56 protein-coding genes, 1 pseudogene, 2 riboswitches and 1 other annotated feature (2 of these 60 running past the window's edge) are annotated in these 57,671 nt (G+C 38.3%); of the genes and pseudogenes, 38 read left to right on the plus strand and 19 right to left on the minus strand.

The features are described from left to right. Positions 1-67, plus strand: partial view of a hypothetical protein gene (locus OU989_RS01995; RefSeq protein WP_274795448.1) — the 3' end only. 689 nt of this gene lie to the left of the window's left edge; 67 of the gene's 756 nt are visible here — the last part of the coding sequence; the start codon falls outside the window, past its left edge; the stop codon is at positions 65-67. A gap of 158 nt (positions 68-225) precedes the next feature. Next, positions 226-1,296 (plus strand): glycosyltransferase family 2 protein, encoded by a 1,071-nt coding sequence (locus OU989_RS02000; protein ID WP_274795449.1) that lies wholly within the window; start codon positions 226-228, stop codon positions 1,294-1,296. Between the two features lie 346 nt (positions 1,297-1,642). On the opposite strand, the gene OU989_RS02005 is transcribed toward OU989_RS02000, so the two are convergent. Further along, positions 1,643-3,832: a DNA topoisomerase III gene (locus OU989_RS02005; RefSeq protein ID WP_274795450.1), complete on the minus strand. Its 2,190-nt coding sequence runs from the start codon at positions 3,830-3,832 to the stop codon at positions 1,643-1,645. Between the two features lie 235 nt (positions 3,833-4,067). Between OU989_RS02005 and OU989_RS02010 the strand changes: the two genes are divergently transcribed. The 19 genes and pseudogenes from OU989_RS02010 to OU989_RS02100 all read left to right on the plus strand — a co-directional run bounded on the left by OU989_RS02010 (position 4,068) and on the right by OU989_RS02100 (position 23,488). Beyond that, positions 4,068-4,937 (plus strand): MurR/RpiR family transcriptional regulator, encoded by an 870-nt coding sequence (locus OU989_RS02010; RefSeq protein WP_274795451.1) that lies wholly within the window; start codon positions 4,068-4,070, stop codon positions 4,935-4,937. Between the two features lie 5 nt (positions 4,938-4,942). After that, on the plus strand, positions 4,943-6,058 hold the full coding sequence (locus tag OU989_RS02015; protein ID WP_274795452.1) for a M20 peptidase aminoacylase family protein: 1,116 nt from the start codon (positions 4,943-4,945) through the stop codon (positions 6,056-6,058). Positions 6,059-6,081: 23 nt separating this feature from the next. Then, positions 6,082-6,894 carry a GNAT family N-acetyltransferase gene (locus OU989_RS02020; protein WP_274795453.1) on the plus strand — a complete coding sequence of 271 codons (813 nt, stop codon included), beginning with the start codon at positions 6,082-6,084 and terminating at the stop codon, positions 6,892-6,894. Position 6,895: 1 nt separating this feature from the next. Continuing rightward, entirely contained in the window at positions 6,896-8,002 is a 1,107-nt protein-coding gene (menC, locus tag OU989_RS02025) for an o-succinylbenzoate synthase (RefSeq protein ID WP_274795454.1), read from the plus strand. Positions 8,003-8,040: 38 nt separating this feature from the next. Continuing rightward, positions 8,041-9,092 (plus strand): annotated as a pseudogene (locus tag OU989_RS02030) (YkvI family membrane protein). A gap of 306 nt (positions 9,093-9,398) precedes the next feature. Continuing rightward, entirely contained in the window at positions 9,399-10,016 is a 618-nt protein-coding gene (locus OU989_RS02035) for a TetR/AcrR family transcriptional regulator (protein WP_274795455.1), read from the plus strand. A 110-nt stretch (positions 10,017-10,126) separates the two neighbouring features. Continuing rightward, positions 10,127-11,269, plus strand: a complete 1,143-nt coding sequence (locus OU989_RS02040) for an acyl-CoA dehydrogenase (protein WP_274795456.1) — start codon at positions 10,127-10,129, stop codon at positions 11,267-11,269. A 220-nt stretch (positions 11,270-11,489) separates the two neighbouring features. Then, positions 11,490-13,124: an AMP-binding protein gene (locus OU989_RS02045; RefSeq protein WP_274795457.1), complete on the plus strand. Its 1,635-nt coding sequence runs from the start codon at positions 11,490-11,492 to the stop codon at positions 13,122-13,124. A gap of 15 nt (positions 13,125-13,139) precedes the next feature. After that, positions 13,140-14,498, plus strand: coding sequence for an acetyl-CoA carboxylase biotin carboxylase subunit (locus tag OU989_RS02050; RefSeq protein WP_274795458.1), 1,359 nt, complete (start codon positions 13,140-13,142; stop codon positions 14,496-14,498). Positions 14,499-14,565: 67 nt separating this feature from the next. Continuing rightward, positions 14,566-14,778, plus strand: coding sequence for an acetyl-CoA carboxylase biotin carboxyl carrier protein subunit (locus tag OU989_RS02055; protein WP_004225532.1), 213 nt, complete (start codon positions 14,566-14,568; stop codon positions 14,776-14,778). Positions 14,779-14,792: 14 nt separating this feature from the next. Continuing rightward, positions 14,793-15,710, plus strand: a complete 918-nt coding sequence (locus tag OU989_RS02060; RefSeq protein WP_274795459.1) for a hydroxymethylglutaryl-CoA lyase — start codon at positions 14,793-14,795, stop codon at positions 15,708-15,710. Further along, positions 15,707-16,489: an enoyl-CoA hydratase gene (locus OU989_RS02065; protein ID WP_274795460.1), complete on the plus strand. Its 783-nt coding sequence runs from the start codon at positions 15,707-15,709 to the stop codon at positions 16,487-16,489. The genes OU989_RS02060 and OU989_RS02065 overlap by 4 nt, the downstream gene beginning before the upstream one ends. Positions 16,490-16,538: 49 nt before the next feature. Further along, positions 16,539-18,077: an acyl-CoA carboxylase subunit beta gene (locus tag OU989_RS02070; protein WP_274795461.1), complete on the plus strand. Its 1,539-nt coding sequence runs from the start codon at positions 16,539-16,541 to the stop codon at positions 18,075-18,077. A gap of 123 nt (positions 18,078-18,200) precedes the next feature. Then, entirely contained in the window at positions 18,201-18,776 is a 576-nt protein-coding gene (locus OU989_RS02075; protein WP_274797259.1) for a VanZ family protein, read from the plus strand. 278 nt (positions 18,777-19,054) lie between these two features. After that, on the plus strand, positions 19,055-19,780 hold the full coding sequence (locus OU989_RS02080; RefSeq protein WP_274795462.1) for a hypothetical protein: 726 nt from the start codon (positions 19,055-19,057) through the stop codon (positions 19,778-19,780). A 24-nt stretch (positions 19,781-19,804) separates the two neighbouring features. Continuing rightward, positions 19,805-20,299, plus strand: a complete 495-nt coding sequence (gene ybaK, locus OU989_RS02085) for a Cys-tRNA(Pro) deacylase (protein ID WP_274795463.1) — start codon at positions 19,805-19,807, stop codon at positions 20,297-20,299. 117 nt (positions 20,300-20,416) lie between these two features. Further along, positions 20,417-21,052 (plus strand): YczE/YyaS/YitT family protein, encoded by a 636-nt coding sequence (locus OU989_RS02090; RefSeq protein WP_274795464.1) that lies wholly within the window; start codon positions 20,417-20,419, stop codon positions 21,050-21,052. A 101-nt stretch (positions 21,053-21,153) separates the two neighbouring features. Then, on the plus strand, positions 21,154-22,230 hold the full coding sequence (locus OU989_RS02095) for a nucleotide kinase (RefSeq protein WP_274795465.1): 1,077 nt from the start codon (positions 21,154-21,156) through the stop codon (positions 22,228-22,230). Positions 22,231-22,288: 58 nt separating this feature from the next. Then, positions 22,289-23,488: a glycine C-acetyltransferase gene (locus OU989_RS02100; RefSeq protein ID WP_274795466.1), complete on the plus strand. Its 1,200-nt coding sequence runs from the start codon at positions 22,289-22,291 to the stop codon at positions 23,486-23,488. 77 nt (positions 23,489-23,565) lie between these two features. Here the strand turns inward: OU989_RS02100 and OU989_RS02105 are convergent, their stop codons facing one another. The 6 genes from OU989_RS02105 to OU989_RS02130 form a co-directional block, all read right to left on the minus strand. After that, on the minus strand, positions 23,566-24,762 hold the full coding sequence (locus OU989_RS02105) for a CaiB/BaiF CoA transferase family protein (protein ID WP_274795467.1): 1,197 nt from the start codon (positions 24,760-24,762) through the stop codon (positions 23,566-23,568). Further along, positions 24,759-25,919: an alpha-hydroxy acid oxidase gene (locus OU989_RS02110; protein WP_274795468.1), complete on the minus strand. Its 1,161-nt coding sequence runs from the start codon at positions 25,917-25,919 to the stop codon at positions 24,759-24,761. Before OU989_RS02110 ends, OU989_RS02105 begins: the two co-directional genes overlap by 4 nt. Before the next feature lie 14 nt (positions 25,920-25,933). After that, positions 25,934-26,713 (minus strand): enoyl-CoA hydratase/isomerase family protein, encoded by a 780-nt coding sequence (locus OU989_RS02115; protein ID WP_274795469.1) that lies wholly within the window; start codon positions 26,711-26,713, stop codon positions 25,934-25,936. Between the two features lie 10 nt (positions 26,714-26,723). Next, on the minus strand, positions 26,724-27,395 hold the full coding sequence (locus tag OU989_RS02120; RefSeq protein WP_274795470.1) for a methionine ABC transporter permease: 672 nt from the start codon (positions 27,393-27,395) through the stop codon (positions 26,724-26,726). Beyond that, entirely contained in the window at positions 27,388-28,413 is a 1,026-nt protein-coding gene (locus OU989_RS02125) for a methionine ABC transporter ATP-binding protein (protein WP_274795471.1), read from the minus strand. The genes OU989_RS02120 and OU989_RS02125 overlap by 8 nt, the downstream gene beginning before the upstream one ends. Before the next feature lie 92 nt (positions 28,414-28,505). Next, positions 28,506-29,336 (minus strand): MetQ/NlpA family ABC transporter substrate-binding protein, encoded by an 831-nt coding sequence (locus tag OU989_RS02130; RefSeq protein WP_274795472.1) that lies wholly within the window; start codon positions 29,334-29,336, stop codon positions 28,506-28,508. Between the two features lie 89 nt (positions 29,337-29,425). Beyond that, positions 29,426-29,531: riboswitch (SAM riboswitch) on the minus strand. Between the two features lie 122 nt (positions 29,532-29,653). Here OU989_RS02130 and OU989_RS02135 point away from each other — a divergent pair. Beyond that, the gene (locus OU989_RS02135; RefSeq protein WP_274795473.1) at positions 29,654-30,157 is read left to right on the plus strand and encodes a PPC domain-containing DNA-binding protein; all 504 of its coding nucleotides are present in this window, start codon (positions 29,654-29,656) and stop codon (positions 30,155-30,157) included. A 40-nt stretch (positions 30,158-30,197) separates the two neighbouring features. Here OU989_RS02135 and OU989_RS02140 read toward each other — a convergent pair whose 3' ends face one another. Then, entirely contained in the window at positions 30,198-31,367 is a 1,170-nt protein-coding gene (locus OU989_RS02140; protein ID WP_274795474.1) for a pyridoxal phosphate-dependent aminotransferase, read from the minus strand. A 96-nt stretch (positions 31,368-31,463) separates the two neighbouring features. Between OU989_RS02140 and OU989_RS02145 the strand changes: the two genes are divergently transcribed. Continuing rightward, complete coding sequence (locus OU989_RS02145; RefSeq protein ID WP_274795475.1) at positions 31,464-32,258, plus strand: carbon-nitrogen family hydrolase; 795 nt, start codon at positions 31,464-31,466, stop codon at positions 32,256-32,258. A 51-nt stretch (positions 32,259-32,309) separates the two neighbouring features. Here the strand turns inward: OU989_RS02145 and OU989_RS02150 are convergent, their stop codons facing one another. Continuing rightward, on the minus strand, positions 32,310-33,878 hold the full coding sequence (locus OU989_RS02150; RefSeq protein WP_274795477.1) for a PucR family transcriptional regulator: 1,569 nt from the start codon (positions 33,876-33,878) through the stop codon (positions 32,310-32,312). 233 nt (positions 33,879-34,111) lie between these two features. Between OU989_RS02150 and OU989_RS02155 the strand changes: the two genes are divergently transcribed. From OU989_RS02155 to OU989_RS02165, 3 genes are read left to right on the plus strand one after another with little or no spacing between them, the layout of a single operon-like run. Then, on the plus strand, positions 34,112-35,524 hold the full coding sequence (locus OU989_RS02155; RefSeq protein WP_274795478.1) for an amino acid permease: 1,413 nt from the start codon (positions 34,112-34,114) through the stop codon (positions 35,522-35,524). Positions 35,525-35,547: 23 nt separating this feature from the next. Further along, entirely contained in the window at positions 35,548-37,077 is a 1,530-nt protein-coding gene (locus OU989_RS02160; protein ID WP_274795479.1) for a CoA-acylating methylmalonate-semialdehyde dehydrogenase, read from the plus strand. Positions 37,078-37,110: 33 nt separating this feature from the next. Continuing rightward, positions 37,111-38,463 carry an aspartate aminotransferase family protein gene (locus OU989_RS02165; RefSeq protein WP_274795480.1) on the plus strand — a complete coding sequence of 451 codons (1,353 nt, stop codon included), beginning with the start codon at positions 37,111-37,113 and terminating at the stop codon, positions 38,461-38,463. Positions 38,464-38,621: 158 nt separating this feature from the next. Here OU989_RS02165 and OU989_RS02170 read toward each other — a convergent pair whose 3' ends face one another. Then, on the minus strand, positions 38,622-39,788 hold the full coding sequence (locus tag OU989_RS02170) for an FtsW/RodA/SpoVE family cell cycle protein (protein WP_274795481.1): 1,167 nt from the start codon (positions 39,786-39,788) through the stop codon (positions 38,622-38,624). 241 nt (positions 39,789-40,029) lie between these two features. On the opposite strand from OU989_RS02170, the gene OU989_RS02175 reads away from it, so the two are divergent. Together OU989_RS02175 and OU989_RS02180 are read left to right on the plus strand one after the other, a co-directional pair. After that, positions 40,030-41,700 carry a HAMP domain-containing methyl-accepting chemotaxis protein gene (locus OU989_RS02175; RefSeq protein WP_274795482.1) on the plus strand — a complete coding sequence of 557 codons (1,671 nt, stop codon included), beginning with the start codon at positions 40,030-40,032 and terminating at the stop codon, positions 41,698-41,700. A gap of 335 nt (positions 41,701-42,035) precedes the next feature. Beyond that, positions 42,036-42,989 (plus strand): L-threonine 3-dehydrogenase, encoded by a 954-nt coding sequence (locus OU989_RS02180; protein ID WP_274795483.1) that lies wholly within the window; start codon positions 42,036-42,038, stop codon positions 42,987-42,989. Between the two features lie 117 nt (positions 42,990-43,106). On the opposite strand, the gene trpB is transcribed toward OU989_RS02180, so the two are convergent. Continuing rightward, positions 43,107-44,270 carry a tryptophan synthase subunit beta gene (gene trpB / locus OU989_RS02185; RefSeq protein ID WP_274795484.1) on the minus strand — a complete coding sequence of 388 codons (1,164 nt, stop codon included), beginning with the start codon at positions 44,268-44,270 and terminating at the stop codon, positions 43,107-43,109. Between the two features lie 57 nt (positions 44,271-44,327). Next, positions 44,328-44,527 (minus strand) — a binding site (T-box leader). 67 nt (positions 44,528-44,594) lie between these two features. Beyond that, the gene (locus OU989_RS02190; protein WP_274795485.1) at positions 44,595-45,077 is read right to left on the minus strand and encodes a QueT transporter family protein; all 483 of its coding nucleotides are present in this window, start codon (positions 45,075-45,077) and stop codon (positions 44,595-44,597) included. A 6-nt stretch (positions 45,078-45,083) separates the two neighbouring features. Next, positions 45,084-45,128, minus strand: a riboswitch (PreQ1 riboswitch). Positions 45,129-45,448: 320 nt separating this feature from the next. Between OU989_RS02190 and OU989_RS02195 the strand changes: the two genes are divergently transcribed. The 3 genes from OU989_RS02195 to OU989_RS02205 all read left to right on the plus strand — a co-directional run bounded on the left by OU989_RS02195 (position 45,449) and on the right by OU989_RS02205 (position 48,371). Further along, entirely contained in the window at positions 45,449-46,471 is a 1,023-nt protein-coding gene (locus OU989_RS02195) for an ABC transporter substrate-binding protein (protein WP_274795486.1), read from the plus strand. Positions 46,472-46,555: 84 nt separating this feature from the next. Continuing rightward, positions 46,556-47,584: an ABC transporter permease gene (locus OU989_RS02200; protein WP_274795487.1), complete on the plus strand. Its 1,029-nt coding sequence runs from the start codon at positions 46,556-46,558 to the stop codon at positions 47,582-47,584. Further along, complete coding sequence (locus tag OU989_RS02205) at positions 47,577-48,371, plus strand: ABC transporter ATP-binding protein (protein WP_274795488.1); 795 nt, start codon at positions 47,577-47,579, stop codon at positions 48,369-48,371. Before OU989_RS02200 ends, OU989_RS02205 begins: the two co-directional genes overlap by 8 nt. Positions 48,372-48,477: 106 nt before the next feature. On the opposite strand, the gene ilvA is transcribed toward OU989_RS02205, so the two are convergent. After that, complete coding sequence (ilvA, locus tag OU989_RS02210; RefSeq protein WP_274795489.1) at positions 48,478-49,740, minus strand: threonine ammonia-lyase IlvA; 1,263 nt, start codon at positions 49,738-49,740, stop codon at positions 48,478-48,480. A 201-nt stretch (positions 49,741-49,941) separates the two neighbouring features. Here ilvA and OU989_RS02215 point away from each other — a divergent pair, with 201 nt between their 5' ends. Beyond that, on the plus strand, positions 49,942-50,685 hold the full coding sequence (locus OU989_RS02215; RefSeq protein WP_274797260.1) for a TerC family protein: 744 nt from the start codon (positions 49,942-49,944) through the stop codon (positions 50,683-50,685). 45 nt (positions 50,686-50,730) lie between these two features. Here OU989_RS02215 and bshB2 read toward each other — a convergent pair whose 3' ends face one another. The 3 genes from bshB2 to OU989_RS02230 form a co-directional block, all read right to left on the minus strand. Next, positions 50,731-51,420 carry a bacillithiol biosynthesis deacetylase BshB2 gene (gene bshB2, locus OU989_RS02220; RefSeq protein WP_274795490.1) on the minus strand — a complete coding sequence of 230 codons (690 nt, stop codon included), beginning with the start codon at positions 51,418-51,420 and terminating at the stop codon, positions 50,731-50,733. Positions 51,421-51,433: 13 nt separating this feature from the next. After that, entirely contained in the window at positions 51,434-51,784 is a 351-nt protein-coding gene (locus OU989_RS02225) for a YojF family protein (protein ID WP_274795491.1), read from the minus strand. Positions 51,785-52,431: 647 nt separating this feature from the next. After that, positions 52,432-52,713 carry a hypothetical protein gene (locus OU989_RS02230; RefSeq protein WP_274795492.1) on the minus strand — a complete coding sequence of 94 codons (282 nt, stop codon included), beginning with the start codon at positions 52,711-52,713 and terminating at the stop codon, positions 52,432-52,434. 153 nt (positions 52,714-52,866) lie between these two features. Here OU989_RS02230 and OU989_RS02235 point away from each other — a divergent pair, with 153 nt between their 5' ends. Beyond that, positions 52,867-53,097 carry a hypothetical protein gene (locus OU989_RS02235; protein WP_274795493.1) on the plus strand — a complete coding sequence of 77 codons (231 nt, stop codon included), beginning with the start codon at positions 52,867-52,869 and terminating at the stop codon, positions 53,095-53,097. Between the two features lie 46 nt (positions 53,098-53,143). Here OU989_RS02235 and thiD read toward each other — a convergent pair whose 3' ends face one another. Next, on the minus strand, positions 53,144-53,974 hold the full coding sequence (thiD, locus tag OU989_RS02240) for a bifunctional hydroxymethylpyrimidine kinase/phosphomethylpyrimidine kinase (protein ID WP_274795494.1): 831 nt from the start codon (positions 53,972-53,974) through the stop codon (positions 53,144-53,146). 169 nt (positions 53,975-54,143) lie between these two features. Here thiD and OU989_RS02245 point away from each other — a divergent pair, with 169 nt between their 5' ends. The 5 genes from OU989_RS02245 to OU989_RS02265 all read left to right on the plus strand — a co-directional run bounded on the left by OU989_RS02245 (position 54,144) and on the right by OU989_RS02265 (position 57,084). After that, complete coding sequence (locus tag OU989_RS02245) at positions 54,144-54,821, plus strand: uracil-DNA glycosylase (protein WP_274795495.1); 678 nt, start codon at positions 54,144-54,146, stop codon at positions 54,819-54,821. Between the two features lie 75 nt (positions 54,822-54,896). Further along, positions 54,897-55,073 carry a uracil-DNA glycosylase gene (locus tag OU989_RS02250; RefSeq protein WP_274797261.1) on the plus strand — a complete coding sequence of 59 codons (177 nt, stop codon included), beginning with the start codon at positions 54,897-54,899 and terminating at the stop codon, positions 55,071-55,073. Then, positions 55,073-55,339, plus strand: a complete 267-nt coding sequence (locus tag OU989_RS02255) for a YwdI family protein (protein WP_274795496.1) — start codon at positions 55,073-55,075, stop codon at positions 55,337-55,339. Before OU989_RS02250 ends, OU989_RS02255 begins: the two co-directional genes overlap by 1 nt. A gap of 27 nt (positions 55,340-55,366) precedes the next feature. Continuing rightward, a complete protein-coding gene (locus OU989_RS02260; protein WP_274795497.1) occupies positions 55,367-55,747 on the plus strand; it encodes a DUF423 domain-containing protein in 381 nt (126 codons plus the stop codon). Between the two features lie 152 nt (positions 55,748-55,899). Beyond that, positions 55,900-57,084, plus strand: coding sequence for a M20 family metallopeptidase (locus tag OU989_RS02265; protein ID WP_274795498.1), 1,185 nt, complete (start codon positions 55,900-55,902; stop codon positions 57,082-57,084). Positions 57,085-57,160: 76 nt separating this feature from the next. Here the strand turns inward: OU989_RS02265 and gerQ are convergent, their stop codons facing one another. Next, on the minus strand, positions 57,161-57,496 hold the full coding sequence (gene gerQ / locus OU989_RS02270) for a spore coat protein GerQ (protein WP_004227629.1): 336 nt from the start codon (positions 57,494-57,496) through the stop codon (positions 57,161-57,163). A gap of 22 nt (positions 57,497-57,518) precedes the next feature. After that, a protein-coding gene (locus tag OU989_RS02275; RefSeq protein WP_274795499.1) for a cell wall hydrolase crosses the window boundary here: on the minus strand, positions 57,519-57,671 show its 3' portion. The gene runs 273 nt beyond the window's last position; the window shows 153 of its 426 coding nt (coding positions 274-426); its start codon lies beyond the right edge, outside the window — the gene reads right to left on this strand; its stop codon occupies positions 57,519-57,521.

The following is a 57,671-nucleotide window of genomic DNA, read 5'->3' on the forward strand; positions in this document are numbered from 1 at the left end:
TCATTATCTTGAGCAACAGCTTACTGACAAAGAGCAACTAACATGGCGAGAGCAATATTTATCTTGATTCAGCAGAAGTTCAAAATCTAAAACAAAAACGAACGTGTATCGCGTTCGTTTTTTTGTGTTTTCACGATAAATTAAAAAGTCGGGTGATAATTGGAATATTTTTTCGATAAAATACTGCAAGAGTGTACATTTCAACATGGTTAAGGAGGGGACCAGATGTTAACGATTAGTTTATGTATGATTGTTAAAAATGCACAATCTACAATTGAAAGATGTTTAGATTCGGTTCAGCATATAGTTGACGAGATTAATATCATTGATACAGGTTCAACTGATCGTACGAAGACTATTATTCAGAATTATACCTCTCGAATTTATGATATTCCTTGGTCTGATCATTTTGCCAATGCGCGTAATTTTTCCTTTAAACAGGCAACAAAAGACTATATTTTATGGCTTGATGCAGATGACGTCATAACAAAGGAAAACCAATACAAGTTCAGTCAATTAAAGCAATCTTTATTTCCTTCTATTGACGCGGTAACGATGGATTACTACCTATCACTTGATCATGATGGAGTAGTAGAGTGTAGTAAACGAAATGTTCGTCTAGTAAAAAGGGCAAGTCATTTTCAATGGGAAGGTGCTGTTCATGAGGAATTAAAGGTATCAGGTCCGTTTTATCATAGTGATATAGCTATCACACATTTGCCATTATCCAGAGATCTTTATCGTAATATTTGTATTTATGAAGGTTTACTAAAAGAGGGACATTCACTTTCAGCAAGAGACCTATTTTTTTATGCTAATGAACTAAAAAAGCATCAACGTTACTTAGAAGCGATCAATCAATACAATACATTTTTGGATCATGATTTAGGAACAGTAGATGACCGTATTGAGGCTTGCTTACATGTTGGGGAATGCTATCGACGCTTACATGATGATAAACAGGCCCAGCAAGCTATTTTGCAATCTTTCTTATATGATCGACCAAAGCCAGAAGCATGTTGCCGAATGGGCCAATTTTTTATGGAACAATCGAAATATAAAGAGGCTATTTATTGGTATTCCCAAGCTCTGCAACAAGCTCCTGTTGATACGATGACGATCCAAAAATGGGCTTACTCAACGTGGATTCCCCATTTGCAATTAAGTTTGCTTTATAGGGAGTTACGGTTATTTGAAAATGCCTATCAGCATAATTCAGAGGCGCAAAAATGGAAACCAAATCATCAGGAAATAATAGAGAATGAAAAATATTTGCTCAGACAATTAAAGAGTTAACTACTTATTATGGGAATGGCACATCTATAAACAGAACATAAATAGCTTGACCAATTAACACAGATACACCAACAACAATCGTCATAAAAATCACATTCCGTGGTCTAAAATTTTTCGCTTCCATTCTAATAAATCCTCCTTTAATATAAAGAATATTCGGTCAATTCAAGATATGTTTTGAGGATTTGAGTATGCATAAATAAAAGAGCAAATTTACACTAAATGTAAATTTGCTCTTATGTTGTAGAAGATAGTGATGTTACAGCAAAAGAACGTTTAGCAAGGCGAGGGAGGTGATTTCCGTTCCTCCGTCATCCTTTCTAGGCGCAATATTTGCTCAGTTTGCTTAGTCGAATTTTAAACCTTTCAATGCTTCAGCAAGTGCATTGTTCACTGGTTCCTCATTCTTTTGTTGCTTTAAGTACTTTTGTACGGAGCGTTTATCTACCTTGCCTCCGCCTTCTTTTTTACGTCTTGCCTCAAAGGCTGATAATTTTTCACGATAGCCACATTTACAAACGAAAATTTGACCATCGCCTTCACCGCGAAGCTCTAATTTTTTATGACATTGTGGACAACGTGCATTTGTTGTACGTGAGACATTTTTACGATGACCACACTCACGATCCTGACAGACAAGCATTTTCCCCTTCTTACCATTTACCTCAAGCATTGGTTTTCCGCAATCTGGACAGGATTTAGTCGAGATATTGTCGTGTTTATATTTTTTGTCGCTGCCCTTAATTTCAGACACAATTTCTTGTGTATAATTTTTCATCTCGCTAATAAATACATCTTTTTTGAGCTTGCCCTTTGCAATGAGCTCAAGCTTTTGCTCCCATTCAGCCGTGAGGGCAGGGGACTTTAATTCCTCAGGCACTAAATCAAGTAGTTGACGACCTTTAGAAGTAATATATATATCTTTACCACCGCGTTTTTCGATTAAGAAGGAATTAAAAAGCTTATCAATAATATCAGCTCGTGTTGCCACTGTGCCAAGTCCACCCGTAGATTTTAATGTGTCTGCTAGTTTTTTATCATTCGTTGCCATGTATTTTGTTGGGTTCTCCATCGCTGATAACAGTGTAGCTTCATTAAAACGAGCAGGTGGTTTTGTTTGACCAGATGTTTGGGCAAGCAATTTTATTTTTAATATATCACCTTTCTCAATTCGTGGTAGTATTTGTTCCTTTACATCATCCGTCGAGTCGTCATCATCGAAGCGATGTTCATAAACTTCCTTCCAGCCAGCTGATAAAATTGTTTTTCCGCGGGCAATAAAGCTTTCATCGCCTATTTTTGCACGTAATGTTAATTGCTCATATTCAAAAGCAGGAAGTAGCACCGCTAGGAATCGTTTCACAACAAGATCATAAATTTTACGTTCTTTATCTGTAAACGCAGAATAATTTACAAAACCTTCTGTTGGAATAATGGCATGGTGATCTGAGACCTTACTATCATCGACAAAGGCCTTTGTAGGCTTGATTGGTTTAGTAAGTAGTTTGTTAGCGATCGAACGATACTCACCGATGCCACACGCCTTTAAGCGTTCAGGTATTGTTGCCACGATATCTTGAGAAATAAAGCGAGAATCAGTACGTGGATATGTTAATACTTTATGTTGTTCGTAAAGCTTTTGCATAATATTCAGCGTTTCTTTTGCAGAGTAGCCGAAAATTTTATTGGCATCACGCTGTAATTCCGTTAAATCATAGAGGCCTGGAGCATACGATTTTTTAGGTTTCTTTTCAATATCAGCAACGATGGCATTGCTATTTCCAAGTTTCTTAACTAAGATATCAGTTTTTTCTTTATCAAATGAACGGCTATTACCGTTTGCATCCTGCCATGTAAGCTTCAAATTGTCAGTCGTTTGTGCTTCTATACCATAATAAGTTTGGGCTTTAAAATTTTTAATTTCATCCTCACGTGCGGCAATAATAGCGACCGTTGGCGTTTGGACACGTCCGCAGTTGAGCTGTGCATTAAAGCGAGTAGTTAAAGCACGAGTTGCATTGAGCCCGATATACCAATCAGCCTCAGAACGAGCTACAGCAGATGCATAGAGGTTATCATATGCTTTGCCAGGCTTTAGATTGGCAAAACCATCTTTTATTGCTTTATCGGTTACTGAAGAAATCCATAAGCGTTTAAGCGGTTTTTTAATCTTTACTTTATCAAGTATCCAGCGTGCTACTAATTCACCTTCACGTCCAGCATCTGTCGCAATAATTACCTCACTTACATCATTGCGTGTAAGTTGGCTTTTGACTGCATTAAATTGTTTACCAGTTTGTTTAATGACAGTTAATTTTAAGCGTTCAGGAAGCATTGGTAAATCTTCAAGATTCCACGTTTTATATTTCACATCATAACTTTCAGGGTCAGCTAGTGTTACAAGGTGTCCAAGCGCCCAAGTAACAATGTATTTATCTCCTTCAAGGAAGCCATTTCCTTTTTTAGTACACTTCAGCACACGTGCAATATCACGTGCTACAGAAGGTTTTTCAGCGATTACTACGCTTTTTGCCATTGTTAACACCCTTTCATAGTTCCATGGTTTTAAATATAGCATAGGTTGAGTGGGTTGGCAGTTTAACTGAAGCGAAATTTGTTAAATGTCGATGAAAAGATCTTTAGCAATTGAGATGATAAAACTAAAATTTCAGAAAAAATATTGAATTCAGAAAATATGTATGTTAGGCTAGTGTACATAAAAATGAAGTGAAGGCTTCAAAATATAAATAAAAAAAGGATGCGCTTCTTTTATGGGGAACCAAACAATTCAGCAAATGATTCAAGAGAAATATCAAGAGTTGTCCAAAAGTCAACAAAAGGTAGCTACATTCATCTTAAAAAATTTACAGACAGTTGGAGTTCACTCCGCTTCATATGTAGGGGAAAAGGCTGGAGTAAGTGAAACGACAGTTATCCGCTTTTGTTATGCGTTAGGCTTATCTGGTTATGCACAATTGCAACGTCAAGTGACAATGCATTTATTTAATGAAGGAAATGCAAGTAGTTTGCAAAATTATTTGCAATCTAAGCAAGCTCTTTTTGAAAATCCACGTTTTTATGTAAAGACTATGGAAAAAGATGCATCTCGCATTTTAAATATGGCTAAAAATATTCATGAGGAAGATTTTAATCGAGCTTCAGTATTGCTCCATGAGAAGAAAAAAATATATATTGCAGGGAATGGCTCCTCCCATTTAGCTGCACAATGGCTTCATTTTACATTAAATCTTTTGAGACCAAATGTTGTACTGTTAAATTTTGAGACAAGTGAGGTCATACGTGCTATCCAAGAGATTGATGAGGATAGTGTAGTAATTATTTTATCGTTCCACCGTTATTTTAAAGAACCGATCCAATTTGCAGCTGAATTACAAGAAAAAAAATGTGAGATTATTGGCATTACTGATTCTCAAATTGCACCTATTACACAATATGCAACCATTACCTTTGTGAACGAACAACAACAAGAAGTGTCCACAATAGATGCTATGCCAGCACTCATAGCATTTTTAAATACTCTAATAGCTGGGATGACTGCACAAGATCATGACTATTATGAAAATCAACGCGTAAAATATGATGATTTCCAAAATAGCTTTTTAGCAAACCGATGGAGTTGACTACTATGAATCAAGTATTACAAAAGTTACAGCCACGTCTGGCAGATATTTTTAAACATTTACATGAACATCCGGAAGTGAGTTGGCAAGAACACAATACAACGCACTATATAGCAAATTTATTGAGAGAGGCCCAGATGGAGCCGCAGCTTTTTGAAGATATGACAGGACTTTATGTTGATATTGGTAAAGGAACACCTAGAGTAGGGTTTCGCACTGATATAGATGCACTTTGGCAGGAGGTGAATGGTGTCTTTCAAGCTAACCATTCTTGTGGACACGATGGTCATATGACGATGGCTATTGGAACTGCATTGCTGTTAAAGGACATGGAGCATTTATTGTCAGGTGCTGTACGCATTCTATTTCAACCTGCTGAGGAAAAGGCACAAGGAGCCCGCGCATTTGTCGAAAAAGGTATTATAGATGATTTAGATTATTTATTTGGTGTTCATGTTCGACCATTAAAGGAATTACAGGATGGGTCATATGCGCCAGCATTATACCACGGAGCAGCAAAGCTTTTTACAGGGACCATTATTGGGGAAGAGGCACATGGCGCACGACCAGAACTTGGCATTAATGCAATTGAGGTTGGAGCAGCGATTGTCGAAGGTCTTCAAAAAATTTGGACGGATCCAACTATCTCTGCCTCTGTCAAAATGACACAGTTTAATGCAGGAGGCACCTCCACAAATATTATTCCTGGTAAAGCTAGCTTTAGCATTGATGCACGAGCCCAAACAAATGATGTGATGCAGGTAATCACAGAGGGGGTGGAGCGTGTAAAAGCGTCTGTTGAAGCGATGTATGGTGCCAAGATTTTTTTACAGGTCGATGCTCATATAGTGGCAGCATTGGTGGATGATGAAGCCTTACAACATATGAAGGAAGCTATTATTGATGTAGTTGGGGAAAAGGCTTGTGCTCCACCAGTTGTTACACCAGGAGGGGAGGATTTTCATTTTTATACCTATGAACGTCCGAAGCTTAAAGCTACAATGCTTGGATTAGGCTGTGGGGTTACTCCGGGCTTACACCATCCGCAAATGACCTTTAATCAAGATCGGCTTTTAATAGGTGTAAATATTATTACAAGGGCTATTTTAAGAGCATTATAAAGATATAGAAAGAAGAGATAGCTATGATAGAGATAAGAGAAATCAAAACAATAGAACAACTTGAGCAAGTTCAGCAATTAGAGTTTGATGTGTGGGGCATGCCTGCAATTCCTCTCCATCAAACGCTTACCGCAGTGAAAAATGGGGGCATCGTTGTAGGTGCCTATCAAGAAGATAAATTAGTCGGTTTTAGTTATGGTTTTGCGGGTTTTCGAGAAGGCAAAAGCTATCTATGCTCTCATATGTTAGGGATTGATGAAAAATACCGATCCCTAGGTATAGGAGAAAAGTTAAAGTATGAACAGCGAGCTATTGCTATTGATCGTGGCTATGATTTAATGGTATGGACATTTGACCCTCTCGAAACCCGAAATGCTTATCTTAATCTATCTAAATTAAAGGGTATTTGTTATACCTATATAGAAAATTGCTACGGTGAAATGAAGGATGGCTTCAATAAAGGGCTGCCCTCTGATCGATTTGAGGTGAGCTGGCATTTAACTTCAGATTATGTGGTGAATGACATTGCAATAGAAGTAGCAAATGCAATACCAGTGGCAAGCTGTGAACTTACAAAGCAGGGTTTATTATGTTTGGAAATGACTGAAAATTTGGAATTTAAGGAAGAGATGTATACGCTACCTGTTCCTCAGGACTTTCAAGCCTTAAAAGCACAAAATCCTAGCTTAGCATTGGATTGGCGTTTCAAAACAAGAAATATACTAAAGCAGCTATTTTTAGCAGGGTATGCCGCTATTTCACTGCAGCAACAAGAATACTTTAACGAATATGTTTTCGTGAAAAAAGCAGCTTTAAATTTGGAAGGGGCAAATTAAAATGAAAATTACAGAAATCACAATACGACAACTGAAGATGAAATTAAAAGCACCGTTTACAACAAGCTTTGGCACGTTTGATGAGAGGGACTTTTTAGTCCTTGAGGCTAAAGATGAATCAGGCTTAATTGGTTGGGGAGAATCAGTTGCCTTTCATTCACCTTGGTACAATGAAGAAACACTCCAAACAAACTGGCATATGCTTGAAGACTTCCTCATTCCTCTTATTTTAAATAAAGAGATTCATCACCCTGATGAAGTCAGTCAATTATTTGAGCCCATTCGTAAAAACAATATGGCGAAATCGACGATTGAAGGAGCAATTTGGGATATATATGCGCAGCAAACTGGCCGATCCCTAGCAACAGCACTTGGTGGTAAAAAGGAAAAAATTGAAGTAGGTATTAGTATTGGAATACAAAATTCAATCGAGGAGTTAGTTGCGTTAGTTGACGGCTATGTTAAGGAAGGCTATAAACGCATGAAAATCAAAATAAAACCAGGCTGGGATGTAGAGGTTATGCGTACATTAAGGGAAACGTTTCCTAATGTAGCCTTTATGGCAGATGCCAATTCAGCCTATCGTCTAGAAGATGCTGAAACATTGAAACAACTTGATGCATTTAACTTAACAATGATTGAGCAACCACTTGCTTCAGATGATATTATCGATCATGCTTCATTGCAAAAATTAATCGAAACACCAATTTGTTTGGACGAAAGTATCCATTCATTAGAAGATGCACGAAAGGCTGTAGAATTAGGTAGCACCAAAATTATAAATATAAAAATTGGTCGTGTTGGTGGCCTAACGGAAGCAAAAAAAATACATGATTATTGTGAGGCCCATAACATTCCTGTATGGTGCGGCGGCATGTTGGAATCTGGTATTGGTCGTGCGCACAATGTGGCCTTAACAACGTTGTCGAATTTTATATTACCAGGAGATACTGCCGGCTCTAATCGATATTGGGAAAAGGATATTATCGAACCAGAAGTAGTTGTAAAAGATGGTTACATTGAAGTACCACAGCAAATAGGAATTGGTTATGAAATAAATAGGGAGACGGTTAGTTCCTTCACAGTCGCACAGAAAACATATCAATAATTAGACTTAAGTTCATATAATAGAATAGTAGGTGTGCTATGAAAAAAAGTTGGCAGATAGGTGGAGCATTTGTAGGCTTAATTGTTGGTGCAGGGTTTGCATCGGGTCAGGAAATTATGCAGTATTTTACAAGCTTTGGCTTGTACAGTATTATAGGTGCCATTGTTGCTACACTTGCCTTCGCATTTTTAGGGATGAGTTTAGCACAATTAGGGACAGATCTACAAACAACATCACATAAAGAGGTTATCTATCATATTGGAGGGCGATATGTAGGCATTATTTTAGATATCGTTATCACGTTTTTCTTATTTGGTGTTGCTGTAGTTATGTTTGCTGGGTCAGGATCGACATTTCATCAAATGTTTGGCATCAATCCAGTGGTTGGTAGTATTTTTATGGTCGTTGTAACCATACTAACCTTACTATTAAATGTTAACAATATTATTAATTTAATAGCATTAGTGACCCCTTATTTAATGGGTATCATTTTTATTATTTTGATATATTCCATTTTTACAATGGATATATCCATCGCAGAGCAAAATGCTTTAGCGAAAGCACAACCGTCTGCAGCGTCTAATTGGCTAATGGGAGCGTTGCTTTATGTTTCCTATAATATCGCTGCTGGTGCAGCAATGTTAATTGTGATGGGTGGAACAGTAAAGACCGCAAAGTTGCTGGCAGAGGAGGACTACTTGGCGGTTTAATGCTTGGTGTGTTAATTGTACTAATCAATATAGCCATGTTTGCTAAAATAAATGTTGTTGATGGAGCAGCAATGCCAACATTAGAATTAGCAAAACAAATACACCCTATAGTAGGTGTCTTAATGTCCATTGCTTTACTAGGCATGATGTACAATACTGCGGTAGGAATGTTCTATTCATTTACAGTTCGATTTATTGCGCCAGACCATCAATATTTTAAGGTTAGTATTGTAGTTATTGGATTGATAGGTTTTGCTGCAAGCCTAGTAGGATTTACTACATTAGTTGGTAAAGTCTATTCAACAATGGGCTACTTAGGTTTCGCCTTAATTGTTGCTGTTATTATTTCATGGCTCCGTAAACTACCGAAAGTTGTATAAAAAGGAATTTTCCCTTGTGTTAATGCGAGGGAAATTTTTTTGTATTTTGTAATGAAAGAAAGATGTACATCATACAATTGATTTGTGTTTGTGAAATCCTTTAATTCTGTTTTAGGTAAAAATTATGCTCGAAATTATAGAAAAAAGCTATTTGTTGCTAGACACCAATTTTTGAGAATGCTATATTTATATTGTCATAGTATTTTTATAATTAGGAAAAAACAGAATGCTTTATGGATTTAAATACTTTTTCCTGATTATAAGGAGTGATGGAGTATAGAGCTAGATGAAGGATGATAGGTGCCTATGGTAAAAAAAACGTTAAAACAAAGAATTGTAGACGCTTCAGTTGAATTGTTTCAGCAAGATGGTTATCACAATGTAACTGTCGATCGCATTGTAGAATACATTGGGGCATCAAAGGGTGGGTTTTATCATAATTTTAAATCAAAAGATGAACTGTTATATGAAATTCATGATGTCTTTATTTCGTATGTTATTCAACAATCACAGGATGCATATGACAAATATGATACACCCATCAAACGTCTATGTGCCATGCTACAAACGCTGACACAAGTATTCGATATGTATCAAGCACATATTACAATTTTTTATGAGGAGAGTCGCTCACTTTCAGATGAATATAGTGACACGATTCATAAAAAGCGAGACCACTATCGTGATATTTTACAAAGAGTGATAGCCGAGGGTCAAGAAACAAAAGATTTTCGTACAGAATTACCTTGTACAATTGTCACAATGGCAATTGTTGGGATGATTAACTGGACATATAAATGGTTTAAGCAATCAGGGCCATTAACAATGGAGCAAATTACTGAAGTTTTTACTGATATGGTATTACGTGCGATTGTAACGGAACAAGCAATGGAAGAAGCGAAGCAATTTATGATAAAGGGGTAGCCAGTAGGAAACGCTGGTTTTATTATTTGTTTTTACAGACCGACTAGTCGGTATTTGCTTGTCATTAAGCTACATCTACTATGACAAATTGAACATTAGGGGGATTAGGGATGAATTTTGAATTAACAAAAGAGCAAGCAATGATTCGAGACATGGTGCGTGATTTTGCTGAGAAAGAGATTAAACCGTATGCTCGTGAGGTTGATGAGACATCAACAATGAGAATAGAGAGCTTTAAGAAGATGGCGGAACTAGGTTTATTGGGTATCCCATTTCCTGAAGAATATGGTGGTTCAGGTGGGGATACGGTGTCCTATGCTTTAGCTGTAGAGGAGATTGGTCGTGCATGTGGGGGAACAGGTTTAAGCTACGCTGCTGCTGTTAGCCTAGGCGCTTCGCCAATTTACAACTTCGGTACAGAGGAGCAAAAGCAAGAATGGTTAGTGCCTTTAGCAAAGGGTGAGACATTAGGAGCATTCGGTTTAACAGAACCCAATGCAGGTTCAGATGCTGGTGGCACGCGCACCACAGCTGTTATTGATGGTGATGACTACATTATTAACGGAGAAAAATGTTGGATTACCAATGCAGGATACGCTCGACAAATTATTGTAACTGCGGTAACTGGTAAACGTGAAGATGGAAAAAAAATTATTTCTTCTATTATTGTGCCAACAAATACACCTGGTGTAACGATTAACTGTAATTATGACAAAATGGGTGTTCGTGGCTCCAATACTTGTGAGATTGTGTTGCAAAACGTTCGTGTGCCAAGAGCAAATCTTTTAGGGGACGAAAAGCGAGGCTTTAGCCAGTTTTTAAATACACTTGATGGTGGACGTATTTCGATTGCTGCTCTTTCTGTTGGGATTGCACAGGCTGCTTATGAGAAGGCACTAAAGTTCGCAAAGGAACGTGAACAATTTGGTGCGCCTATTTCGAAGCTACAAGCGATCCAATTTAAATTAGCTGATATGGCGATGGAAATAGAGCTTGCTCGTACATTAGTACATAAGGCGGCATGGCTGAAAGATCAAAAGAAACCATTCGGCAAAGAGGCTGCAATGGCTAAACTATTTGCTTCTGAAATGGGCTTCCGTACATGTAATCAGGCAATTCAAATTCATGGTGGTTCAGGGTATATGAAAGAATACGATGTAGAGCGTCATTTACGTGACATCAAGTTAATGGAAATAGGTGAAGGTACATCTGAAATTCAACGACTCGTCATTTCTCGTCTAATTGGCTGTTAATTCTATTTAATTATGCTTCGGCATAATTTGTCCCGAATCGGCTTTGTGCTTGCACAAAGCACTCCTTTCCGATTCCACGGCATTCGCCGAAGGCTTTCACTTCTTTTAGTGGATGTTTGGACATCCACTGAAAGTAGCTTGAATCCGCATTTATCTCATCACCAATAGAGGTGGGAGATCTCTGCTGAAAGAAGTAAGCATAAATATAAGGGGGATCTTAATGGCAGAACTGGTGTATCAAACAATTGGTCAATTGCTAGATGAACAATCGAAAAAGTATCCACAGAATGAAGCTTTAGTTTACGCTGATAGAGATTTACGTATGACTTATGAGCAGCTAAATTATCAAGCACGACTTGTTGCGAGAGGTTTAATGGCTTTAGGAATTGAAAAGGGTGACCATATCGCGGTGTGGACAACGAATGTTCCGGAGTGGGTACAGCTTCAATTTGGTACAGGGAAGATGGGTGCGCCCATCGTTACGGTCAATACTAATTATCGTGCAAGCGAGTTGGAGTATTTACTTAAACAATCTGATGCCAAAACGATTTTTTTAATTGAAAATTATCGAGACCATTCTTTTATTAATACACTACAAGAGTTATGTCCAGAGCTTGAACATTGTGAACCAGGTAATTTGCAATCAAAGCGACTGCCTTTATTAAAAAATGTTATTTTAATCGGCGAAACTAAATATCCCGGTGTACTAAATTGGTCAGATGTATTGAAGGCTGCAGAGAAAGTGACTGAGGAACAGTTAGAACAAAGAGAGCAATCTCTATATTATGATGATGTCATTAATATTCAATATACGTCTGGTACAACAGGCTTTCCTAAAGGTGTGATGTTAACGCATTTTAACTTAGTTAACAATGCTGTCAATATTGCGGAGTGCATGCGTTTAACAGCGGAGGATCGTCTATGTATTCCAGTACCATTTTTCCACTGTTTCGGTTGTGTTATAGGAACTTTAGCTATTACAACAAGTGGGGGAACGATGGTACCTGTGCAGGAATTCTCACCTGAAGAGGTGCTAAGAACTGTTCAACAAGAAAAATGTACAGCATTACATGGTGTACCAACGATGTTCATTAGCGAGCTTAATCTACCAAACTTTGCGTCCTTCAATCTTTCGACCTTACGTACAGGAGTGATGGCAGGTTCAAATTGCCCGATAGAGGTCATGAAAGCAGTTATTGAGAAAATGGGTATGACAGATATTACAATCTGCTATGGTCAAACAGAATCATCGCCAGTTATTACACAGACGAGAACAGATGACCCGTTAGAGTTAAAAGTGGAAACAGTTGGCCGTGCATTACCCAACTTGGAAGTGAAAATTGTTGTTCCAGGTACAACGGATGAAGCGCCTAGGAATGAACAAGGCGAGTTATGTACAAGAGGCTACCATGTAATGAAGGGCTACTATAAAAACCAGGAAGAAACAGAGCTTGCTATTGATCAGGAAGGCTGGCTGCATACAGGTGACTTGGCAACAATGGATGAAGCTGGTTATGTGCGTGTGACAGGTCGTTTGAAAGATATGATAATTCGCGGAGGAGAAAATTTATATCCTCGTGAAATTGAGGAATTTCTTTATACACATCCAAAAATTTCAGATGTCCAGGTTGCTGGTGTACCCGATCCTATTTACGGAGAGGAAGCGGCAGCTTGGATTATTTTGAAAGAAGGGGAGCAAGTGACCGAAGAAGAGATTCGAGAATTTTGTCGAGATAAGATCTCTAGACATAAAATTCCAAAACATATTTTCTTTATCGATAACTATCCAATGACTGCATCTGGAAAAGTTCAAAAATATAAATTACGAGAAGATTTTATGATGACCGTACAGTAAGGGGGGCTAGTGGATATGTTCAACAAAATATTAATTGCCAATCGTGGGGAGATTGCTAGACGTGTGATTAGGACATGTAAGCGCCTAAATATTCATACGGTTGCTATATATTCCGAGGCAGATGCAGAAAGTTTGCATGTAAAGGATGCAAATGAGGCTTACTGTGTTGGAAAAGCACCTGTTGCACAGAGCTATTTAAATATTGACCGTATTCTTGAAATCGCAAAAGAAAGTGGCGTAGAGGCCGTTCATCCTGGATATGGTCTACTATCAGAAAATGCAGAGTTTGCGAAGCGATGCACAGAGGCAGGTTTAGTATTTATTGGACCAAGTGCTGATGTAATAGCTTCAATGGGCAGTAAATTAGAGGCTCGTAAAACGATGAAAGCTGCTGGTGTGCCTATTGTAGAGGGAGTTGAACATCCTGTCAAAGATGTAGCAGAAGCTACTAATATCGCCGAGCGTTTAGGTTATCCAATTATGTTAAAGGCCTCGGCTGGAGGTGGCGGTATCGGTATGCAGCTTGTTGACAATGCTGAGGAACTAGCCAAGGCTTTTGAGGGAAATCAAAAGCGTGCTCAGTCATTTTTCGGTGATGGCACAATGTATATGGAACGATTTATCGCCAATCCTCATCATGTAGAAGTGCAAATTATCGCAGATCATCAAGGTAATGTCGTTCCTTTATTTGAACGTGAATGCTCTATTCAACGTAGAAATCAAAAAGTTGTAGAAGAAGCGCCATCACCGTTTATTTCTCAAGAGACTAGAGAAAAAATGCTTGAAGCATCAGTTAAGGCTGCAAAGCATATTGGCTATGTCAATGCTGGAACAATAGAGTACTTGGTAGATGAAAATCAAAACTTTTACTTCTTAGAAATGAATACAAGATTACAAGTAGAGCATCCCGTAACAGAGGAAATTACCAAGCTTGATCTAGTAGAAGAGCAATTAAAAATTGCTGCTAAGCAAGCTCTAACATTTACGAGAGAAAGTATTACTAAAGAAGGGCATGCCATTGAGGTGCGTATATACGCTGAAAATCCTTCTACGTTTTTCCCTTCGCCAGGTACTATTACAGCGCTTGAATTACCAACAGGTGAAGGGATTAGACATGAATGTGGTGTCGAAGCAGGTTCAGCCGTAACACCATTTTATGATCCAATGATAAGTAAGCTAGTAGTGTGGGGAGAAACGAGAGAAATTGCCTGTGAAAGGTTAATCCAAGCATTAAAAGCATATAAAGTCGAGGGTATTCAAACGAATATTCCAATGCTATTGAAAACTGTGACACATAATCAATTTTTAAAAGGCGATACAACAACTAAATTTGTAGAGCAATATTATTTACCACAATTAGCAGAAACAAAATAGAATTTCAATGCATTCGTGCTTCTTAGAAAGGGCGAATGCATGACTAAATAACGAGGAGCGAATGACAATGGCAACAGTAAAAGCAAGCATGGCAGGTACAGTGTGGAAAATCGTTGTAACAGAAGGTGAGAAAGTGACAGCAGGTCAAGATGTAGCTATTTTAGAATCAATGAAAATGGAAATTCCAATTGCTGCAGAAGAGGATGGCGTGGTGACAAAAATTATCGCTAATGAAGGAGATTTCATTAACGTTGACGATGATATTTTAGAAATTGAATAAGAGGAGGCCTCTTTATGCAGCTACCTAAGCATGTCATGATCAAAGAAGTGGGTCCCCGTGATGGTTTGCAAAATGAAAAAACACATATTACCACGGTAGATAAAGTACAACTAGTCAATCTATTAAGTCAAACAGGATTAAGTTACATCGAAGTGACTTCATTTGTTCATCCGAAATGGATTCCTCAATTGGCGGATGCAGTCGAAGTTCTTCGAGCTATCAAAAGGAATAAGGATATTACCTATGCAGCACTTGTACCCAATATGCGTGGCTTAGAACGTGCATTACAGGCTGAAGTAGATGAAGTTAGTATTTTCATGTCTGCAAGTGAGAGCCATAATCAAAGCAATATTAATAAAACAATAGAAGAGACCTTTCCAATATTAGAGGAAGTCGTTATAGGGGCAAAAGCAGCAAAGAAAAAAGTTCGAGGTTATATCTCAACAGTTATTGGTTGTCCCTATGAGGGATATATCCATCCAGACAAGGTACTGCGTGTAACGGATAAATTACTGGAAATAGGCGTGGCTGAAATATCACTTGGTGACACAATTGGTGTTGGTGTACCAACACAGGTTGAGTATCTTTTAGAGGAATTACTAAAAAGATATGTACCTGAAAAGTTTGCCATGCATTTTCATGATACACGAGGCACGGCACTAGCTAATATTATGAAATCCTTAGAAATGGGGATTACAAAGTTTGATAGTGCACTTGGTGGATTAGGGGGCTGTCCATATGCTAAGGGAGCTTCAGGAAATGTAGCTACAGAAGATTTGTTGTATTTATTCGATGAGATGGGCATTGAAACAGGAATAGATCGCCAGAAAGTGCTAGAGGCAGCACTCTATATTGAAGAGAAATTAGGAAAAGCTGTTGCATCGAAGCAAATGGCCATTGTCCGTAATGAAAGGAGTGCAAATCAACTATGACGCAACTTGTTCGTTTTGAATTACTGGAGGGGAGTGTTGGGCTTATTACCCTTTCGAGGCCAGAAGCTGCAAATGCAATGTCTGTTCAGTTACTTCGTGAGTTGTCAGACACACTTGATCAAATGAATGGAGATCCTGCAGTGCGTGTAGTTTTACTGACAGGTGAAGGGGAAAAGGCATTTTGCGCAGGCGCTGATCTAAAAGAGCGCAAAGGGATGTCTGATCGCCAAGTAAAGCAAATCGTGCAACTAATTGGGTCGACGGTGGCAAAAGTTGAGACACTTGCACAGCCTGTCATAGCAGTGCTTAATGGCGTAGCTTTTGGAGGTGGTCTAGAGTTGGCATTAGCTTGTGATTTACGTATTGCCGCTACACATGTCCAGCTAGGTCTAACTGAAACCTCTCTCGGAATTATTCCAGGTGCTGGTGGAACACAACGGCTTCCACGTTTAATTGGCCTAGGTAAAGCGAAGGAATTGATTTATACAGCACGTAGGCTGAATGCTGAAGAAGCTAAAAATTACGGTATTGTTGAGCATGTTTATGAAGGACATGAGGTAATGGAAAAGGCACAACAGCTTGCGCTGGAAATGGCTAAAAATGCACCACTTTCTTTAGTGCAAGCTAAAGTCGCGATCAATCAGGGTGTTGAGGTAGATTTAGCTACCGGATTAAAAATTGAATCACTTGCATATATTGCATTGATACCAACAGAAGACCGATTAGAGGGCTTGCTGGCTTTCCAAGAAAAGCGAACACCACAATATTCAGGGAAATAAAGCACTAAAATATTTCGGTGTAATTGATTGGGCAAAGGGAGGAATAAACATGAGCAATATCTCGACTGAAAATACACCACCTACAATGAAAGACAAAATTTTAACAGGTGGTTTACCAAAATATCATGATAAAAATGCACAACAAGGCAAGCTATTTGTACGTGAACGTCTTGAACTATTACTAGACGATGGTCTTCAATCAGAAGATGGACTTTATGCAAACTGTTTGGCGGGAGATTTGCCGGCAGATGGTGTTGTTACTGGTATTGGTAAAATACATGGACGCACAGTTTGTGTGTTAGCCAATGATTCTACTATTAAAGCTGGCTCTTGGGGAAAACGCACAGTTGAAAAAATGATTCGTATTCAAGAAACTGCTGAAAAGCTAAATTGTCCATTATTATATTTAGTTGATTCAGCAGGTGCACGTATTACAGATCAGTTAGAAATGTTCCCAGGACGTAGAGGTGCGGGTCGCATTTTCTACAACCAAGTAAAGCTGTCAGGAAAAGTTCCGCAAATTTGCTTACTGTTTGGACCTTCTGCAGCAGGTGGTGCTTATATTCCTGCATTTTGTGATATCGTTGTCATGGTGGAAGGCAATGCTTCAATGTATTTAGGCTCTCCTCGAATGGCTGAAATGGTGATTGGTGAGAAAGTAGATTTAGAAACAATGGGTGGCGCAAAAATGCACTGTTCAGTCTCAGGCTGTGGAGATGTGCTTGTCAAAACAGAACAAGAGGCTATTGCTTATGCTCGTAAATACTTAGGCTATTTCCCTAATAACTACGCAGAACGAAGCAAAGTAGAGACACCTAAACCACCTGCTTCATTTGATAAATCTATTGAGGAATTAATCCCTGAAAATCAAAATGTTCCTTTCGATATGTATAAATTAATTGATCGAATTATCGATGAAGATTCGTTTTGTGAGGTAAAGAAATTATTTGCACCTGAACTAATTACAGGTCTTGCACGAATTAATGGGCAATCAGTAGGCATAATCGCTAACCAACCTCGCGTTAAGGGAGGCGTGCTATTCCATGACTCGGCTGATAAAGCAGCAAAATTCATCTCACTTTGTGACGCATTTAATATTCCCCTGTTATTCCTAGCAGACGTTCCTGGCTTCATGATAGGTACACAGGTAGAGAAAGCAGGAATTATCCGTCATGGTGCAAAAATGATTTTTGCTATGAGTGAAGCAACTGTTCCTAAGCTAACGGTCATTGTTCGTAAAGCATATGGGGCAGGTTTATACGCAATGGCAGGTCCAGCATTTGAACCAGATTGCTGTATTGCATTATCTAATGCGCAAATTGCCGTAATGGGGCCAGAAGCAGCGGTCAATGCTGTTTATGCTAATAAAATCGCAGAGCTTCCGAAAGAAGAGCAAGCAAGCTTTATTGCCGAAAAGCGTAAAGAGTACCAAGAGGAAATAGATGTGTATCGTTTAGCATCAGAGCTCATTATCGATGATGTAATTGAGCCGAATGATTTACGCAAAGTACTAGAAAATCGCTTAGAGCTTTATATGTCAAAATACTTATTATTCTCACAGCGTAAGCATGGGGTAAATCCAGTATAACCATATACTTAATTGAAGGGCTGTCTCCGCTATTAGGGGCAGCTTTTTCAATGTTAATTTTTTCAGCTACTTGCATGGTGTAGAGTAGCATATTAAAATATGAAAAGGAATAAAGGGAAGTGGGTGTTAAGCTTGTCTAAAAACAACATAACGGATGTTCAGGGTAATGCGAAGCTCCCATTACCATATCGAAATGTCATTGATACATATTATTTGCCATTAAAGGTCACGGGTTGGATTTTATTTAGTATTTATTCATTTATAGCTTTTTATAAGTTAGTCATTGATCGCTTAGTAAATGTCGTAGTTGTTTTATTTAAGGGTGATTATTCTATAGGTGATTTAGGCTTGTTTGATTATAGTAGCTGGCGATTAACTACGAATTTTGTTCCCTTTGAAACGATTCTCCGCTATATAAACTATTCTCAATATTTTAATTGGGATATCATAATCGTAAATCTTCTTGGTAACTTATTAATTTTTACTCCAATGGGCTTTTTATTGCCATTATTATCGAAGAAATTTCGTAAAGCATGGGTCATTATTTGTTTGGGCTTTTTCGCAAGTCTATCAGTAGAAACCATACAATTTATTTTTACGGTTGGCTCTGCTGATATTGATGATTTAATTTTGAATACAATTGGTGCATGGTTTGGTTATTTAGCTTATAAGGGCATATTGATTAGACCAAAAAAGTGAGAAAAACAGTCTTTTTTTAAGGGCTGTTTTTTATATTGTTGAAAACTTTACTGAAATAGAAATGAAAATTGTCAATGAATGAAGGTCTTTATACCTAATGAAAAAAATAATTAATATCTCTTTAGGTGGTTAGTAGTCATTTCTACTTGAATTTAATAATGAAAATTCCGATAATGAGTGTACAGAAACTGTTCAGATGGTATAGATATAGTGTTAGAAGATATGTTCATATCTAGTATCTTATTGGCATATGTAAATAGAAGGGCGAGGTGAAAACTATGAAAATATTGAATTCTATGGAGCAAGACAGAGTTTCATCGCAATATAATCGTAAAAAGATCTTGCAACGAAAAGAGGCTGGAGACGCCTATCGAAAAAATGCCATGTATTTTCAGCCAAAGAAAAATCCATTATTGCTGGAGCTTGAAAATTTACTTTTAGGGCGTACAGATCAAGACTTATATGAGCAACAACAAGAAAAGGCAAAAGAAGTAACGCCTCAACAGCAAGCAATAATGGAAGATCTACAACAAACCGAAGCTTATGTACGTGCACATGAGCATGCCTATAAAGCAGGGACTACTGATAACATTGATTCTTCTGCTGTATCCAATCTAGAGCAAAATGACACATTACAAATTTTAGAACAGGTACGACATGCAGCATTAGCACCAACAGAGCCTTCACCGCAAGATTTACGTGTGGTACAAAGTGTCAACGCACAAATACAGCAAATGTTAAATAATTCGCATTCTGCAGATGACATAATAGAAGAAGGTGAGCCATCTTTTGTACGTGACATGATTGAGGTAAAGGTTCCTGAACGTTTCTCCAAGGAATTGAATTTGGACCCATTTGCAGATACAATTTTCGGTAAGAACTATGAGATTGCATTTAAGTTGAGAACATTCAAACAGGCCTCAGAAAAATATGTAGCTCACGTTCAAATGACGAAAAATGGCTATCGTCCAGATAAGGATCATATGTTCTCTTTGATAGCCTGATGCTGTAGATAGGAGATTATTGACATGGCAAAGGCAAAGCATGCGAAAACAAACGCAATTCGATTATTAGAACAACAAAAAATCCATTTCGATGTGATTGAATATGAAATTGGAGACGGTCAGGTTGATGGTGTCTCTGTTGCTGAGAAAATTGGTCAGCCTGTTGCTCGTGTGTTTAAAACACTAGTAGCAAAGGCAAGCGCACAAAAGCTTTTTGTATTTGTCATTCCAGTGGCTGAAGAGCTGGATTTAAAAGCTGCTGCAAAGGTAGTTGGGGAAAAGAAAATCGAAATGCTCGCAGTAAAAGATTTACTTGGCTATACCGGCTATGTTCGTGGTGGATGTTCCCCAGTAGGAATGAAGAAATTATACCCAACAGTCATTGACGATTCCGCACAAGAGCAAGGTAGTATTATTGTGAGTGCAGGGAAAATAGGCATGCAAATCCATGTTCAGTTAGAGGATTTAATAACTGTTACAAAGGCGCAGCTTGCTCCAATTACAACTACCCATGCGTAAGAAAATGGGTAGTTATTTTTATGTATGATTAATACTGTAGCATAAGCAAGAACTCTCTATTTTCATAGAAAATATGATACAGTAGTGCAATATCATACATAGAGAGAAGGGGACGAAATGCGGAAAATAATGGGGTGGCGTTGGGCATTCTTTATTGGAGGCTTAATTGTAATGTCACTTGGCATCACAATGTCCATAAAAGGGAAAATTGTTGGTACAAGCCCTTGGGATGTCTTGCATGTTGGATTATTTCAAAACTTTGGGCTAAGTATTGGGACATGGTCAATTTTAACAGGACTTTTTATAGTTGCTTCAACATCTATTGTGTTGCGCGAATGGCCCAAAATAGGCACTTGGTTAAATATGCTGTTAATTGGCTCATTTATTGATGTATTTAACTGGCTATTGCCGTCAACAGATGTTTACAGTCTTCAGATTACATATTTTATCATTGGTTTATTTGTTTTAAGCTTCGGCTGTGGCATGTATATTGCGCCAAATATGGGGGCAGGTCCACGTGATACCTTAATGATGATCCTTGTTGAAAAGTTTGGTGGATCCATTAAAACAGCTAGAATGGGTATCGAGGTTTTGGTGACAATTGTAGGCTGGCTTCTAGGTGGGCCGGTAGGAGTGGGCACGGTATTAATTGCTTTAACTTCAGGCTATATTGTGCAGTATTCATTACCATATTGTCGTAAGCTTTTAATGAAATGTATTGGGAATATAGAGGGTATGAAGCCATTCTATTAAATTAAGAAGCTACTTTTATCTGTCAGGGAGAAGAGTAGCTTTTCATCTTTTTTAGCGTTCTTTCATATAATGCAGGGCAGAAGCTAAAGGAGGAACGACATTTGAATGGAAATGTAACATATTATTTTGGACACGCATTGACTGGGCAAGGTGTGAAACATTTATATAAAGAGATGATGGAAGAAGCGGAGCTTGTTTATTTTTTGCAAGGCGCGCCAACTTTTAAAGGGTCAGAACTGTTAAAAGAGCTAGGTTATTTTTATGTTAAACAAGGCTTTGCAGTCGAGTGGTTTAAGCACGCTTTATTAGAGGAGGTTGTTGAAGCCGTTTATGTAAAGGGCTGTAATAGACTTTTTGTATGGGCCTCTGAATGGAACATTGAGCCAACGCTGCTCGGTACAAAGCATCGTGTATTATCCTTTTATGATTGTTTAGAGGATGTGCAGCTTGAAAAGGTTGGTGAACAGCTAGCTACGGCAATGGAGGAGCGAGCAACATGGCGTGATAAATGTATTGCAAAGCTAAATCATGCAATCAAGCTTCATGATGATTGGGAGGTTGTCACGCAAAGCTGTATGAATTGGCAGGCATTGAATGAACAAGTGGAAAATTTAAAGACAGAGGTATTCCAATCCATTGTCTTAAATAAAACAGGCATGAGGACACATCGTTTACTTGGAACATTAACTCCTAGAGGTGCCGAAAATACAGTTGAAAGTATTACAAAGGGCATCACGACTAGATTGATGATTAAAGGCAAGCCTGGTACAGGTAAATCTTCATTAATGAAGAGCTTAGCTGATGAAGCGAATGCGAGGGGACTTGATGCACAAATCGTCTGGTGTGGTTTGGATGCAGGATCAGTAGATATGGTCATTATTCCAGAATTGAATTTTTGTATCTTTGATAGTACAGAGCCCCATGTCTTTAATCCAGAGGATGGTCGATTAGGGGATAAAATCTTTGATATTGGGCAACATTGTGCACTTTCTGATGAGGCTGAAACGGCCATTGATTTAGTACGTACCCAATATAAAGAAGCGATACAGGATGCGATGGGGCATTCAAAGCGGTATGCAGAAGCAGAATATACTGTTCGCCGGCTATTTGATAATTGTCTATCAGCATCATTATGGCGTGAGAGAACAGCGCCACTATTCGAAAGATTAACAAAGTAATTTAGCTAATGGCTTGCATGTGCTAAACTAGGAGCTAGAACAGTTTTCCTAGGAAAGGATGATACGCTTGTCAAAAGTATTGAATGCATTTTTAGATGAAAACCTACAAGCCTTACATGAACAAGGCTTATACAATGAAATTGATCCAGTAGAGGGCGCAAATGGCCCAATTATTCAGGTTCGTGGCAAAAATCTTGTTAACTTATCCTCTAACAACTATCTTGGATTAGCAACTAATGAAGAATTAAAGCGTATTGCCAAAGAGACAATTGAACAATACGGTGTTGGAGCAGGTGCTGTTCGTACAATCAACGGGACACTTGATCTACACGTTAAATTAGAAGAAAAGCTTGCTGAATTTAAAGGAACAGAAGCGGCTATTTCCTATCAATCAGGCTTTAATTGTAATATGGCAGCCATTTCAGCTGTCATGGATAAAAATGATGCAATTCTTTCTGATCAATTAAACCATGCATCTATTATCGATGGTTGTCGCTTATCAAAGGCAAAAATCATCGCGTTTAATCACTCTGATATGGATGATTTACGTGCTAAGGCAAAAGCGGCGAAAGAATCAGGATTATACAATAAGATTATGGTCATTACAGATGGTGTCTTCTCAATGGATGGTGATATTGCTAAATTACCTGAAATTGTGGAAATTGCTAAGGAATTTGATTTAATTACGTATGTCGATGATGCCCACGGTTCAGGTGTAACAGGAAAAGGGAAAGGAACTGTGAAGCATTTTGGATTAGAAAAAGAAATCGACTTCCAAATTGGTACACTGTCAAAAGCCATTGGTGTTGTGGGTGGCTATGTTGCGGGTAAGAAAAATTTAATTGATTGGTTAAAAGTACGCTCACGTCCATTTTTATTTTCTACAGCATTACCGCCAGGCGATGTAGCAGCGATTACAGCAGCTGTACAAATGCTAATTGATTCCACTGAGCTTCACGATAAGCTTTGGGATAATGGTAACTATTTAAAGGCCGGTTTAGAGAAGCTTGGCTTTAATATCGGTGAGTCTGAAACACCAATTACACCTTGTATCATTGGGGATGAAAAGCTGACACAGGAGTTTTCAAAACGTTTATTCGAAGAGGGCGTTTATGCAAAATCAATTGTCTTCCCAACTGTTCCTAAAGGTACAGGACGTGTTCGTAATATGCCAACAGCTGCACATACAAAAGAAATGCTTGATGATGCGATTGCAATATATGAAAAAGTTGGTCGTGAGTTAGGCGTTATTCAATAAGAAAAAGGCTTCCTCTGAGATGGGGAAGCCTTTTTTTATCAGTTTAACTGGACAGATGGTAAAAATGAGAAATCACTTTATTTCGAGCCAATAATTTTTGCTGCTCTTAACTGTTGCATGTCTTCATCGGTAATATTCAAAGCTCGTAATATTTCTTCATTATGTTGTCCTAAAGTAGGAGCTGCACTTGTTAGCTGACCAGGTGTTTGTGAGAACTTAGCTGGGAAGCCTAATGTACGCATTGGTCCTGCAGTTGGATGGTCATAGGACAAGACCATGCCTCGCTCTAAAATATGTGGATCATTCAATGTTTGATCATAGGAGTAGATAGGACTTGAAGGTACACCATGTTTATCTAAAAGTGCTAGCCAGTAAGTCGCTTTATGCTTCACTAATTCGCTCTCAATTTCTTTCTCTAGTACTTTCACATGTTGAGCACGAGAATAGTTAGTAGCAAAGAGAGGATTGTTTAACCAATCAGGTCGGTTGACAACCTTAGTCGCAAAAATCTCCCACAGCTTTTGATTACCTGCACCTACTAAAATATAGTCATCCTGTGTTTTGAAGCCTTGATAAGGAGCCGAAACACGATGAGCAGTGCCTGTCCGTTCGGGTAACACGCCTTGTCCAAAGTAAGCAGCCGCCTCCCAAACAGTCCATGCAAGTCCGGACTCTACTAAAGAGACATCTATATATTGCCCCTCACCACTGCGCAGCTTATAAATATAAGCCATCAAAATCGATTGTAATGCTGTTTGAGCAGCAGCAATATCATTGACGGCAAAGCCTACTTTTACAGGTCGGCCTTCCGCTTCGCCAGTCATATGCATTAAGCCACTTAATCCTTGGGCCATAATGTCATAGCCACCTTTTTGGCTATAAGGACCTGTTTGACCATAACCTGAAATGGAGCAATAAATAAGGCCAGGGTTGATGTTCTTTAAAGTGTCATAATCAATGCCAAGCTTTTTCGTGACACCAGGTCGATAGTTTTCTACAAGGACATCTACAGATTGAATAAGCTCTTTGAATAATGCTAGTCCCTCAGCCGTTTTTAAATTGATACAAACGCCTTTTTTATTGCGATTGACCATCATATACATATGGCTTTCTTCACTAATAAAAGGACCCATTGTACGTGTATCGTCGCCATTAGGATATTTTTCGATTTTGATTACTTCCGCGCCCATATCTGCTAGGACCATTGTGCAATAAGGACCAGCTAATACTTGGGATAAATCAACAACTCTTATTCCCTTTAATGCCTGTTTCATTTATCTTCAGTCCCATCAATTTTGACTAATGTGATGTTACGTAACCCCTTGACTGAGGTCACACCAGCTAACGCGATGGAAACCTTTAGCTCATCATAAAGATTGGTCATCACTTTCTCGACACCTTGTTGTCCATTAAGAGCTAGTCCATAAACAAATGGACGTCCAATCGCAACAGCATCTGCACCTAAAGCAAGTGCTTTTAGTGCGTCCATACCACGGTACACACCGCTATCTAAAATAATCGGAATTTGTCCATTTACTGTCTCCACAATAGCAGGAAGGGCATCCAGAGAACCGATCACACCATCTAGTTGACGACCACCATGGTTGGAAACAATGATGCCATCGATGCCATTGTCGATTGCTAACCTTGCATCTTCAGCATGTAAAATTCCTTTCAATAATATTGGAAGATTAGTGCGTCGCTTTAACTCTCGAACATGTTCCCAATTGAGTGTGGGGTGGAAGACATTTTGCAGAACCCCCTGTACATAGGACTCAAATGAATCATCAGGCAATGAGGCAGTAAAAACAGGATCATTCATATAATTTCCTTTTGCATAGCCTAGCTTTAGTGGTGAAAATTGGTTGCGCACATCTTCTTCTCGCCAGCCAAGCATTACCGTATCAATCGTTAAAACGATTGCTTCAAATCCAGCTGCCTCTGCTCGTGCAGCCATACTATACGCAATTGCCTCATTTGTAGACCAATACAATTGGAACCATTTTGTTGCTGTTGGAGCAGCTTCGGCAACTTCCTCAAGCGCATAAGTGGAAACTGTACTTTGAATATATGGAATATTTAAATGTTGGGCAGCACGGACAACGGCAAGCTCTCCCTCATCGTGAACCATACCATTCATGCCAACTGGAGCAAAAAGCAATGGAGTTGGATAGGTTTTACCAAACAAATGAATCGACGTATCAACATTAGAGACATCATTTAAAAAGCGGGGTACAATGGAGTATTTTTTAAACGCTGCACGATTGTTGTGTAAAGTTTGTTCACCCCCAGCACCTGAACGTATATAGCCGAAGGGTCCAGCTGCTATTTTTTCTGCAACAGCCTTTTCTAGGTCAGCAAAGCAAATGGGAAAGGGGGCTTGTGCAGTAATATTCTTTAACAGTAGATCGCCATCAGTCGTGTTTGTCATCGTAACTACCTCACTTATTTATTGAAAATAGGCTTTCTTTTGTGTAAAAAGGCTTGAATGCCTTCGTTATAATCGTCTGAACTAAATGAATTAAGAACGGTTTGGGCCAGTTCTTCGTTCTCTTCGTTTTCACCATCTACAATCGCCTGAATGATTTTTTTAATGCCTGCATTTGCAACGGATGATTTACTTAATAGATGCTCTGCAAAATGCAATGTGGCATTTTCAATATCCTCTGGCTCATGTAAGGCTGTGATTAAACCAATGCTTTTTCCTTCTTCCGCTGTAAATATGTTGGCTGTATATAAAATTTCCTTTGCCTTGGCGACACCCACAATATTGATTAAGCGTTTAGTGCTTTCAAGATTATAGACAATACCAATATTGGCTGCCGTAATACCAAGCTTACTATTCGGTGTGGCCAATCTAAAATCACATGCGTTTGCTAACTCTAAGCCACCGCCAATCGCTAAGCCCTGAATCATTGCAATGGTAGGGTGCGGAAATTTATAAAGGGCATCAATGGCTTTTAAAGCTATATCGTTATAGGCTTTGGCATTGTCAGCAGCATAACGAATATCTAAAAACTCACTAATATCTGCACCTGATGAAAAGGCAACTTCATTGATACCGCGAACAATTAATAGCTTAATAGAAGGATCTGTACGTAACTGCTCAAGCTGGTCTACTATGGCCTTAAACATCGCCCTCGATAAAGAATTACGTTTATCAGGGCGATTTAACACTAACGTTGCGATATAGCCGTTTTTTTCTACGTAAATTTCAGTTGTCATCGTCATTCTCCTAGTCTTTCTTTAATTTCGCAGCAAAGCGGTTGCCGATGGATTGTATGCTTTGAACAAGGATGATTAAGATAAAGACAGTGGCATACATAACATCAACCTCATAGCGTAAATGACCATAACGGTAGGCAAGGTCACCTAATCCCCCTGCCCCCACCATTCCAGCCATTGCCGTAGCGCCAATTAAGCCAATTGTGGCAATCGTTAAGCCTAAAATAATCGATGGGCGTGCTTCACGTAATAGGACATGCCAAATAATATGGCGACGTTTTATGCCCATTGCTGTATAAGCTTCTACCACACCTGAATCCACCTCTAAAAGAGCAGATTCCATTAAGCGTGCAATATAAGGAGCTGTATAAACAACTAGTGGGACTATAACACCTTTAACACCAATCGTTGTACCAACAATTAATTTGGTAAATGGTAAGATGAAGAATAATAAAATGATAAATGGAACAGAACGAATAATATTGATGATGAGATTAAAAAGCTGATAGATAATTTTATTTTCAAAGGATTGACCTGGTCGTGTTAAAACGATTAATAGCCCTAAGGGAATACCAATTAGAATGGAGAAGAGTAGCGAAATTCCGACCATTTGGAATGTTTCGATAATTGATTTTCCAATGACATCTGACCAATCTGAAAAGAAGCTTTGAATACTACTCATTGAATTCGCCTCCTAATTCTTCTACCGCAACACCATTTTCTGTAAAATAGGTTAGGGCCTTTTGGACGATATGGGTTTCTCCATGTAAATGCACCACGATATTCCCAACAATGCCGTTTTTTAATTCAATAATATTAGCTGTTAAAATATTCGGTTGCACATCGTACACCTTCGTGACTTCTGCTAGTAATGGCTTACCCGTACTATCACCAAGGAATGTTAAACGAATGACACTTCCAGAAACGTTTAACTGCTCAATGAGTGAAGGGGATAAATTACGCTGAGAAATTGTATTTAAAAACTTTCTAGTAGTAAGGTGCTTCGGTTTTGCAAAAAGCTCAATAGCAGTACCAAACTCCACGACCTTACCTGATTCGAGAACAGATACCTCATCACATATTTTCTGAATGACATTCATTTCATGTGTGATGAGTAGGATCGTAATGCCTAACTCGCGGTTAATTTTTAACAACAATTCAAGGATGGCCTCGGTCGTTTCAGGATCGAGTGCACTTGTTGCCTCGTCACTAAGTAAAATCTCTGGCTCTTGTGCTAAGGCACGTGCAATAGCAACTCGTTGCTTTTGCCCACCAGAAAGTTGATTAGGATAGCTATCCAGTTTCTCTGTTAATCCTACAATTTCGGCGTATTTTGCTACACGGTTTTTTACTTCCTTGTCGTTATAGCCTAGTAGTTTTAAAGGCACAGCAATATTGTTGTAAACTGTTGCAGTTTTTAATAGATTAAAATGTTGGAAAATCATTCCTATTTTTTGTCGTGTTTGACGTAATTCATTTAGCGAAAGGGCTGTAATGTCCACATTGTCTATCAGTACTTTTCCCGAAGTAGGACGTTCCAGTAAATTGACACATCGAATAAGTGTACTTTTACCAGCACCACTATAGCCGATAACCCCATGAATTTGTCCCTTTTTCACATGAAGATTGATTCCATCCACAGCTTTAATGATCCCTTTTTTCGTCTTAAATTCTTTCGATATATTTTGTAATTGAATCATACGATATTGCTCCTTTCTCGTCCTTCTAAAAGTGAGAATCTGCTCGTTTTCTCATGAGGAATACAGCAGATTCTTCTGCTAATAGAAGCATATTACCAGCTAGGAATCACAGAACCTTTGAATTCTTCTTCAATGAATTGACGTACTTCCTCAGATTGGTAAGCCTCAACAAACTTTTTAATGGTTGGGTCGTTTTCATTTTCAGCACGTACTACAATGTAATTCACGTATGGTGAGTCAGTAGATTCTAATAGAATAGAGTCTTCTTTAGGATTAATGCCGGCTTCTAGTGCGAAGTTTGTATTAATGGCTGCTACATCTACTTCACTAAGCTGTTTAGGAATTTGAGCCGCCTCTAGTTCAATGAACTGTAAATTCTTTTTATTTTCTTCAACGTCACGGATAGAGGCTGTTAAGTCTGCACCATCCTTTAGCTTAATATAGCCAGCTTCTTGTAAAACAAAGAGGGCACGGGCCCCATTTGTTGGGTCGTTCGGTAAGCCAAATGTGGCACCATCAGGAATATCATCAAATGATTTATATTTTTCAGAGTAAATACCCATTGGATTTAAAATAGTTTTGCCTACTGGTACTAAATCTGTATCGTGATCTTTATTAAATGTGTCCAAGAAAGGCTCATGTTGGTAGCTGTTTGCATCGAGATCGCCTTCAGCTAACGATGTATTTGGTAAAACATAATCAGAAAACGACTTTAGCTCAACTTCTAAGCCTTTTTCTTTTGCTACTTTAGCTGCTACTTCTGCAATTTGCTCGTGTGGGCCAGAAGTGACACCAACGACGATTTTATTTTCATCGATTGCCTCAGCTTGACCTTTACTATCTTCTTTAGAGCCACAACCGGCTAGAGCTGCTACTAATGTAAGACTTGCTAAACCTACTAAAAATTTATTTTTCTTTTTCATGAAAATGACCTCCAAAATGTTTTTATCGGTTTTTTGAAAATAAAAAAACTCTCTTACAAACTAAGAGAGGCTCATGAAAAAGATGTCCTCTCTTATCTATCAAACGAAATTCGTTTGCAGGATTTAGCACCTTCCTTTTAAAAAGGAGGTTGCCGAGCTTCATAGGGCCAGTCCCTCAGCTACTCTTGATAAGAGATTTATAATATTTTTTTGTAATTCCGATAGAACTAATATAATTTATGGGGTATAGTAAGTCAATAAATATTTTTAAAATTTTTTATATTATTATAATTTTTTGTTATGAAAGAGGGAGAACAATGTCTGTAAGAGTAAATTATGGAATTGGTTCATTTGGCAAGGTTATTAGTGCTCGTATTCTAATGGGAACAGACATCATGGAAGGAATTGAGGCGCTCTGTGAGGAGAATCATATAGAGTCTGCTACAATTGTAAGTTGTATTGGGAGCTTCCAAAAAAGTAGCTTTGTTTATTTAGTACCTGATGAAACATCGCACATTAAAGTCCGTTTTAGTGAAGTCATTGAAAAAGAGGGACCACTCGAATTTATTCAAGGATCTGGTGTTGTCTGTAAACGAGATGGAGGATATGAAACACATTTCCATGGTTCGATGAGTGATCAATGGGGTGTAGTATCAGGGGGACACTTTCTGAAAGGTAGAAATCCCGTTATTACAGCGGACATTGTACTGGCTGAGATTCAAGGCGTTCAGCATATTCGTAGATTGGATGAAGAAACAGGACATATACAATTTTATCCGCTAGAGCAAGGTTTAGAGCTACCAAGAAAAATCGAAAAATAGCATGCCCTGTAGAGAATGTATGCTACAGGACATAGTAGTATTAAGCGGTAAATAATTGTAATTGTTCAATTCTGTGAATGGCTTCACGTAAGCGTTCCTCGCTGACAAGTAAGCCAACACGTATATACCCTTCGCCATATTGACCGAAGCCATTGCCTGCGGCTACTGCAATATCAGCTTTTTCTAGCAATAAATCAGCAAATTGTTCACTAGTGTAGCCTACAGGTACAGGAAGCCAAGCAAAAAAGGAGCCCTTCGGAGCCGTAACTTGCCAGCCAATTCTTTGAGCTTCTTCAATTAATACATTTCGACGACGTTCATAAGTAGCCCTTAGTTCATCTGCACATTCTTGAGAGGCTGTTAGTGCCACTGCTGCTGCTTGCTGAATTGCAGGGAATTGACTACAAAACAAATGATCTTGAACGAGATTAATAGCCGCAATAATATCGGCGTTACCAACGGCGAAGCCTATACGCCAGCCAGCCATATTAAAGGTTTTCGATAGTGTATACATTTCAATACCAATGTCTTTTGCACCCTCTGCCTGTAGGAAGCTAATAGGTTTATTGCCATCAAATCCTATTGCCCCATAAGCAAAATCATGTGATACGATAATATTATGTTCCTTGGCAAAGCGAACAGTCTCTTCGAAAAATGCCAGTGTTGCTGTACCACCTGTAGGGTTATTCGGGTAATTTAAATAAAGTAGCTTGGCTTTTTCTTTCACTTCATTAGGTAATGCATGATAATCAGGTAAGAAATTATTTTCAGCAAAAAGTGGCATAACCTCAAAATTTACATCACCTAATACTACACCTGATAAGTAGTCTGGATAGCCTGGGTCCGGTAATAGCATGGTATCACCAGGGTTTAATACGGCTAGAGGTAGCTCAACAAGACCTATTTTTGTTCCGCCAAGAATTGCTACCTCCGTGTCGGGATTTATATCAACATTATATTCCCGTTTGTAAAAATTGGCAGCTGCCTGGCGTAATTCGGCGATACCACGAAACGGCGAATATTTGTGATTTTGAGGATTGTCTGCTGCTTCCTGTAAAGCTTGAATGATGTGAGGTGGCGTCGGTTGGTCGGGATTACCTTGCCCGAGATTGATGACATCACGTCCCTCCTCTAGGGCACTGTTTACTTTTTGGACGAGTGCCGCAAAAAATTGGGGAGGTAGTTGCTGTAGTTTTTTAGAGAATTCCATGCATGATCACCTTTTTCAGAATATAATAATTATTAATGAAGAATATGAAGCAAATAGTATTACTTTTTCTGTTAATTGTCTAGAGGAGGAATAGATATGAAAATAGGTTGTATTCAATTAAACGTTGGCTTTGGCAAAGTAGAAGAAAATTTTGCACGAGCAGAAAACAAGATTCGAGAAGCGGCAGAACAAGGTGCAGAAATCATTGTGCTACCTGAAATGTGGAATACAGGCTATGCACTAGAGAAATTGCCTGACTTAGCAGATGTCAATGGTGAGCGAACGAAAGCCTTTTTGGCACACTTAGCGAAGGAACTTGGTGTACATATTGTAGGTGGTTCCGTATCAATAAAAAAAGGCGATAAATTTTATAATACGATGTATACATTTGATTGCCATGGAGAGCTTGTAGGGGAATATAGTAAGGCCCATCTTTTCCGTTTAATGGACGAGCATCTTTATTTAGAAGCAGGGGATGAAATGAATCGTTTTGCTTTAGGAGATATTGAGGCTGCTGGTGTCATTTGCTATGATATTCGTTTCCCTGAATGGTTACGTGCCCACGCCTTACAAGGAGCAAAGGTATTATTTGTACCAGCACAGTGGCCGACACCAAGGATTGATCATTGGAAAACGCTACTACAGGCTCGTGCGATTGAGAACCAATGTTTTGTCATCGCAGTTAATCGTATTTCAAAAAAGGTAGAAAACTTTAATGGGCAATCTATGATTATTCAGCCTTGGGGTGAAGTACTTTGGATTGGTGCTGAAGATGAAGAAGTAGCGGTCATTGATGTAGACTTTTCTATTGTCGATGAAGTACGCGGAAGAATCCCAGTTTATGACGATCGTAGACCTGGACTATATCAGGATGTTGTTGTGAAAGGGTAGTGAAGAGGCACGCTCAAAAGGGAAGACAACCTGCTGAGCGTGCCTACTTTTTTAGACCTTATCCTCAATTAATGAATTTGCCAATAGCATAAACTCAAGTGTGATGCGGTTATGTCCTTTCATAAAATTTTTACCTAATAAACCTTCAAGCTTTTTTAATCGGTGATAGAGGGTTTGACGAACAATAAACAACTGATTGGCTGTTTGTTGTTTGGAGCCATTTGTTTGTAAATACACCTGTAATGTTTCGAGTAGCTTACTATTATATTTTTTATCGTACTCAATCACTGGCTGAAGATAGTCGTAAATTACTTCCTGTAAATTCACCTGCATTTGTAGCTTATAAATTAAATGATATAAATGCAGATCATCATAAAAAAAGGAGGAAGTTTGTACTTTACGGCAAATATATAAGGTTTCTATGGCTGTTTGATAGCTTTTCGGAATTTCCTCTACGTTACAAATGACTCTCCCAACGGCTACTTGAAAGCCTTGTGTCTGTTGCTTCTTATAAAAATCAGTTTTAGGAAGTGTAGAAAAGATGTTATTTAATATGTCACGAGTTGCTTTGCTGTCTTTTGTATGAAGTAAAATAAAAATAACATAGCTCTTTCTTTCAAATAAAAATGGGATGAAGCCATGCTGTTCAAAGAGATTTCGATAATAGAGTTTACTATAGACGATATCTTCCTGTGCTTTCGGCAATGTATGGGGAGAGGCTAAAATAAAAACAGTTCCACTAGATTGTTGATAGCTTGAGTAATGTGTATCAATAAATTTAAAGATTTCCTCCTTAGAAAGTTTTTGATCAATCCAATCTGCTAAAATGGTTGCATCCTCTATATTCTTCTTTTCCTCGATATAGAATTCCCGCATTAATAGTTGCGCTAATGCCGTTGCTGTACGATCTAATATTAATAATTCAAATTCTGAGAATAGCCCATCTTCTCGATAGAGTGTTAGGTCTGCATAATGTTCATCAAAGATGAAAATAGGCTCATGTTTAAATTGTGGTGCAGATTTGTGCAATGTTTCTAATTGCTGCCGTTTTTTGTGTCCCATATTAGGATAAAAGATAGGCTCTCGCTCTTTAATAGCAAACATGATTTGTGTCTTTAATTCGTTATACATATTTTGCAAAATATCGTCTGTGTTCTGTCCTAAGACTGCATTTTTGTTCAATGCCTGTGAGTAAGATTCTAGCGAAGAAATGAGTAAATATTGCTTATTGATAATTTGGCTATGTAAATCCTGTGTAATGCGAACAAAAGGAACTGCCTCATGAAAAACAATAATGGGAAACTGATGATAGTTAGCAAGTGCTATGATTGCTTCAGGAACTGTTTGAATATAGGAGCCATACTCAATACAGAGAGCGGCACATTTTTTTTGAATAAGGGCTTCTACAAATGCCGCAAAATCCTCAATGCTATGCTGTAGACTAATTCCTGTTGTTAATACTAGTTCTTCACCGACCAAAAAATCATCAACTTGCACGATTTCAAGAACATGTACCCATTTGACAATCCTTGATAATCCCTCGTAACCTGCTACAACCTCTGCCTTTTGAAAATATTTATTTTCCAAAACATCTAGTACTTTTAGTTGAAATGGACTCAATTTAGCTCCTCCTTTTGACATGATTAAATTAAAATGATTTTCTATAAATTCTGTTTAATGTTGTGTATTTTCTTATAAAATAGCAATTATTTTATTTTAAGAATATTTAGTCTATTTTACATTATGTTTAAAACATATGTATAGAATTTTACAGTTTGTCTATTACTTCAACGTTATGAAACATGTAAGATTTTTGTAAGCGATCAAGTAATCTAATAAAAGAGGTGACAGATATGGAGCAACAAACGCATTTACAAAGAGGGTTAAAAAAGCGGCATATGACGATGATTGCTATTGCCGGAGTAATCGGTGCAGGACTATTTATGGGAAGTGGCTCGGTTATTAATTTAGCTGGTCCTGGGGCAATTTTATCGTATATATTCGCAGGAATTATCGTTGTGTTAGTTATGCGTATGCTGGGTGAGATGGCGGCTGTCAATCCAACGAGTGGGTCGTTTGCACACTATGCACATGAAGCCATTGGTCCATGGGCAGGCTTTATGATTGGTTGGCTGTACTGGTTTTTCTGGGTTATTGCCATTGCATTAGAGGCAACAGCAGCGGCAGCAATTATTCAGTATTGGTATGATGGGATTCCTTTATGGCTATTAAGTCTGTTGTTAACCGTAGCACTTACTTTAACAAATGTTGTTTCTGTCAAAGCCTTTGGTGAATTTGAGTATTGGTTCTCTCTTATTAAGGTTGCAAGTATAGTAGTGTTCCTCGGTCTTGGAGCATTTATTATTTTTGGCATTGCACCAAACTTTAATGCAGTAGGCATGACCAATTTAGTAGGGCAAGGTGGTTTTTTACCAAATGGTTTTGGTGCTGTGTTAATGGGTGTTGTTATCGTCATTTTTTCTTTCATGGGAACAGAGATCGTGGCTATCGCTGCTGGGGAATCAGATGAACCTTTAGCGGCCGTAACGAAAGCAACCAATTCCATTACTTGGCGTATTTTAATTTTCTATGTCGGCTCTATAGCGGTTGTTGTGACACTTTTACCTTGGCATTCTTCAGATATTTTAACAAGTCCTTATGTAGCGGTTCTCGATTATATTGGGATTCCTGCTGCCGCACAAATCATGAATTTTGTTGTTTTAACAGCTGTGTTATCATGCTTAAATTCAGCGCTTTATGCAACTTCACGAATGGTATTTTCTCTAGCGGAGAAAGGGGAGGCCCCAAAAGCATTTTTAAAATTAAATAAAAAAGGTGCTCCTGTAAATGCCATTTTAGCAGCAACATTTTTCTCTTATATTGCAGTTATTATGAATTATGTTTCTCCAGATAAAGTTTTTATGTTTTTACTAAGTTCTTGTAGTGCTATAACGCTCATTCTTTATTTAATCATTGCCTTTTCACAATTAAAAATGCGACGGAAGATTGAACAGGAAAACCCGGAGCTATTAAAGGTGAAAATGTGGTTATTCCCTTATTTAACGTATTTCACAATACTAGCAACAACAGCTTTATTAATTGCGATGTTCTTTATAGAGTCTATGCGCTCGCAAATTTTATTCACATGTGTTGTCGTTGCAGTTGTGATGATTTTCTATATGCTTACGCAAAAGAAAAAGACAGTTAAACAAGCCGATGAATCAAGCTCTATTTTCAGCAAGGAAGAGTTTGATTTTGAACAATAATACGATGAAGGAGTGGTCTCATTATGACAGTTCAGCAAGAAATGAAAACGCTAACACATTTTATTAAAGGTGAAGAGGTAGCCGGTACAAGTGGTCGATTCACAGAAGTGTATAACCCATCCACAGGTGAGGTCATTGCAAGAGTACCTCTTGCTTCAAAAGATGAAGTAAAGCATGCTATTCAGCTTGCAAAAGAGGCCTTCCCAGCATGGAAAAAGACATCAATAGGTAAACGAGTAGAAGTGCTACATCGTTTCCGTCAATTGTTAGTAGAAAGACAGGATAAGCTAATCAATATGATTTGTCAGGAAAGTGGTAAAACAAGGGAAGATGCAAAAGGTGAGATTGTTCGTGGTATTGAATCAGTTGATATGGCAATCAGTGCACCCCAAATGCTAAAAGGGGAGTATTCCGTCAATGTAGGTGGAAATATTAATGCTTTTTCTGCCAAATCGCCACTCGGCGTAGTAGCAACCATTGCACCATTTAATTTCCCTGTTATGGTACCACTTGCTATTACAAGTATGGCAGTTGCTGTAGGGAATGCCGTTATATTAAAGCCGTCTGAGCGCGTTCCTATTTCTGCCTTATATTTAAGCCAATTATGGAAAGAGGCAGGACTTCCAGATGGTATTTGGACAGTGGTTAATGGAGATAAAGAGGCAGTCGATGAACTATTAGAAAACAAAGAGATTCAAGCAATTTCATTTGTTGGGTCAACGCCTGTTGCTGAATATATCTATCAAACTGGAACAAAACACAATAAACGAGTTGCAGCATTTGGCGGTGGAAAGAATTTCATGATTGTTATGCCAGATGCCAACTTAGAACAAACAGCCAATGCCTTTTTAGGAGCCGCATATGGTGCAGCCTCTCAGCGCTGTATGGCTATTTCAGGTGCACTTGTTGTAGGTAAGGATACGGAACAACGTTTTACAGAAATATTGAAACATAAAATATCTCAACTTAAGGTAGGGCCATATACAGAGCAAGATGTCGACTTTGGCCCAGTCATTACTAAACAATCGAAGGAAACAATTATACGTTATATCGATGGGGCAGTCACTGAAGGAGCAAATCTTGTCATCGACGGTAGACATCCAAAAGTATGCGAAACGTCTAATGGTTTTTATCTTGGTCCAACACTACTGAACAATGTGACACCAGAAATGACGATCTTTAAAGAAGAGGTTTTTGGACCAGCGCGTATTGTAGTAGGTGTAGATACATTACAAGAAGCGATTGATCTCATAAATGACCATGAACTTGGTAATGGTGTAACCATGTTTACAAGCAGTGGAGCAGCAGCACGTAGATTCCAAGAAGAAATAGAAGTTGGCATGGTAGGGGTTAATGTACCAATACCAATTCCTGTTGGCTATCACAACTTTGGGGGATGGAAACGCTCTAAATTTGGTGAGGGGCATATGTTTGGACCAGATCAAGCGAGATTCTTTACAAAAGCAAAAACCATTTCTGAACGCTGGCCAGATGAAACTGAGGATACAACAAGTTCCTTTGCATTCCCAAGCAATAACGACGCGAAAAGCTAATGCAGTGAAAATAATAAGGAGGGGTGTTTGGCTATGACGCAGACAAATCTTAAAAGTGATGTATTAACAAAGGATGAGCAATATGTATGGCATTCAATGAAACCGTACAATCCACAAGCCACATATGTAGTGGAGAAATCTGATGGTGCCAGAATTATTGATACAGATGGTGTGGAATATATTGATGCGATGGCTGGGCTATGGTGTGTCAATGTTGGCTATGGACGTAAAGAATTAGCCGATGCTGCACATGAGCAAATGATGAAAAATGCGTATGCTCCCTTATCCCAGGGGCATTTGCCAGCAGTCGAACTAGCCGAAAAGCTAAATGACATGCTTGGTGGAGATTACGTAATTTTCTTCTCTAATAGCGGTTCAGAGGCGAATGAAACAGCTTTTAAAATAGCTCGACAATACCACCAGCAAAAGGGACAAAGCTCTCGCTATAAAATTGTCTCTCGCTACCGTGCTTATCATGGGAACTCATTCGGTGCATTAGCGGCAACAGGGCAGGCGGAGCGCAAATATAAATATGAGCCACTATCACCTGGGTTTATCCATGTTGCACCACCTGATCAATATCGCGAGTATGAAAGTGATACTATTGCCCCGTTAGATTTAGCGAGTGTAAAGGCTGTAGACAAAACGATGACATGGGAGCTAGGCGATACCATTGCCGCCATGATCTTAGAGCCCATTATTACAGGTGGCGGTGTTATTATGCCACCGGAAAACTATTTAAAAGGCATTGAGGCAGTATGTAAAAAACACGGTGCTTTAATGATTGTCGATGAAGTTATTTGTGGCTTCGGTCGTACAGGGAAGCCTTTTGGATTTATGAATTATGGAGTAAAGCCAGATATTATTACGATGGCTAAAGGAATTACAAGTGCCTACTTACCACTATCTGCTACTGCGGTAAAACGCGAAATTTATGAGGCGTTTACAGGTTCTGATGCATACGGCTATTTCCGCCATGTGAATACATTTGGCGGCTCCCCAGTGGCATGTGCAGTAGCATTGAAGAATATTGAAATTCTTGAACAAGAAGCATTGTTCGAGCGATCCAAAGAAGTGGGCGCTGCCACATTACAATCTTTACAACAAGAATTGCAGCATCATTCAAATGTTGGAGATGTGCGAGGAAAAGGCTTATTGATTGGGATTGAATTAGTTGTAGATAAAGTCTCGAAAGATCCTTTACCGGTGGAAAAGGTGAATACTGTCATTGCGAAATGTAAAGAGCAAGGGGTCATCATTGGGAAAAATGGGGCAACCGTTGCAGGGTTTAATAATGTTTTAACATTATCTCCACCACTTAATATTTCAAAAGAAGATCTGGAACGCATACTTGAGGTTGTTGTGGATAGTATAAATCAGCTGTAAATAATTGCTGTCTCTTAAGTTAAGTTTAAGAGACAGCTTTTGTATTTTAAAGCATGACAAAGGCGAGACGGATAATCAATACAGATAGAATTACGCCTGTTATTAGCAATAATAAAAGAATTCGCTTTTTTAATGTAATATTCATAAGTTTCCATCTCCTAATCCTCTACCTTAAACATATAACCCTTATAAGATTTATGAATAATCATGACAATTCCCATAAGCATGAAATTCGATAACAATGAACTACCACCATAACTTAAAAATGGTAAGGTTACACCTGTGACAGGCAGGAGACCAATCGTCATACCAATATTTTGAGTAATTTGGAAGGCTAGTAAGCTGGAAATCCCTGCGCCCATTAAAGTCATAAAGGGGTCCTTCGCTTCTACTGTAATAAGAACAATACGGTAAATAACGAAAAATAGTAGGGCAATCACAAAGGCTCCACCCATAAAACCCAACTCCTCCGCTATGGCAGAAAATATAAAATCGGTGTGCTTTTCAGGTACATAGACATTGTTGTTGAGATAACCCTTGCCTGCTAATTCCCCAGATCCGATGGCTAAAAAGCCTTGGCGAACTTGAAAAGATGAATCTGTATATTCATAGGGCTGAAGCCATCCATAAATCCTAGAAACTTGGTGTCCTGACAAGGAACCTAAAATTTTCTCTGTAAAAAATTCGTTAAATCTGACATAGAGCACTAAGATAGTACTAATTATCACTAATGGGATGGCAGTAAAAATGACAAGAAGCTTTTTTTGAATACCTGAAAAGAAGATCATTGGTAAGATCATTGCCATATACAACATTACCATTCCTGTATCGGGTTGTTTATAAACAAGAAGGGTAGGAGGAAGGACAATAAGCCCGATTTTTATGAGTAGCCATAGATCGGCTAGATAAGAGGGGCGTACATTTTTCTCTTGATGTGCAATAATGACCTTACTCACAACAATTAAAAAGGCGAACTTTAAAAATTCTGATGGCTGGAGAGAGCCTAAAAACGGTATTTGATACCAAGATTTAGCTTGATTGATGGTCCTAGCTATACTCTCTGGTGCAATGATTAGTCCAGCCGTTAATAGTACTATCAATCCATAAAATGGCCAGCCAATCCTTTTTAATTGTTCAATATCAAGTAGGGAAATTCCAAACATGATAAAAAAACCAATAAAGTAAAATATAAATTGCTTAATAATGAAGGAACTAGAATATTGAGCGAAGTTGACACTACTAGAATGGACAAAAAGGCAGCTAATACCACCTAGCAGAAGAAGACTTACTATTAAACTAACGTCCAATCTCTTGAGTTGCGACAAATGTAATACCTCCATTCTCTATATACTATAAACGTTGGGAATGCATGGAAGGTTTCAGGAAGTGAATTGGTGTTAATTAGGATCAATAGTATGAAATAAAAAGTATATTAAATTACTTATATAGAACTATCGAGTGGGCAAAAACTCTTAATTCTTCGCGTAATCTTTACAAAAACATAACACTGGCTTTATATCCTCATACTATTATTATTGGTAAGAGTTGGAGAAGGAGCCAAGGATCATGCATTTTTTTCGTTTCATAAAGGTGAAGGACAAGTTACTTGTACTCATGATTGTTTGTGTATTATCGAATGTATTGCTAGGTGTGTTTAGTGTAGATTATTTGAGGAAGATGTCGTGGCATGCAAGTGAGAGTTACACACAGGGACTTGTCCCAATTAGTTTGCTAAATGAGCTTGAAGAATCACAGCGTCAACTAGACTTTATAGTAGATGCTAAGGGTGATTATCAAGAAATGACTGTCGTTTTAAAAGACATGACTATGCCTATTGAGCAACTAGATAGCCAGGAAATCGATAAAAAAATGAGTCATCAGATCAAAAAATATAAAGCTTTGTTCAAGGAGCAGGAAAATTTGATTGAGGACTATAAGCAATTGAACCAAGGAGAGCTAGAGCAGTTTTATTCGCAGACTTTTCTACCCATAAGTCAAGAAAGTCATACATTATTAGAAGAAACACAAAATTATTTAGTTGAAAGAGCTAAAGATCGACAAAAATCTTATCAGAAAGATGTGCAATTTGGATATTGGTTACTAGGGGGTGTATGTTTAACGGTTGTGATGCTTGTCATTCTGATCGGATTTATTGCAACCCAATCAGTCAATGTGCCAACGCGCCAATTAAAGTCATTATTAAAACGAGCAGAGCAAGGAGATTTCACTGCAAATGCTAGTTATGTGGCCCATGATGAGCTTGGTGAGGTAGTATTGTCGTACAATCAAATGACTACTGAGGTGAAGCGTTTACTCCATACTGTAACGGATAGTGCTTATGAAGTAGAGGAAATGACAGGTAAATTACAAGAATCCTCAGAGCAATCATCAACAACAACGTTAAAAATTGCAAAGGATGTACAATCTATTGCTGATTCAACGGCAGCTTCTACAAGCAAATTAGCTTCCAATACGGCTTCCTTAGAGGAAGTTTTACATGATGTACAGGTCATCTTAGAGAAAGTGCAGGTCGTGGAAAGCTTCGCACATCATACAGCACGAGATGCAGAAAGCGGAACAGAAATTGTACAGGCTAATTTAGCACAAATGAAGGCTATTAAGGAGGCTGTTGAAAAATCCAATACAGCGATCTTTAATTTGGTTGAGCGTGCATCATCGATTGATCAAATGATTGAGGTCATTGAAAAAATAACAGCACAAACCAACTTATTAGCGTTAAATGCATCTATCGAAGCTGCTAGAGCAGGAGAACATGGAAAGGGATTCGCGGTTGTTGCTAATGAGGTACGCAAGTTAGCAGAACAAACGGTCCAATCAACACAAACGATTACATCCATTGTCCAGAATATCCATTTAGATTCGAGCTATGCCGTACAAATGATGGAGGGCGTGTTGGTGGCAACTGAAAAAGGTGTTGCTGTAACAGGGCAAACTGCGTCAAGCTTCGATCAAATTTTAGAAAAAGTACATACTATTAAGCCTTATATGATGGAAGTAACTGCCACTGTTCAAGAGATTGCCAATCACACAAAGACAGTAAGTGAGGATGCTGTTATGTTAACAGCTTTATCGGATACGAATACCATGTCTACTAAGCATGTTGCTACACTAACAGCAGACCAATTGGCAGCACAGGAACAATTCAATAATTATATTAAAGAATTGCGCAAAGTATCAAAAGTTTTGCAAATAGCTGTAAAACGTTTTTCGATATAATTTATTCTCAAAGAAAAATGTTGAAAGGGAATCTCCTATGAGAAAGGGGATTCTTTTTTGTTTGTTTATAAAATAGAGTTAACAACAAAATGTGTATCCTTCAGATGTACAAATGTGTTTTATATATTTTTGTAGCACAATATTTTTTATGAGTTCATATACTGAAAGTAAGGGATTGTTTGTTCCTTTTAAGGAATATCGTTAATATAATTGTTGTATTTTCAAAACGAACACATTATAATGAATTTCATTGAAAGTGTTATTAAATCAATGTTTATCAATATATTTTTGTACTTTCCATAAGTACAATTGTTCACATGTGGAGGTTTTGAGAAATGAAAAAGATAATTGTTACTGGGGCACTTGGTCAAATAGGTTCTGAGCTTGTAGAAAAACTTCGTGGTATTTATGGAGAGGACAATATACTTGCTACAGATATTAGAAAGCTTGAACATACTAAGGGCCCATTTGAAATATTGGACGTGACAGATGGACAAAGAATGCATGATCTAGCAAAGGATTTCGGTGCAGATACGATGATGCATTTAGCGGCATTATTATCTGCTACTGCTGAAAGAAATCCATTGTTAGCTTGGAATTTAAATATGGGTGGATTAATGAATGCATTGGAAGTTTCACGAGAGTTAAATATGCAATTTTTCACGCCAAGCTCTATTGGAGCATTTGGCCCATCTACACCGAAGGAAGATACACCGCAGGATACTTTGCAACGACCAACGACAATGTATGGCGTTAATAAAGTAGCGGGTGAGTTACTATGTGATTATTATTTTAATCGTTTTGGCGTTGATACACGTGGTGTACGCTTCCCTGGATTAATTTCCTATGTAACACCTCCAGGTGGTGGTACGACTGATTATGCGGTAGAGATTTTCTATGAAGCGATCGAACAGGGCAAGTATACATCTTATATCCAAGAGGGTACGTTTATGGATATGATGTACATGCCAGATGCTTTACAAGCTATTGTAGATTTGATGGAGGCAGATGGTAATAAGCTAGTTCATCGTAATGCTTTTAATATTACAGCAATGAGCTTTGAACCGTCGCAAATTGCAGCTGAAATCAAGAAACACTTACCGAATTTCACAATGGACTATCAGGTGGACCCAGTGCGTCAGGCTATAGCAGATAGCTGGCCAAACTCTTTAAATATAGAAGCAGCCCAAAAAGAATGGGGCTTTAAAGCAGAGTATGATTTAGCTAAAATGACAGTTGATATGTTAGAAAAACTGAAAATTAAGCTGCATAAAAAGGCAATTTCATAATAGTGTAAGCTACAGTGTTTTAGAGGTAAATCCTAATGGCAAATAATATTACAGAAATTTACTAAAATAAAGTAAAAAGAGCGATGTCCCAAAAAGGGAGATCGCTCTTTTACAATACTATTTTGTTAACATATGGAAAACTTGTTCAACGTCTTTATCACCACGACCTGAGATATTAATAATAATGCTTTCCTCAGATGGTAAAGTTGGTGCTAATTTTAGAGCATATGCAACTGCATGTGAACTTTCAAGGGCAGGAATAATACCTTCGACCTTTGAAAGTACTTGAAACGCCTCTAGAACTTCTTCGTTTGTAACAGTTACATACTCCGCACGGCCAATTGTTTTCAAATGACTATGTTCTGGACCTGCTCCAGGGTAATCTAGACCAGCTGCAATTGAATATGTTGGTAGGGGATTTCCTTCATCATCTTGTAACACTAAACATTTGAAGCCATGTAGCTCCCCAGGCGTCCCTTCGTTTAATGTAGCAGCTTGATCGGGTTCGATTCCAATAAGACGAACGCTTTCATCTGCAATATAATCAGCAAATGCTCCAATGGCATTACTACCACCGCCGACACAGGCAAGGACGGCTGTTGGAAGCTTTCCTTCCTTTGCTAAAATTTGCTCACGACTTTCACGGCTAATGACAGATTGAAAATGTTTAACCATTGAAGGGAAAGGATGTGGTCCAACTGCTGAGCCTAATAAATAGAATGTTGTTTCATAGTTTTCTACTAAATCAGCGAACGCTTCATCAACAGCATCTTTTAAGCGACCTTGCCCTTTATCAACAGCTACTACTTTCGCACCAAGAAGCTCCATACGAAATACATTTAATGCCTGACGTTTTGTATCCTCCAAGCCCATATAAATGGTGCAATCAATCCCGAACATGGCACAAGCAGTTGCCGTTGCTACACCATGTTGTCCAGCGCCTGTTTCGGCAATAACGCGATTTGCTCCCATACGTTTAGCTAGTAAAATCTGGCCTAATACATTATTGATTTTATGTGAGCCTGTATGGTTAAGATCTTCACGTTTTAAATAAATTTTTGCGCCACCTAATTGCTTTGTTAAATTTTCTGCAAAGTAAAGAGGGGATTTACGTCCAACGTATTCACGGAAATAGTAATCCAATTCTTTCTTAAAGTCTTCATCATCTTTATACTTTTGGAAATTCTCGTCTAAAATAGTTAAGACATTTTGAAGCTCCTCTGGAACAAAGCTTCCTCCAAATTCACCAAAATAACCTTTTTTCTCTACTACTGTACTCATCTTTACTCGACTCCTCTATACTATTTTTCCATAAAAAAAAGCCACTCCAATCCTCATAAAAAGGACGAGTAACCGTGGTGCCACCTTGATTCGCATTTTTGCGCGCTCTTCTACTCCGATAACGGGGAGTGGGTCGGCCTTACATTTGGATAAGGCTGCTCTGAAGTCCATTCACAAGTACATACTACTGGTTTGCACCTACCACCAGCTCTCTTGAAGTTACAGTGCTTGCTACTACTCTTCTTCCTTGCATTTATTAGAAAGAATTGTAGAATATTTTCAGAATAGTGTCAAGAAAAAAAGACGAATCCTAAGACTCGTCTGTTAAATCAAATTTTTAAAGTGAAGACGTTTATTTAGTCCATACATAATAGGTGCACCAACTGCTAACACAACAAACTCACCAGCAGCCACTGTTAGCCAAGTCCAGAAGAATGGAAGCTCTAAGGCTAAGTTTAGTTCAAAGGCAATGATAAACATAGTGCATGTAAATAAAAATGTATTAATAATTAAACGTGCCCAAATATTTTTGACAAATTTACAGATTAAAATGAACAGTCCAAGTGTGATCATAGAATGACCAACACCAAACACTAAATCGTAAATGCCAAGTGGTGAAAAAAGATTGGAGATCAATACTCCAATAATGATCCCTACGGCAAAGCGTGGATTAAAGGCCACTAGATGGTTAAAAATCTCGGATACGCGGAACTGTACTTCTGTAAAACCAAATGGTGCAACAAGCATTGTCACAGCAATATATAAAGCTGCAATAATACCACTTGCTGCTAAAAATTTTATCTTCATATTCATTTCTCCTTAGTTTTTTTTCGTGGGATGGTTACGAACCACGGTGCTTTCACACAAGTAAACATTTTATTATAGATATCTAGTAGAAGTCAAATGTCAGACTTTGTCCACAATGACCTAGCGTCGCAAAATTGTCATAAATATTTTTTACTATGTTAAAAAAGAAAACGAATAACTAAAACAGCGTAGTTTAGCGGTTTAAAGCGCCAAATTGAATGATTAGCTAAAATATTTTGTTAAATTTAAAAGTCAGAACATTCATAATGTTGTTGACGAGGCTCAATAATAACGATAATATAGCGATACATTCACACTTTGTTTGGATAAAGTGCGATAGATATTTTAGTTATTAATCGGGGGGATTATTTGTGAAGGGCAATGTAAAAAAGCTGTCATTCCTTCTATTTGGATTAGTGTTACTTCTTGCTGCCTGTGGTAGTGGTGGTTCTAGTTCAACGGATTCAAAAGGGAATGAATCAAACAACGCAAGTGAGAGCGGAAATGCAGATGATAAAACATATAAAATCGGCATTACTCAAATTGTTGAACATCCATCTTTAAATGCAGCAACAGAAGGCTTTAAAAAGGCAATTGAAGATGCTGGATTAAAAGTTGAATATGATTCACAAATTGCACAAGGAGATAACAGTCTTAACACAACGATTGCTAACAATCTAGTGAGTGCAAACGTAGATTTAATTTTTGCTAACTCTACACCTTCTGCTCAAGCAGCTGCTACAGCTACAAGTGATATTCCAATCATCTTCACTTCTGTAACAGATGCTGTTGGTGCACAGTTAATTGAATCAATGGAGAAACCAGGAAAAAATGTTACAGGTACAATCGATTTACATCCTGAAACGATTTCTAAAACAGTAGCATTTCTAAAAGAGCTTGGCGCAAAGAATGTGGGTATGGTCTACAATGCTGGTGAGCAAAACTCTGTAGCACAAGTTTCAGAAGTGAAAAAAGTTATGGGTGAGCAAGGCTTAACGGTTGTAGAAGCTTCGGCATCCACTTCAGCAGATGTGAAACAAGCAACAGAATCGTTAATTGGTAAAGTAGATGCTTTCTATATTATTACTGATAACACAGTGGTTTCTGCGTTAGAATCTGTTATTGATGTTGCTAACACAAATAAATTACCACTTATCGTAGGAGAGCTAGACTCTGTTGCACGAGGCGGTTTAGCTGCTTATGGTTTCGAATATTTTGATATTGGCTATGAAGCTGGACAAATGGCTGTGAAAATTTTAAAAGGTGAAGCTACACCTGCTGATACACCAGCACAATATCCACAAAATCTAAAACTACTAATCAATAAAAAGGTAGCGGATGATTTAGGAATTGAAATTAAAGATTCTTGGGGTGCAGAACTTCTAGAAAAGTAAAACGAAGCGGGGGAGAACTATCCCCGCTTTATCTTCATTTATAAGCGGTATAAATAAAAAAGAGATTTAGGAGATGATTCAACGATGTTTTTAGCATTATTTGGCGCAGTGGAGCAAGGAATCATCTATGCAATTATGGCACTTGGTGTATATTTAACATTTCGGGTGTTAGATTTTCCGGATTTAACGGTTGATGGAAGCTTTGTAACAGGGGCGGCAACTGCAGCAACAATGGTCTTGCTTGGCTACCACCCAATCTTAGCGACTTTAGTGGCAATTGTTGCTGGATTTATTGCTGGATGTATGACAGGAATTCTCCACACGAAAGGGAAGATTAATCCGCTATTATCAGGGATATTAATGATGATTGCATTGTACTCAATAAACCTACGTATTATGGGGTTTACTGCAGAAAATACGATAGGTCGCCCGAATATTCCACTGCTAAATTCAGAAACGATATTTTCAAAGTTTCAAACATTTTGGAGTAATTTAGGGATCGATGATGCTCTTAATAACCTATTAAAAGGCATGGGATTTCAGCATGTACCAGGTACATGGAGTGTGCTGATTGTCGTATTAATCATCACGATTTTAATTAAATTATTAGCAGACTGGTTCTTAAAGACTGAGGTAGGGCTTGCTATTCGAGCAACTGGTGATAATAAACGAATGATTCGTAGCTTCTCAGCAAATACAGATACACTTATCATTCTAGGTCTAGGACTTTCTAATGCACTTGTCGCATTTTCTGGAGCTTTAATCGCACAATACTCGAAGTTCTCCGATGTTAGTATGGGGATTGGTATGATTGTTATCGGTCTTGCTTCGGTTATTATTGGTGAAGCCATTTTTGGTACAAAAACAATTATTCGTACTACTTTTGCAGTCATTGCTGGCGCGATCATTTATCGTATTATTCTAGCATTAGCTTTACGTGTAGATTTCCTTGATTCAGGAGATATGAAATTAATTACAGCAATCATCGTTATTTTGGCACTTGTCTTACCGCAATTTATCAATAAGACTAAGGAGCGCAAACGAAAGGCGAAACGTGCTGCAGAACTTAAACCAGTAAAAACTGTAGAGCGAGGGGGAAAAGGCCTTGCTTAAATTACTTGGCATTAATAAGGTGTTTAATGAAGGAACACCAGATGAAAAAATTGCACTTGCAGAAATTAATCTTCACTTAAAACCAGGGGATTTTGTGACAATCATCGGTAGTAATGGAGCAGGGAAGTCTACGATGATGAATATGATTTCAGGAGCTTTAACACCTGATTTTGGGACAGTGTCCATCGATGGTAATGATGTGACGAATTTACCTGAATATAAACGCTCGCAATATATTGGTCGTGTGTTCCAAGATCCAATGGCAGGTACAGCACCTGCTATGACAATTGAAGAAAACGTCGCATTAGCATACTCAAGAAATAAGAGCAGAGGCTTACGTATCGGTGTAGATAAAAAGCGCCGTGAATTTTTCAAGGAATCATTAGAGATGCTTGGTTTAAATCTTGAAAATCGACTTTCCGCAAAAGTAGGCCTACTGTCAGGTGGGGAACGTCAAGCATTGTCATTATTAATGGCTACATTCACGAAACCGTCTATTTTATTGCTGGATGAGCATACAGCTGCACTTGATCCATCTCGTGCAGAGTTAATTACTCGGATTACAAAGTATCTAGTGGAAAAAGATAATTTAACGACATTAATGGTCACGCATAATATGCAACAAGCTTTAGATTTAGGGAATCGTCTTATAATGATGGATAAAGGGCAAATCATTTTAGAGGTTGGTGAAGATCGTAAACATAAATTAACCATCCCAGATTTAATGGCTGAATTTGAACGCATACGTGGTGAAAAAATGAATTCAGATCGTGCTTTATTAGGATAATTGGAACGCTAAAAGGAATCGAGAACTTTCACGCTCGATTCCTTTTGTTATTTTCTTAAGTTGATGACCAAATCAATTCACCTGCTAAGCAGTGAGACTCTTTATTTTAAACTAGTAAGCCAAATAGTTGAAGGTCATTGTTTACTTCTTTGTATTTGAAGCCAAACTCATTCATTCGCGCTAGCAACCCTTCATAATCAGCTCGATCGCCAAGTTCAATACCGACTAAGGCAGGACCACTTTCTTTATTGTTTTTCTTAGTATATTCAAACGTAGTGATGTCATCATTTGGTCCTAGCACACTAGTGAGGAATTGGCGTAGTGCGCCTGCACGTTGAGGGAAGCTGACAATGAAGTAGTAAAGCAACCCTTCATGAATAAGCGACTTTTCCTTAATCTCCTGCATTCGTCCAATATCATTATTACCACCACTAATAATGACAACGACTGACTTACCTTTAATTTCTTCCTTATAAAAATCAAGAGCTGCAACTGACAGTGCTCCAGCAGGCTCGGCAATAATCGCATGTTTATTATATAGATCTAAGATTGTTGTACAAACTTTGCCTTCAGGTACAAGTAGTATGTCGTCTAAATAGCGACGACAAACATCATATGTGTGATGACCGACGCATTTTACTGCAGCTCCATCGACGAATTTGTCAATCCAATCAAGAGCCACCGCACCACCTTCAGCAAAAGCAGCTTTCATACTGCCCGCTCCAGCCGGTTCGACACCAATAATTTTACTAGAAGGGGAGAGGTTTTTCACGTAGGCAGAAACGCCTGACATTAAGCCACCACCGCCAATACTACCAAATACGTAGTCGATTGGTTCCTCCATGTCATTCATAATTTCAACTGCTACAGTTCCTTGACCCGCAATAACATCGAAATCATCAAATGGATGAATGAAAATTTTACCGTGTTCCTCACAGTAACTTAACGCGCTTTCGGCAGAGTCATCAAATGTATCGCCTGCTAAAATAATCTCTACATATTCACGGCCAAACATGCGGACTTGATCTATTTTTTGCTTAGGTGTTGTTTGGGGCATAAAAATGCTAGCTTGAATTTTTAATTGTGCACAGGCGTAAGCTACACCTTGTGCATGATTTCCTGCACTTGCACAGACCACACCCGCATTGCGTGCTTCATCTTCAATTTTTTTAATTTTATAATAGGCACCACGAAGTTTGAATGAGCGTACATGCTGTAAATCTTCGCGTTTAAAATAAATATTTGCTCCGTATTTCTCGGATAAATAGTCGTTTTTTTGTAGTGGCGTATGCACAACTACATCTTTTAAAAAATGATGTGCAATTAAGACATTCTCTACTTGCACGGTTCTAGTATCAGCAACTTCCATAGTATTCATCCTCCGTTATACGTTTAAAACATTCATCTATAATAGCACACTTTTTTTGCTTTTTGTGATTAATTTTTAGTAAATTCTAAATTTTCCGTGTCTATTTTAAAATGTAAGCGTTTTATCAAATAAATACAACTCTCATAACAAAAATGGTCAAGCATATACTAGATTAGCTTAGGACAAGTGGGAGGGTAAATGGTGGAGATCATTCAAGGAATTCTATCTACATATAGGCAATTTTTTGATTGGGCCATGTGGCAGGAAGTATTGACCGACCCTGTATCTTGGGGGCTAATTTCCTCATTAATTATAATAGAAGGATTGCTGTCAGCCGATAATGCACTAGTATTAGCAGTACTCGTTAAACATTTACCAGATAAACAACGTAAACGAGCGTTAATGTATGGGATGTTAGGTGCCTATTTTTTTAGATTTTTATTCATTGGTATAGGGGTATACCTTGTAGAGTTTTGGTTTATTAAAGTGTTAGGTGCTTTATATTTGGCTTGGCTCTGTGTGGCTCATTTTCTTCACATAGGGAATGAAGATAGTGTGAAAGAAGTAAAAAAATCAGGATGGATGGTACGTTTTTTTGGCACCTTTTGGGCAACGGTCATCTCTGTTGAACTAATGGACATTGCATTTTCAATCGATTCCATATTTGCTGCCTTTGCCGTATCAGATCAAGTGTGGGTGCTTTTAATTGGAGGAATGTTAGGGATTTTAATGATGAGAACGATTGCAGGTGTTTTTTTAATCATTATCGAAAAAATTCCTGAGCTCGAAGCAACAGCCTTTATAATTATTGGGGTCATTGGCTTAAAAATGTTAGTGAGTGTTGTCAATATCCATATACCACATTATTTATTCTTCTTATTCTTAGTAGTTGCTTTTCTAATCACCATGGTTGTGCATATTATGAATAAAGTAAGAGCTTCCTAATAAAAACGTTCTGTTCTCAAAGATAAAATGAGAACAGAACGTTTTTTATTTTACATATTTGTCAGGATCAACAATATAGAATTTTTCAACATTGAGCCAGCTCTCACTCATTGGTTCACCGTCATCAATGCGTTTTTCAGTTTCCTGCATCATCCAGCCCGTTTGTGATGCATGGGCTTGTAATGCTTTTAATTTGTCCATTCTCATTTCACGAATATCGTAGACAATATGCGGTTCACCATTTTTTTCAATCGTATCATTGGCAAAAGCGCATCCAAATACTTGTGGACGAGCAGCCTTTGGCATACGGCGTACAGCCTCTACAACAGCACGCGCTGTTGCTTCGTGGTCTGGATGAACTGCAAAACCAGGTAAGAATGTGAAAATTAAAGAAGGCATTAGCTCTTCAATTAGACCTTCCACTAATTTTACCATTTTCTCATCATCTTCAAATTCAATTGTTTTATCTCGCAAACCAAGCATACGTAAATCTTGAATACCCATTGCCTCTGCTGCTGCTACTAGTTCCTTACGGCGGATTTCAGGTAAGGACTCACGCGTTGCAAAGGGTGGATTACCTAAATTACGTCCCATTTCGCCTAATGTTAAACAGGCATATGTAACAGGTGTATTCATTTTCTTTGTATAGTAGGCGATTGTACCGGCAACTGAAAAAGCCTCATCATCTGGGTGAGGGTACACAATTAAAATATGACGTTGTGGTTGTAAATTCAAATAATCGTCCCCCTTAGTAACTAAATGGCGTTTCACTAATTTCAAGTGCAATCGCCAATTTTCCAGAATAGTCTAGTCCAGCCATTAATAAACGGCCTAAATCATCTAATTCAAAATGTGTAATGCCTTGTGCATAAACCCAACCATGAGGTAATTTTAAACCAACACGATGCGGTGCATGATCTACCACTTTAGCAAGCTCATAATTAATCTTAGCATTGCGAATAAAAGCACCTGCATTAAAGAATTTTTCATCATAGTGTGCTGCATAAGAACCGTTTGTCGTCTCAAGATGAATATAAACGTCTTTGTTGGCGAAAGAATTCAGCAATTCTTGCAACGTCTCTACTTGTACTTCTTGCATCTTAACACTCCTCTCGATCATTTCTCCTTTTAGTATAGTAAAAAAAATTCGCAAAGGGAAATTGATTGCTTTGGTATTAAAAATTCATGATTTATTTACATTGAGCCTCGGAGTTATTGCTACTTACACTTTGTTTTGGAAGTAGATAAATAAACGCCAAGATTTTTTTAGACTGGCAAGTAAAATTTAGCGAGAATGATTAACTAAACAAACTCATACATTTCTCTAATAATTCTGAGACGTCTTCAAGGTAAATGAATCATCATCTCTTAATCTATGATAAATTTTTAAGCAATATTCTTGAAAAAATTATTGTAATGTATCAATATAGGGAGTGTGAAAATAAATATGTACAAAATGTGTCGTTTTGTATTGTATCCATCTTCACATCCTAATAGATATTGCAACCATGACTTCTTCCTAAATCGTGTGTGTAGACAGCTCCAGCTGTTAGAGGGAGTATTATTTCGGTAATAACGAACTCTATCTTGGTACAATAGATGACGTTCCTTTAACAGGTATACAGGTTGCTGTGAAAAAGGAAGAAAAATGAAGCTCATTATCATAGTATAGTAAAAAACCGCGATTCTCTTTTATGACGGAGAGTCGCGGTTTTTTATTGAGTTTTTGTGTAGGCTATGTATTCGTTAGTATCGATTAAGCTTGCGCTCTATCGCATCTAAACGATTGTTCATATTTTGTAGCTGCTTATACATTTGCCTCATATAAAGATTTTGATCTTGGGTTTCAGTTGTCTTGGCCTGTGCTAATTCTTCCTCCTCCTGCAGAGCTAATATGGTGGCAAGGGTGGATAATGAGTAACCAAGTGTTAATATAATGGAAGAAATTACTTCAACTTTTGAAGAGGTGATTTCTCCTGCTAGTAATCCTGATTCTTCCGTTACGTCCTCTATCTTGTTTTTTTTCATCTTTTCCCCTCCCATACAGCTAATATATGGGATACGAAGTCCTAACGTATCTTGTCCCATTTTAACTTTAGCTGATACGTAAACAATAAAGAATCGTTTAAAGATTGTAATATTCTGAAAATTAAATAAAACTTGAAAACAGGGGAAAGAAAGGTGGCAGCGACTGCATTATTAACCTCTGTAGCATTAGATGACAATAAAAAACCTGCGTTAGTTCCCCGTGTTATCCCCGAAACGGTGGAGGAAACGAGGTTGCATGAAACTGCTTCAGAGCGAGCAAAGGCACGTGCTGAGCGTAAAAAGGAAAGTAAGGCTTTAGCCCAATTTATTTCAATAAATGACCCATGGGATTATAGGCTTGAGATGATGGAGAAATATCTGTAAAGAAAAGGGATGTCTCAAATAACTTTTGAGGCCATCCCTTTCTTAATTAAACTTCAGTTACTGTTACTTGTGGAGCACCATAACGGGATTTTGCTCCGTGCATGACAGGACCAACATAGTCATTTAGAGCCCAGCCATGTGCGATGGCAGCTGATACAAATTCTTTTGCCTCAATAACAGCATCTTTAATAGAAAGACCGTTGGCAAGGTTTGCCGTTACAGAAGCAGCAAATGTACAGCCTGCACCATGGTTATTAGTCGAAGCAACTTTCTCGGATTCTAATAGGAAGAATGTTTCTCCATCGAAGAATAGGTCTATTGCTTTTTCTGTTGCTAGTGCTTTTCCACCTTTGATGACAACAGCTTTTGCACCTAGTTCATGGATTTTTCGTGCTGCTGTTTTCATTTCATCTATTGTTTTGGGTGTACCTGTCCCAGCTAATTGTCCAGCCTCGAAAAGATTAGGTGTTGTGACTGCTGCTAATGGTAAAAGATGTTGTATCATAGCATCTGTGTTACCAGGGTTCAGGACTTCATCTTCTCCCTTACATACCATCACAGGATCGATAACTACATTTGTTGTGCCTGATTTTGCGATAGCCTCACCAGCAATACGAATGATTTCTTCAGTTGATAACATACCTGTTTTAATGGCATCAATACCTGTAGAAAGAGCTGTGTCAATTTGCTGTTGTAAAAGCTCTGTTGGGAGTGGAGTAACATGATGTGTCCAGCCGTTCGGATCCATTGTTACGACAACTGTTAAAGCTACCATACCATATGTACCGTGCTCTTGAAATGTTTTTAGGTCGGCTTCCATCCCAGCTCCGCCTGATGTATCTGAACCAGCAATTGTTAATGTTTTTTTTAGAGTCATGTAAAAGATCTCCTTTATCGTAATTAAATTTACCATTTAGTATAGTCTGAATCTGATTCTATAAAAATAGCCAGAATATGATATTTATATAAGGTCAGTTTGAAATGACGCTTGAATTCAAGATTAATTTTTTGTACCGTTGTAAGAAGAGAAAGGGGCTTAATGGACGATGAAACAAGTATTCCCGAATGATTGGCAAGAAATACTCGCTAAAGAGATGGAAAAACCATACTATCAACAACTACGCCAGTTTATAGCAAATGAATATTCCACACAAACTATTTATCCACCAATGGATGATGTAATGAATGCATTTTATACAACAGCTTACCATGATGTAAAGGTAGTGATTTTAGGACAAGATCCTTATCATGGTCCAAATCAAGCACATGGCTTAAGCTTTTCAGTTAAGCCAGGTATTCCGCATCCACCTAGCTTACGAAACATGTTTCAAGAGCTACAAGATGATATTGGCTGTCCTATTCCTAAAAATGGAACATTAACAAAATGGGCAGAGCAAGGTGTCATGCTTTTAAATACGGTTCTTACGGTGCGAGCGGGACAGGCACATTCTCATAAAGATCAAGGGTGGGAGCAATTTACCGATGCAGTAATTGATCAATTGGCAGCTAGGGAAGAACCACTTATTTTTGTACTTTGGGGTAAACCAGCACAGCGAAAAAAACAGCTGATACGAAAATATAAAACACCTCATGCCATCCTCGAGGCGCCACATCCGAGCCCTCTAAGTGCATACCGAGGATTTTTTGGAAGTAAACCATATTCAACAATTAACCAGCAATTAGAGGAGTGGGGCAAGCAACCCATTGATTGGTGTTTAGCATAGATTGGCACAAATCGTTTGCTTTATACCCTCTACAAATCATGATACAGTTATTATAGAAGAAAGTGAGGGACGATGATGAAGGTGAATTGTTTTAAGTGTCAGTTCTTTAAAGTAACCTGGGACCCACAAACCCCACGAGCTTGTGCAGCATATGGCTTTAAAACAAAGCAAATACCATCCGTTGTCGTTAAACAATCCTCAGGTATGGATTGTTTGAAATTTGTACCAAAAGTAGAAAGTGGGAGAATGTAATGATTCCTTATCAAGCCGTTATACAACAACTTGAAAAACAATTATCTGGTGCAAAAAATGCAGGGAATGATCAACAAATTCGCGAAGCTCTTATAGCCATTCGAGCATTATGTGATGTGGTGTTAGATTCTCCAAGTGATACCGCATCAATCACACCTCCTAAGCATTTACCACAAATGCTTGTGGCAGAGTCAAAACCATCAACTTTATATACTTCAAAGATTGAAGAAGATGGAGCAAATGGTGATTCCATTTTTGATTTTTAATCCATTTTAAAGGTAGGGTAACGAGAAATGAAAAGATTTATCGTGTCAGGTGCTCTTCACGGCCTATTAGCAGTGGCATTTGGTGCATTCGGTGCACATGCGTTAAAGGAAGTTTTAGATGAATATAGTCGAGGTATTTGGGAAACCGCAGTCCAATATCAAATGTTTCATGCTACGGGCTTGCTAGTTATTGGCCTACTAATGAGCTCTAAACTATTTGGTGAAGTGAAACAATTAAATGTGGCAGGTATTTTCTTTAACCTTGGGATTGTTTTCTTTTCAGGTAGCTTATATGTATTAGCAATAAGTGGTATAAAAGTGTTGGGTGCCATTACACCGATTGGTGGCGTCCTATTTTTAATAGGATGGTTACTCATTATTTTATCTGCTCTAAAACATGCTCGCTAATAAATTATGTCTCTCTTGCACTATGTGTAGGAGAGTTTTCTTTGTTATAAACAATTACTCTCAATGTAAATCGTATTCATTTAACAAGTTATTATAGTACACTACTATTACTTGTAATATTTTGAAAATATAAAAAGTGAGGTTGTGGAAGCATGGAAAAGCTATTTACATTCATAGATCGTTACTATGATGAGATGGTAGGAATTCGTCGGCACTTACACGAATACCCTGAATTATCCTTTGAGGAAGAGAAGACGCCAGCTTATATAGCTGCTTTTCATAGAGAATTGGGCCATGAGGTTCGTGAAGGTGTAGGGGGGCGTGGTGTAGTAGCCATATTACACGGTAATAAACCTGGCAAAACAGTAGCATTGCGAGCTGATTTTGACGCTTTAGCTATACAAGAGGAAAATGATGTTCCCTATAAATCTAAAGTACCTGGAATAATGCATGCTTGTGGGCATGATGGTCATACAGCCACATTGCTCGGGTTAGCTAAGGCACTTAATGCGATGAAGGACGACATAGCAGGCAATGTAGTTTTTATTCATCAGCATGCTGAAGAAGTGGCACCAGGTGGAGCAAAGCCAATGATAGAGGACGGATGTTTAGATGGGGTAGATGTTATTTTTGGTACACATCTATGGGCACCTACACCATTAGGAGAAATTTTAGTGAAAGATGGCGCAATTATGGCTGCCGCTGATAAAGTAGAAATTGCGATCCAAGGAAAGGGTGGTCATGGTGCAGAGCCACATCACTCCATTGATGCTGTAACCCTTGCCTCACAATTTGTCATTAATGCTCAACAGCTTGTTTCAAGACGTATTGATCCATTAAAATCAGCTGTGTTAACAATCGGTCATTTCGAGGCAATTAATCCGTTTAATGTTATTGCTGACCGAGTGGTACTGGCGGGAACAATTCGTACATTTGAAGAAGAGGTGCGGACACAAATAGAGCGAGAGCTAGAAGCAGTATTGAATGCAACTTGCCTTGCATTCGGGGCAAGCTATGAGTATCGCTACTCAAGAGGCTATCCACCTGTTTATAATCATCAGAAAGAAACCGATTTCGTGACTGAGCTAGCTTCAACTGTACCAGGTGTAGCGCACGTAAGAACATGTCCACCGTTTATGGTTGGGGAGGATTTTGCTTATTATTTAGAAAAAGTACCGGGTACATTCTTCTTCACCGGTGCTAAAAAGCCAGAGTGGGAAACGGCCTATCCTCATCATCATGCCCGCTTTGATTTTGATGAACGTGCCATGCTGATTGCTGCAAAAACTTTAGGTAAAGCAACATTAGCGTATTTAAAAGGAAATGAAATCGAGTAAACGATAAAAAATCCGCATACGCTCATTGACCATTTGTCAGTGAGCGTATTGCGGATTTTTACACTAGAAAATACAATTATGGATTCTGATTAAAATAAGCCATTTCTTCATCATACTCAGCGAAATCAAAATAAATCATAGGGAATAGGAAACGATGATTGGATTTAAGTTCACGGATAATGACATGATCCCGTCCAGCGGCTTCAACTACACCACGCACAGTTTTTGTGTTTTTTCCCTGTTCTACTGCATGCTCAAAAGAAAAATGGAAGGTAGCTGGTTTTCCTCGATTCAATCTTAAAATATTTTCTATATAGGACTCTTCGCGACCAGGTGGTCTTCCGCTTGGAAGTGTCACTGGAGGAGGAGTCATTTGTTGTTGCGTTGTTGGTGTCCAATAATAAGGCATCATCAATTATCGACCTACTTTCTTTTTAAATTTGAGGACAATCTTGTTCAGTTGGCGAGAAAAAGCAATGAGATTTGAATCTGCCAGTATTCCACTGGCCATACCATTGTGCAGGACATTCACCTGCAGGCATGAAAAACCATAAGGAGCGGGTCGCTGGATGAAATCGTTCGCCTTG

The organism is Lysinibacillus irui, from assembly GCF_028877475.1.
Lineage (GTDB): Bacteria > Bacillota > Bacilli > Bacillales_A > Planococcaceae > Lysinibacillus > Lysinibacillus irui.

Bases quoted from the DNA above. Each gene is read 5' to 3' on its own strand.
- OU989_RS02000 (WP_274795449.1), top strand. From the start codon at position 226: ATGTTAACGATTAGTTTATGTATGATTGTTAAAAATGCACAATCTACA.
- OU989_RS02005 (WP_274795450.1), bottom strand. From the start codon at position 3,832: ATGGCAAAAAGCGTAGTAATCGCTGAAAAACCTTCTGTAGCACGTGAT.
- OU989_RS02010 (WP_274795451.1), top strand. From the start codon at position 4,068: ATGGGGAACCAAACAATTCAGCAAATGATTCAAGAGAAATATCAAGAG.
- OU989_RS02015 (WP_274795452.1), top strand. From the start codon at position 4,943: ATGAATCAAGTATTACAAAAGTTACAGCCACGTCTGGCAGATATTTTT.
- OU989_RS02020 (WP_274795453.1), top strand. From the start codon at position 6,082: ATGATAGAGATAAGAGAAATCAAAACAATAGAACAACTTGAGCAAGTT.
- menC (WP_274795454.1), top strand. From the start codon at position 6,896: ATGAAAATTACAGAAATCACAATACGACAACTGAAGATGAAATTAAAA.
- OU989_RS02035 (WP_274795455.1), top strand. From the start codon at position 9,399: ATGGTAAAAAAAACGTTAAAACAAAGAATTGTAGACGCTTCAGTTGAA.
- OU989_RS02040 (WP_274795456.1), top strand. From the start codon at position 10,127: ATGAATTTTGAATTAACAAAAGAGCAAGCAATGATTCGAGACATGGTG.
- OU989_RS02045 (WP_274795457.1), top strand. From the start codon at position 11,490: ATGGCAGAACTGGTGTATCAAACAATTGGTCAATTGCTAGATGAACAA.
- OU989_RS02050 (WP_274795458.1), top strand. From the start codon at position 13,140: ATGTTCAACAAAATATTAATTGCCAATCGTGGGGAGATTGCTAGACGT.
- OU989_RS02055 (WP_004225532.1), top strand. From the start codon at position 14,566: ATGGCAACAGTAAAAGCAAGCATGGCAGGTACAGTGTGGAAAATCGTT.
- OU989_RS02060 (WP_274795459.1), top strand. From the start codon at position 14,793: ATGCAGCTACCTAAGCATGTCATGATCAAAGAAGTGGGTCCCCGTGAT.
- OU989_RS02065 (WP_274795460.1), top strand. From the start codon at position 15,707: ATGACGCAACTTGTTCGTTTTGAATTACTGGAGGGGAGTGTTGGGCTT.
- OU989_RS02070 (WP_274795461.1), top strand. From the start codon at position 16,539: ATGAGCAATATCTCGACTGAAAATACACCACCTACAATGAAAGACAAA.
- OU989_RS02080 (WP_274795462.1), top strand. From the start codon at position 19,055: ATGAAAATATTGAATTCTATGGAGCAAGACAGAGTTTCATCGCAATAT.
- ybaK (WP_274795463.1), top strand. From the start codon at position 19,805: ATGGCAAAGGCAAAGCATGCGAAAACAAACGCAATTCGATTATTAGAA.
- OU989_RS02090 (WP_274795464.1), top strand. From the start codon at position 20,417: ATGCGGAAAATAATGGGGTGGCGTTGGGCATTCTTTATTGGAGGCTTA.
- OU989_RS02100 (WP_274795466.1), top strand. From the start codon at position 22,289: ATGATACGCTTGTCAAAAGTATTGAATGCATTTTTAGATGAAAACCTA.
- OU989_RS02105 (WP_274795467.1), bottom strand. From the start codon at position 24,762: ATGAAACAGGCATTAAAGGGAATAAGAGTTGTTGATTTATCCCAAGTA.
- OU989_RS02110 (WP_274795468.1), bottom strand. From the start codon at position 25,919: ATGACAAACACGACTGATGGCGATCTACTGTTAAAGAATATTACTGCA.
- OU989_RS02115 (WP_274795469.1), bottom strand. From the start codon at position 26,713: ATGACAACTGAAATTTACGTAGAAAAAAACGGCTATATCGCAACGTTA.
- OU989_RS02120 (WP_274795470.1), bottom strand. From the start codon at position 27,395: ATGAGTAGTATTCAAAGCTTCTTTTCAGATTGGTCAGATGTCATTGGA.
- OU989_RS02125 (WP_274795471.1), bottom strand. From the start codon at position 28,413: ATGATTCAATTACAAAATATATCGAAAGAATTTAAGACGAAAAAAGGG.
- OU989_RS02130 (WP_274795472.1), bottom strand. From the start codon at position 29,336: ATGAAAAAGAAAAATAAATTTTTAGTAGGTTTAGCAAGTCTTACATTA.
- OU989_RS02135 (WP_274795473.1), top strand. From the start codon at position 29,654: ATGTCTGTAAGAGTAAATTATGGAATTGGTTCATTTGGCAAGGTTATT.
- OU989_RS02140 (WP_274795474.1), bottom strand. From the start codon at position 31,367: ATGGAATTCTCTAAAAAACTACAGCAACTACCTCCCCAATTTTTTGCG.
- OU989_RS02145 (WP_274795475.1), top strand. From the start codon at position 31,464: ATGAAAATAGGTTGTATTCAATTAAACGTTGGCTTTGGCAAAGTAGAA.
- OU989_RS02155 (WP_274795478.1), top strand. From the start codon at position 34,112: ATGGAGCAACAAACGCATTTACAAAGAGGGTTAAAAAAGCGGCATATG.
- OU989_RS02160 (WP_274795479.1), top strand. From the start codon at position 35,548: ATGACAGTTCAGCAAGAAATGAAAACGCTAACACATTTTATTAAAGGT.
- OU989_RS02165 (WP_274795480.1), top strand. From the start codon at position 37,111: ATGACGCAGACAAATCTTAAAAGTGATGTATTAACAAAGGATGAGCAA.
- OU989_RS02175 (WP_274795482.1), top strand. From the start codon at position 40,030: ATGCATTTTTTTCGTTTCATAAAGGTGAAGGACAAGTTACTTGTACTC.
- OU989_RS02180 (WP_274795483.1), top strand. From the start codon at position 42,036: ATGAAAAAGATAATTGTTACTGGGGCACTTGGTCAAATAGGTTCTGAG.
- trpB (WP_274795484.1), bottom strand. From the start codon at position 44,270: ATGAGTACAGTAGTAGAGAAAAAAGGTTATTTTGGTGAATTTGGAGGA.
- OU989_RS02190 (WP_274795485.1), bottom strand. From the start codon at position 45,077: ATGAAGATAAAATTTTTAGCAGCAAGTGGTATTATTGCAGCTTTATAT.
- OU989_RS02200 (WP_274795487.1), top strand. From the start codon at position 46,556: ATGTTTTTAGCATTATTTGGCGCAGTGGAGCAAGGAATCATCTATGCA.
- ilvA (WP_274795489.1), bottom strand. From the start codon at position 49,740: ATGGAAGTTGCTGATACTAGAACCGTGCAAGTAGAGAATGTCTTAATT.
- OU989_RS02225 (WP_274795491.1), bottom strand. From the start codon at position 51,784: ATGCAAGAAGTACAAGTAGAGACGTTGCAAGAATTGCTGAATTCTTTC.
- OU989_RS02230 (WP_274795492.1), bottom strand. From the start codon at position 52,713: ATGAAAAAAAACAAGATAGAGGACGTAACGGAAGAATCAGGATTACTA.
- thiD (WP_274795494.1), bottom strand. From the start codon at position 53,974: ATGACTCTAAAAAAAACATTAACAATTGCTGGTTCAGATACATCAGGC.
- OU989_RS02245 (WP_274795495.1), top strand. From the start codon at position 54,144: ATGAAACAAGTATTCCCGAATGATTGGCAAGAAATACTCGCTAAAGAG.
- OU989_RS02250 (WP_274797261.1), top strand. From the start codon at position 54,897: ATGAAGGTGAATTGTTTTAAGTGTCAGTTCTTTAAAGTAACCTGGGAC.
- OU989_RS02255 (WP_274795496.1), top strand. From the start codon at position 55,073: ATGATTCCTTATCAAGCCGTTATACAACAACTTGAAAAACAATTATCT.
- OU989_RS02260 (WP_274795497.1), top strand. From the start codon at position 55,367: ATGAAAAGATTTATCGTGTCAGGTGCTCTTCACGGCCTATTAGCAGTG.
- OU989_RS02265 (WP_274795498.1), top strand. From the start codon at position 55,900: ATGGAAAAGCTATTTACATTCATAGATCGTTACTATGATGAGATGGTA.
- gerQ (WP_004227629.1), bottom strand. From the start codon at position 57,496: ATGATGCCTTATTATTGGACACCAACAACGCAACAACAAATGACTCCT.